This is a genomic window from Propionivibrio soli, from assembly GCF_025770765.1.
GTDB lineage: Bacteria > Pseudomonadota > Gammaproteobacteria > Burkholderiales > Rhodocyclaceae > Propionivibrio > Propionivibrio soli.
In genome coordinates this window covers 1-57320 of record NZ_JANZKY010000019.1, presented here as the reverse complement: position 1 = coordinate 57320, position 57320 = coordinate 1, and the positions used below count along the sequence as shown (strand labels likewise).

The window sequence follows — 57320 nt, the reverse complement described above, 5'->3', positions numbered from 1 at the left end:
GTTCTCGTAGAGCTCTTCCACAAACGGGGCATTGCCGCCGAACAATGGCGATGTCCCGAACAACTGATTCATCATGGTGGTTACCTGTGGTCAGGGGATCTTGAGGGGTACAACGACATCAGCCGGCGTTGCGACGGCCGGCCAAATGGGGGAAAGGCGGAAAAAAAGCGACGGGCATCGCCCGCCGCCTTTCGTTTCTGGATCAACGCTCGGCGAGCGCTCGTACGTCTCGCCGTGGCGTCCCGACATAGAGCTGCCGAGGCCGACCGATCTTGTATTCGGAATCGGTAATCATTTCTTCCCACTGCGCCATCCAGCCGACGGTACGCGCGAGCGCGAAGATGCAGGTGAACATCGTTGTGGGAATGCCAAGCGCCTTCTGCACGATTCCCGAGTAGTAATCGACGTTCGGGTACAGCTTTTTCTCGACGAAGTATTCGTCCTCAAGCGCAATGCGCTCCAACTCCTTGGCCAGTTTGAAGAGGCGGTCGTTTTCAAGACCGAGCTCTTCCAGGACGTTAGAACAGACCTTTTGCATCAGTTTGGCGCGCGGATCGAAGTTCTTGTACACGCGGTGGCCGAAGCCCATCAGGCGGAAAGGATCGTTCTTATCCTTGGCGCGCTTGATGAACTCAGGGACCCGGGAGACGTCGCCAATTTGTTCAAGCATCTTCAGGCAGGCTTCGTTGGCACCGCCGTGCGCCGGACCCCACAGGCAACCGATACCAGCCGAGATACAGGCGTACGGATTGGCGCCAGACGAACCGGCAAGACGGACCGTCGACGTCGAAGCGTTCTGTTCGTGGTCGGCATGCAGCGTGAAGATCGTGTCCAGCGCGTGCACGAGCACCGGGTTCGGCTCGTATTTCTCGCAGGGCGTGCCGAACATCATGTACATGAAGTTGGCGGTGTAATCGAGGTCGTTGCGTGGATACATGAACGGCTCGCCCATCGAGTACTTGTAGGCGAAAGCGACGATCGTCGGCAGTTTGGCGATGATACGGTTGAAGCTGATGCTGCGATGTTCGGCATCGGAGAAGTCTTCCGCCTCGTGGTAGAACGCGGAAAGTGCACCGACGACGCCGACCATCACGGCCATCGGGTGCGCATCGCGCCGGAAGCCTTGGTAGAACCGAGCCATTTGTTCGTGGATCATCGTGTGCTTCTTGATGATCGTCTCGAATTCGACTTTTTGTTTCGGATTCGGCAATTCCCCGGTTTTAAGCAGGTAGGCCACTTCGAGGAAATTGCACTTCTCGGCCAGTTGTTCAATCGGGTAGCCACGGTAGAGAAGCTCGCCTTTATCACCATCGATAAAGGTGATTTTCGACTGGCACGAGGCCGTCGACATAAATCCGGAATCGTAGGTAAATAAACCGGTCTTCGCCGCCAGAGTCCGAATGTCGATGCAGTCGTTCCCGTGAACAGGCGACAAGATGTCGAAATCGACGGGCTCCCGTCCTTCGATGATCAGTGTCGCCTTGCGTTCGCTTGCCATACATGTCTCCCGTTGAGGTTTTGGTCGGTTCAGTTTTGAGAGGCGTTCAGGGGGACGATTCGGCGGCACTATCCTTACTGTATTCTTACGTCGCGCAGCATAGCCACGACCTCCGCCTGCACGGGGTCCTTACACTCCCGCCTGCCGGCGACCAAGGGCCACAAGTCCGGGTCCTCCATCTCGACGAGTTCCGCAAAGGCGGCTGCTTGCGCCGGCGTGAGATTTGAGAAGCGTTTTTCAAGAAAGTTTCCCAACAAGACGTCCATTTCGAGCATCGAGCGATGTGAACAACGCCAACGCAACCGATTCAGCTGAGCTTTTTCATCCATTGAAAGGTCTCCAGAGTGCAGGGGTCTCGATAAATACCCGGGTCTTGACCATTTAGGCCCCGTTTCTTCCCGTTTTTGGCCGCGCGGCGAACCGTTACACGGCGGGAAACGGGGATTCCCGAAGCGGTAGTGTGACAGCGAAATGGGCGGCGCGGCTTCGTCAGCGCACAAAAATCAGGCGCAACGCACCGCGTCGCTATTGTGATTTGCCCGCTTACGCCATTCCCGTAACGGCGACGGAAAGCCTCTTGCCCGAGCCAGAAATCCTCCGTTCCAAGGACAGGCACAAGCGGACAAATAGCTTGCCGAACAGGGCCAACGACGACTGCGGATCGCCGTCCGCTTGCCTTCATCGTGTTCACTCGTCCCTGCCGTGACTCGACGATGCGGATTCTTGCCACCGTTTCGCAATCTCCTTTTCGCGATCCCTGATTGACACTCGCCGACGTTCGCTCTTATGATTCCCGACGGTTTTTTCTGCATCCGTTCGCCAGAATCGGTTGGACAACGACCGCTCTTTTTGGCCCATCAATTAGCTCACCGTTTACCCACAGGAGCCCTCAATATGTCTAAAACTCCCGTCCGCGTCGCCGTAACAGGCGCCGCCGGCCAGATCGGCTACAGCCTGCTCTTCCGCATCGCCTCCGGCGAAATGCTCGGCAAGGACCAGCCGGTCATTCTGCAACTGCTCGATCTGCCGCAAGCCCAAAAGGCCTGTCAGGGCGTGATCATGGAACTCGACGACTGCGCGTTCCCGTTGCTGGCCGGTGTGTTCGCGACCGACAATCCTGACGTCGCATTCAAGGATGCCGATATCTGTTTGCTGGTTGGCGCTCGCCCGCGCGGCCCCGGTATGGAACGTGCCGACCTGCTCGCCGCCAATGGCGCCATCTTCACCGTTCAAGGCAAGTCGATCGCCCAGAACGCCAAGGAAAACGTCAAGGTGCTCGTCGTCGGCAACCCGGCCAACACCAACGCCTACATCGCCCGCGCCGCGGCCAAGAAAGTCGGCCGCACCAACCCGGCGAACTACCACGCCATGCTGCGCCTGGACTACAACCGTGCCGCGTCGCAACTCGCCGCCAAGTCGGGCCGCCCGGTCGGCAGCCTGAAGAAGCTGGTCGTCTGGGGCAATCACTCGCCCACGATGTACGCTGACTACCGCAATTGCAATTCGAACGGCGACAGCATCAAGGCGCTGATCAACGACCCGGTATGGAACAACGACGTCTTCCTGCCGACCGTCGGCAAGCGCGGCGCCGCCATCATCGAAGCGCGCGGCCTTTCCTCCGCCGCATCGGCCGCCAACGCCGCGATCGATCACGTGCGCGACTGGGTTCTCGGCTCCGATGACTGGGTCACGATGGGCGTGCCGAGCGACGGTTCGTACGGCATCCCGGAAGGTATCGTCTTCGGCTTCCCGTGCGAATGCAAGAACGGCTCGTACAAGATCGTTCAAGGCATCGAGATCGACGATTACTCGCGCGAGAAGATCAGCAAGACGCTGAAGGAACTGACCGACGAAGCGGCCGCCGTGAAAGACATGCTCTAATCGGAAGCCTTTGTCACAGAAAGCCGCGGCCGGGTCCGCGGCTTTTTTTTCGCCTTTCGCTCAGGTCCGGCGCGGTAAAATCAGTTCTTTTCAAGCACTCCCGCCGAACATGCGCCATCCCGCTGATATCCTCTTCCCGGGCGAAAAGCCCTTCCCGATTCTGCCGGCCGTCGACCACTACGCCGGTTCCGAAAAACTGATGAAGAAGGCCGTGCAGCTGCAGAACGAGCTCGGCCCGATCTTTGACATCACCTGCGACTGCGAGGATGGCGCCCATGCCGGCGCAGAACGCGAGCACGCCGAAATGGCGGCTGGCATCATCATGAGCGACGACAATCGACACGGCCGCGTCGCCGCGCGCATCCATGGCTACACGCACCCGCACTGGCAGCAAGATCTCGATATCCTCGTTTCGCGTGCCGGCACCCGCCTGCCCTTCATCACGCTGCCCAAACCGCGCGGTGTGGCAGACGTACGCGCGCAGATCGCGGCCTTGCGGAAAGCCGAATCAGCCGCCGGTTTGCAGCGTGAAATTCCAGTTCACGTGCTGATCGAGACGCTTGGCGCCCTGCACGAAGTGTGGGAAATCGCGGCCTTGCCGGGTGTCGAATCGATCGATTTCGGCTTGATGGATTTCGTCAGCGGTTACCATGGCGCGATCCCGGCATCGGCGATGAAAAGCCCGGGGCAGTTCGACCACCCGCTTGTCTCGCGAGCCAAGTGCGAGATCGCAACGGCGGCGGTCGCCAACGGCGTCGTCCCGACGCACAACGTGACTACCGAACTCAAGGATGTCGACTACATCCGTAACGACGCCCGCCGAGCGCGCGACGAGTTCGGCTTCCTGCGCATGTGGAGCATCCATCCGAACCAGATCGTCCCCATCGTCGAAGCCATGCGGCCCGATTTTTCGGAAGTCGAGACGGCAAGCTCCATCTTGATCGCCGCCCAAGACAAGGATTGGGCTCCGATCGCCCACGAAGGGAAGTTGCACGACCGTGCGTCGTATCGCTATTACTGGGAATTGCTTGCCCGCGCCCACACCACCGGCATGTCGGTTCCCGCCGAGGCACAGCAACGCTTCTTTGCCTGAGCAGGACAACCGTCGCCATGCCGCTGAAAGCGCTCACGCAGAATCTGCTCAGGTTTCGCGACGAGCGGGATTGGGCGCAGTTTCATACCCTGCGCAACCTCATCGTCTCGCTCAACCTCGAGGCGGCCGAACTGCTCGAATTGACACAGTGGAAATCCGACGCGGAAATGGTCGCTCTGGCGAACGACCCCGCGGCGCGCGAAGCCTTGTGCGACGAATGCGCCGACGTTCTGCTCTACCTGCTGCTGATTGCCGAAAAAGCAGGAATCGATCTCGAAGAAGCGGCACGCGAAAAGCTGAAGAAGAACGCTGAGAAGTATCCGGTTGCCAAAAGCTACGGATCGAGCCGCAAATACACGCAACTCAAAGACTGACGATCGCCCAAGAGACTCTCGCGCCTTGCGTGGCCCGGTCGTCCTATAGTCGGTCGCGACAGGGTCATTCCCGCTTTTTCTTGATGGCCGACTGCCAAGACGCCCAGAGCACCGCGCCGAGAATCAGCACACCGCCCAGCACCGTCCGGCCCGCCGGTCGCTCATGCAGCGCTAGCCAGGCGAGGAGGATTCCGTACACCGGTTCCAGACCAAACACGATGCTCGTGGTACGCGCCCGTAGATGGCGCAGACTCGCGACGACAAGGGACTGCGCAAGCCCGGTGAATACGACGCCGAGTACGACGAGCAAGGACGCGTCGCGGAGCGAAAGCCCCCCCTGCCAGCCGAGCGCGAATGGCAGGGTCATCAAGGCCGCCACACCCTGCTGATAGAAGGAAACCATGGCCGCCGGGTAGCGACCGGCCTGGACACGACTGAGCAGCGAAAGCACCGAATAAGTGAGCGCTGACAACAGGCCCCACAGAACCCCCTGCGTCAGCGCGTCGTGGAAATCGGTGCTCGGCGTGACGAGAACAAGGCCAGCGGTCACCACCACCGCCGACGCGATGTCATGCCGCTGTAGCGGCTCCTGAAAGACGAACGGCTCGAGTAAGGTCGTGAACAACGGAAACGCGGAGAAAGCCAGCAAGCCGATCGCCACGGTGGACATTTGAATCGAGTGAAAGAACGTCGCCCAGTGCACGGCCAGCACCGCGCCGGAGAGGATCAAAATGGCCACGTCTTTCGCCCCTCTTATCCGTAGGTCGCACCTCGTCGCGACGGCAAATACAAGCAGGGCAAGGCAGCCGAAAACAGTCCGCCCGGCCGTCAGCACAGCCGGGCTGACGGCCAGGAACTTCGCAAATAGGCCCGCCCCTCCCGCAAGCAAGACGGCAAGGTGAATCTGGATCAAACCGACGCGATGACGATCTTGCGAGTTGAACACCGAGGTCCCCGAAGTGCGATTTCCCGAGCACGCCGATTATGCCAGCAGGAGTGAATGAGCTCCGCCATGCGGCACACTCGGCTCTCGAGGCTGCTCCGCCGCCGCGGATGAGGGCGCCCTAACACTCTTGGCAACGGGCCGACCACATAGGACTCGCTCATTCTTGCGCATTCACCAGCCGCGAGTAGAGCTTTCCCGCTTAACACAGCCGCTTGCTCTTGCGATGACGCGGTGGCAGCATCATTCCCGCAAGTATCGAACCTTCCAGAACACAAACGACACCATGAAGAACCAGAACAGGCTGCTCATAGCCATCGCCGCAACCCTCGCAATATCGACAGGCGCTTCTTTCGCCGCTGAAGAGAACGCTCAGGAACCGACCCCCGGGCCCGCCCAGAAAGTAGGCAACGCCGTGGAACGCGGCGCTGAAGCGACGGGCCGCGGAGTAAAGCGCGCGGTGAATGCAACGGCGCGCGGCATCAAGCGCGGAGCCAAGGCCGCGGCTCGGGGAATCGGCCATGGTGCGGAAGCGACCGGTCGCGCGATCAGTCGAACCGCTAAGAAGGTCGGCGGCTCGGGATCCACCGAGCAGAAGACCGAAAACTAAGCGAGCGCACCCTTAGGCTTCGCTCGCTCCTGCCGCGCCTAGTCTTCCGATCGCTCGAGCGTATACCCGGCACCCGCGTCGGTGCCGAGGACGTCGACGAGATAGGGCATGACCTCCGCCAGAGTGTCGTGCAGCGTCCAGGGGGGATTGAGCACGACGAGGCCGCTGCCGTGCATCCCGAAGCCGTCCTTGGCTGCAGCATTCACGCGCAAGGCGACGTGAAGCCAACCTTTGGCCGGCAACCGCTTGAGACGTTGCGGAAGGTCGTTCGCCTCGATGCGTGTCAGTTGCGGATACCAGATGGCATAAACGCCGCCGGCGAACCGCGTCAGCGCGTCCTTGAGTGCTTGGACGACACGCTCGTAGTCACTCTTCAACTCGTATGACGGGTCGATCAGCACGAGGCCCCGCTTGGGTGGGGGCGGAAGTACCGCCTTCAAGCCAGCAAATCCATCCACCGCTTCGACGATGACACGCTTCCCCGCATCGGCGAAACACTCGCGCAGTAACCGTGCGTCTTTGCTGTGCAACTCGAAGAGCCGCAGGCGGTCCTGCTCCCGCATGCCCCACAAAGCGAAATGCGGCGAACCGGGGTAGTTTTTCAGGCTTCCCGACGGATTGAAGCGACGTACCAAGGCCACATACTCCGCGAGCGCTTCGGGCAAGTCATCACGCGCCCAAAGCCGTCCGATTCCACCTTCATACTCGGCAAGTTTCTGCGCATACGAGGAATCGAGAGCGTAAGCGCCCGCACCGGCGTGCGTGTCGACGTACCAGAAGGGTTTGTCCTTCTGCGTGAGGTAACGGACGAGCTGAACGAGGACTAGGTGTTTGAGAACGTCGGCATGGTTGCCGGCGTGGAAGGCGTGACGATAACTGAGCATGGATTTTCCGGAACGTGATGGCAAGCGCCGCGGGAACCGGGGACCGCTAAGTCTCCGGATCGCCCGAGAGAAACAGGATCTGAGTCGCGCCGCTGGAGGCGGCCACAGCCGGGGAAAACCGGACTAGGTGTCTGCCCCGGGGACATCCATCCCCGGCTCCCGGCTGTTCTCTGACTCGGCAGGCGCCTGGTCATCTTCCCCCTGCTTGCGCTCAAGTTTGCGCAGTCGCTTTTCCTCCTGCTTCGATCTCTTCTCAAGATCCCGTTGGCGCTTTTCGTAGGCGTAGTTAGGCTTTGCCACCGCGATACCTCTTCCTTCCACGACAATCGGTGGTGTCGCGATTCGATTGAACACGCGGCCGCCCGCGCAATGCGGCAGCGAGCGGCCGAAATAGCGAGCGCTTTATCAGCGGCGATTGCCGCCGTCAGCGCCGCCCGAGCCGCCACGGCCGACGCCGTACGGACTACGCGTCGTACCGCCGCCGGGCCCGCGCCGCGCTCCTCCGGGAGCGCCTCCTTCGCGCGGTGCCTGCGGACGCGCCTCGTTGACCGTCAACGGCCGCCCTTCACTGTTCTTGCCGTTGAGCCCGGCGATCGCCGCTTGGGCCTCCTCATCGGAGCCCATCTCGACAAACCCGAACCCCTTCGACCGCTTGGTCTCGCGATCGGTAATGACTTGCGCCGAAACGACGGTACCGTACGCCGCAAACATCTGTTCCAGAGCGTTCGTATCGACACGGTAGCTCAGGTTACCGACATATAGCTTCTTTCCCAATCGAGCGCTCCCATAAGAAATTGACGAAGGCCTGCCAGGAAACAATAGCAAGGCCGGACCGCGGAGTCTAATGGAATCGCATTCCGCTGGACGCGGAATTTACTCCGGAAGCGCGATCCGGTTGTCGGTACTGAACTGGTAATCGTGGAAAACGTGCTCGGCGGAAAGCAGCTGGTAGGTACCATCCGGCAGCTTCCGCGACGTGTCCTTGAGGCGGTAGGTGTAGTGCCCACAGGTCCACAGATCGAAATTGCGCATCTGTGTGCACAAACACGTCTTGTCCTTGACCGAAAGGCGTTTTGCTCCCGGATTGGCCGCCGCCTCGCGGTTGTAGGAGTTGATGTACGAGCAATTGCCCGTCGAGTCGAGCAGGTAACCGTAGGCTTCGCAATTCGGGCGGATACCGTCGCCGATCGCCGGGCTCTTCGAAAGCATGCGCATGGGGTAACCGGTCGGAGAGATCATGTTGACCTCGATCCCGTCCTCGTTGACCTTGAAATACTCCTGCTGCACGTCCTCCGGCAAGCCGCACTCTTTGGTAACCGTGAAGCGCGTGGCTACCTGCACCGCGGAAGCCCCATTCTCGAGGTACGAAACGGCATCGCTGCCGGTGAAGATACCGCCCGCCGGGATCAGCGGGATATCGAGTTTTTCGGCGAGCAGGAACTGACGGATCTCGGCGACGATGGTCGCCAGATCGTATTGCGACCAATCCATGCCGAAACCGAGGTGACCGCCCGCGAGCGGACCTTCGACGACTACGTAGTCGGGTAAGCGGTTGCAGCGCAATGTCTTGCGCAGGAAGAGTTGCAGGGCACGCAGCGACGACACGATGATGCCGAGCTTGGCGTCACGGAAGCGCGGATGGTCCTCGATGAGGGCGAACGATCCAAGGTGCAAGCCGGCCGCTAGCGTGATGCCGTCGATACCAGCGTCAAGTGCCGCCTGCATGCGCACCCGCAAGGTCTCCTTGGGCGCGTTCATCGTCAGCTTTTCCATGCAGTTGACCAAGATCAGGCCATCGCCCCGCTTGGCCTCCATCGTCTTGCCGATGTGCATCTTGGTCGCCTCGGCAAGCTGGCCGAGGTCGAACTGCACGACAGACTTGTCGGAGTTGGCGACGTTGAACTTGTACTGCTTGAGTTTTTCCTTGACGAACTTGGCGTTGAACCGGCGATCCGCGACCGTGTTGACCATCGCATCAGAGATGTGGCCCACACCACCAAGGCGCGCGGCCTCCAGTGCCAGCTCGGCCGTCGATATGTCCACGCCCATTCCGCCGATGACAATAGGCACCAGTTCCTTCTTGCCGAATTTCAGGCGGAAATCATCAACACGCTTCATTCAGTACCTTCCCCAGGCCGTCCCCTCATCCTCGTTTGGAACGGGGTCGAGAATCATGATAGCCCGCTATTATCGCTCATGATGTGCCCGCTTGGCGCATCGGCTATGCGGAAAGTACTAATTTAGTAGGCTTTAGGGCGTTGCGCCGGGTGTCTCAAAGCGTTATAAGCCGCCATCGGAAGCCCGCCTCACATTCGACCCCGTCACAGTGTTTCGGCAACGTGGCTGCTTTCGAAGTTCCTGCGGTTATGAATTCTCAAGGAGCCACCGTGGTGCTCGCTCGCCCAGGCAAACGCACGTATGATCGTAAGCGTTCCGTATGCGACGGAGAGCGCGATGAGCGACTGCACTGACCATGACCAAACGCCCGTCCCGCTGACAGGCATCGGGATTCCGCGCCAAGGGCACTTTGACGCCCCGGCGTTCGAACGAGCCGTCGGCGACCTGCTCGCCGCCTGCGGCATTGCGCCCGACGCCGAGCATATGGGGCGTACGGCGCAGCGGGTGCGCGAACTGTGGCAGAAACGCCTACTTGGCGGCTATGATCTGGATCCCGCCGCCGCGCTCGGCGAGGGTTTCGAGGATCACCGCCGCGACATGGTCGTTGTGCGCGGTATTGCCATTCACGGCGTGTGCCCGCACCACCTCGTCCCGTTCCGCGGCGTAGCGCATGTGGCCTATCTGCCGGGAGGCCGCTTGCACGGTTTCGGACGCATCGCGCGCCTTGTTGACGCGATCGGCCACCGCTTCACGTACCAGGAATGGATGACGCACGATATTGCCGAAGCGCTGATGCATCACGGCAAGGCGCGCGGCGCCGCCTGCGTGATCGAGGCGGAGCAGCTCTGCCTATTACTCGGCGAGGATCGGCGCGGCGACGAGCGCGTCGTCACCCAGGCGTTCACGGGCGACTTCGAAACGTCGGACCAAGCACGCAACGAGTTCTGGCGCGCGATTGAAACCTCGCGGCGAGCGGATTGAATGATTGAATACGTGAATACGTAAGAGGCCCGCGTCGGCCGAACGAACCGGCGCTACGCACCGACCAGCGTGAGCGCCAACGGCGTCGTCACCGCCGCAAGTACGGTCGACAAAACCAGGCTGCTCGCGATCGGACCTTCGAGCACCTTGAACTGGCGCGACATCAGATAGACATTGGCGCCGATGGCCATCGACCCGAGCAGCACCACCACCTGGGTTTCCATCGTCGGCAGGTTCAGCAGTCGCGCCAGCCCCCAGACGACGATCGGTTGCAGGACGAGCTTCACGGCCGTAATCGCCGCCGAGACGCGCCAGCCGTCGAGAATTCCGAATTCCGCCAGTCCCATACCTAAAGCGATGAGCGCCATCGGCGTCGCCGCTTGCCCGATCATGGTCAGCGGCGTATCGACCGCCGCCGGCAACCGCAGGCCAAGGAGGCCGATGAACGTTCCCGAGAGGATGCCGAAGACCACCGGGTTGGTAAGCACGCTGCGTACGGTCTTCGCAAAGCCTCGTATCGACAAGCTTCCGTGACGCGCCCATTCGACCGAGATGGTGACCAGCGTCCACAGGATCAGCGCGTTGAACACGAGCACGAGGGCAACCGAAGGCACCGCCGCGTCCCCCAGCGTCACCTTGGCGAGCGGCAAGCCGAGCAGCACGTTGTTGGAAAAGACGCAGCCGAGCGCAAACACCGACTGCGACACGCCGTCGAGCTTGAACACTTTCCACGAAATGAAGCGCCCGACGACAAAGACAGCGAGACAACTGCCGAAGAACGCAATCAGTAGGCGGGCATCAACGGGCGGTAATTTGGAGAAATCGCTGAGCAGGCGGAACAGCAGTGCCGGCAGGGCCAATGTAAAAACGAACTGCGACAGGGCCTCCGACATTGCCGTCGGCCAGCCGGTAAAACGCATCACCGCATAACCGATGAAAACCAGCGAAAACAAAGGGGCGGCCAGAGCCAGGTGATGCGCAAAGGTATTCATCGAGAGGGTCTTTTCTCGTGCGTCGTGGTCAGTTTGTGCGGGATGTGGGCGAAGGCCGCCGGAAGAACGGCTTCCCTGCCCGAAATGGCCGGAAGGAAGGTATTGCGAAGGCGTAGTACGGAGGAATCACGAGTGCAGCGCGCCGCGCGCGCCAGAGCAAAAACCATGCGATTGTATCGAATCGGAAGGGCTTTTCGTAGGCTTGGCCGAGGATTCTTCGCTACCTTGGGGACGACTTTCGATGACCCCGCGCCGCGGGGTGACCGAATTACCGGAAACGAGAGACAATACGCCCCCTTATCCTCGCCTCCGCGCCCGGTTCGGGTAGGGTTTCGCCCTGCCTCGCTCCTTCTCCACCAGCCACTTCGCCACCCATGTCCGAGAACACCAACGCGATCGCCTTCATCGATTCCGGTTTCGCGCTTGTCTACGCGGACACGGCGCTTCTCGTAGTCAGCAAACCGACACGTATGTTGTCCGTCCCCGGCCGTGGAGATGAAAAGCAGGACTGCCTGATCCGGCGCGTGCAGATTGAGCACCCTGATGCGCTCATCGTGCACCGCCTCGACTACGACACGTCGGGAATGCTAGTTCTCGCACGCGGCAAGGAAATGCACCGCCGTTTGAGTATGATGTTCCAAGGCCGGGAGGTCGAAAAACGGTACGTCGCTGTCATCGCTGGCAAGCTCGAGCAGGATGTCGGCGAAGTTTCGCTTCCCCTGCTGGTCGACTGGCCCAACCGCCCCCTGCACAAAGTGGATTTCGAGAACGGCAAGCCGTCGCTGACCCGCTACCGGGTCCTCGCCCACGACTCAGCCAGCGACACATCACGCGTCGAATTGATCCCCGAAACCGGCCGCACGCACCAGTTGCGCGTGCACATGCAGGCGCTCGGCCACCCGATCGTCGGCGACCCGCTGTATGCGCACGGTGCGATCCGCGAGCAGGCCGACCGGCTGCTCCTGCATGCGGAGTACCTCGCGTTCGCCCATCCGCGCAGCGGCAAGACGCTCGCCTTTACGTTCCCCGCCGACTTCTAGCCTGTCCGGCCGCCAGCCGTCAGCCGTTTTCCCACGTCACCCCACGCAGGGCAGGTGCCTTCCCGCCCGCCGTGCCTAGCCCTGCTGCGCCCGCTCGGCATGTTGGCCGCCAATTTAAATAAGAACAATTCTCATTGACATCGCGTTTTCGGGTCGTTTATATTGCGAACCGTTCTCATTTATAAGGTGCCGATCGTGGCCAGCCTGCTCGCCAACGTGGGCATTGCCGCTCTGATCCTTTTGATCGCCCTCTTAGTCGGTTTTTGACCTTTGCACCCTCCCACGGCCCAATTTTTCGTCCCTCTCGGAGTTTTTCCCGTGACTCAACGTTCTACCCGCCCAAAGAAAACCAACACCCCGTCGTTTGCTCAAGCTCCGGTTCCACGTTTAGTACGCGCGCTTTTCCTCCCTCGCTGGGCCGGATTGGCGACGAGCGCCCTACTCGCTTGCTCGGCTCACGCCCAGACGCCGGGTACTAGCACTCCAGACCCGCGCGAAAACGCCAGCGAAGCAACACTTTCGGAAGTTCGCGTCACGGCGACAATGACACCGGGCGAGGCTGTCCCGTCCGAGCGTACCCGTTCCTACACAGTGGAACGGAGCGCCAGCGCGACGCGCCTTAATCTGTCGCCCCGTGAGACGCCGCAATCGGTGTCGGTAGTCACGCGCGAGCAGATCGAAGACTTCAAGCTGAATACGATCAATGATGTGCTCGACAACACGCCCGGCATCGTCGTCGAGAAGGTTGAGACGGATCGCACCTACTACACGTCGCGCGGCTTCGACATCAACAACTTCCAGGTCGACGGCATCGGCGTTCCCCTCACCTACGGCAACATCTCCGGCCAGATCGACACCGCGATCTACGACCGCATCGAAGTCGTACGTGGCGCCAACGGGTTGAGTTCGGGAACGGGTAATCCGTCGGCCACGATCAACTTCATCCGCAAACGCCCGACGGCGGACTTCCAGGCTTCGGCCGGGTTGACACTCGGCTCCTGGGATTACCGCCGCCTTGACGCCGACGTCTCCGGGCCGCTCAACGCCGCCGGCACGTTGCGCGGCCGCGTCGTCGCCGCCGGGCTGGACAAGGATTCCTACCTCGACCGTTACGAGCAAAAGAAGTCGCTGTTCTACGGCATCCTCGAAGCTGACCTCTCCGACGCCACGCTGCTGACCTTCGGCCACACGCTCGAAGACGGGCGCTCCAAAAACCCGATGTGGGGCGCCTTGCCGATGTACTACACGGACGGTACCCCGACCCACTACGACGTATCGACCAATCCGGCCGCCGACTGGTCGTACTGGAACGTGAAAACGCAGTCGACCTTCGCCGAGTTGGCACACCGCTTCACCAACGATTGGCAAGTGAAGGGAACCCTCACGCATAACCGTACTGATTCGGACAGCAAGCTTTTTTACGTCTATGGCACCCCTGATCGCGCCACTGGCTTGGGCCTCTTCGCCTACCCGTCGGAGTACGCAGGCGTCACCCGCCAGGACATCGCCGACATCAACGCGACGGGCCCTTTCACGCTCGCCGGACGCAAGCACGAACTCGTCGTCGGCGCGAGTTGGGCCCGGTCGACACTGGAGGACGAGTCGAACTACGGCCGCGGCATCGGTACGCCAATCCAGGATCTCGCCACGTGGACCGGCAACTATCCGGAACCGGCGTTCGACGCCTCCGTCGACGGCAGTCAATTCACCGAATACCGGCGCAGCGCCTACGCCGCCGTGCGTATCAATCCGACAGACGCCGTCAAGCTTGTGTTCGGCGCCAACGCCACGGCCGTGGAAGAACGCGGGACGAGCTATGGCGTCAGCCGCCGCAAATCCGAAAGCGCCGTCAGTCCGTACGCCGGTGTCATTTATGACTTCACGCCAAACCTTTCGGCGTACGCGAGCTACACCGACATCTTCAATCCGCAGCATGAGATCGACATCAACCGGCAGACGCTCGCTCCGATCAAAGGCAACAACAAGGAGGTCGGTCTCAAGGGCGAGTTCTTCGACAAACGGTTAAATGCATCGCTCGCAGTGTTCCGTACCAAGCAAGACAACGTTGCGGAGGCGGCTGGATATCTCGGCACGGACACCTATTACCGCGGCGTCGACGCCCTCTCCCAAGGCTACGAGCTCGAACTCGCCGGCAACATCACATCGCGACTGCAGGCCACGGCCGGCTACACGCAACTGTCGATCGAGGATAAGGACGGCCATGACGTGCGCACGTTCACGCCGCGGCGGTTGCTGCGCGTCACGACGACGTACCGCGTGCCGACGATCGAGCGACTGAAGGTCGGCGCCAGCCTGCAGTGGCGCGACAGCACGTACCGCGAACCGGCCGCCGACGTCACCATCCGGCAATCTGCCTACACGCTGGTGAACCTGATGGCACGCTACGACTTCACCGACAAGGTGAGCGCGACGCTCAACATCAACAATGTGACCGACCGTAAATACCTGACCAGCCTGTACTGGGATCAGGCGTACTACGGCGCACCCCGGCACGCGCTGTTAAGCCTCAACGTGAAGTACTGAGCATCGAATCAGAGAGCCGCAATGCGTCCCCTGTTCGTTTTGCTTCATCGCTATGCCGGGTTGTTCATGGTCCCGTTTCTTTTCGTCACCGGTCTCACCGGTGCGATCATCTCCTGGGACCATGAACTCGACGACCTGCTCAACCCGCACCTGATGGAAGCGCCGGCCCGGGGTCCGCACCGCTCGTCGCTGGCCTTGGCGCGGGAAATCGAGGCCCGGGACTCGCGCGTACGCGTGACCTTCCTGCCGCTTTCCGCCGAACCCGGTGAATCGCTGCACTTCGGGGTCGAGCCGCGTATCGACCCAAGAACCGGGCAGTTCTTCACACCTGGCTACAATCAGGTTTTCGTCGACCCCGCCAACGGCACCGAACTCGGCCGCCGCGAATGGGGCGCCGTCTGGCCGATCACACGCGAGACGCTGGTCTCGTTCCTCTACAAACTGCACTACAGCCTGCACATCTCGCCGTTCGCCGGCAGCGACCGCTGGGGAATCTGGCTGCTCGGCATCGTCGCCGTGGTGTGGACCGTCGACTGCTTCACCGGCGTCTTTCTCACCTTTCCGGCTAGTCGGCGGCGGCCCGGGAGCGAACCGCCGCAACGCTCCTGGTGGCAACGCTGGCAGACATCGTGGCGGGTGCGCCGGGGTACCGGAACGTACAAGCTGAACTACGACCTTCATCGCGCCGGCAGCCTGTGGACCTGGGTCCTGCTCTTCGTCCTCGCGTTCACCGCGTTCTCGCTCAACCTCTACCGCGAAGCCTTCTATCCGCTGATGTCGATGGTCTCACAGGTCACGCCGACGCCCTTCGATACGCGCGAACCGGCGGACTTCCTGCACCCGCGCGAAGCCAAAGTCGGTTACGGAGAAATCGTCGCCCTTGCCGGCGCCGAAGCCGCGCGCAGGCAATGGGACGAACCGCCGGGCAGCGTCTTCTACTCGACGGCCTATGGCGTTTACAGCGTGCAGTTCTTCCACCCGGGCGGCGACCACGGCGCGGCCGGCGTCGGTCCGGCCCGCCTGTTCTTCGACGGCGAGGACGGCCGCCTGCTCGGCGAACGCCTGCCATGGCAGGGGACGGCCGCGGACGTCTTCGTGCAGGCACAGTTCCCGGTCCATTCCGGGCGCATTCTTGGCCTGCCTGGTCGCATCCTGATCTCGGCCATGGGCCTCGTCGTCGCCATGCTCTCGGTGACAGGCGCCTATGTGTGGTGGCGCAAACGTCGCAGCCGGGTGTTGCGCGACGAGGCCCTCAAGCCCGAATGGTCGCGGCGGGCGATGCAGCGATGATGCGCGAAGACCAGATCCCCTGCCTACGCGCGACCCGTACCCCAGTGGACGGAACCGAGTCGTCGCGCCACTACCGTGCTGACCACGTTTCCTGGTTGGGCGTGGGTGCCGTCGTCCTCGCGCATGGCGCCGTCCTTGCCGCCTTCGCCGTGTGGCCAGACCAGGCTCGCCCCGCACCGCCCGCCCCCGCGCAAGTGGTCCATTTGATCGCCACGGCGGTGACCGAATCCGCCGACGAAGCGATGACCCGGAAGCCGTCTCCGCCTCCTCAAGACACGCCGCCAGAACGGAAGAAACCAACCCGCACCAAGGCATCGCCCCCGCCGCGCGAAACGCTCATGACAGCGGCGCCGGTGGCCTCTGCGGTTCCCGCCGACACGGCGCCGACGCCCCAACCGCCCGTCCAACCCGCTCCGACGGAACTCCAGGCAGCGGCACAACCTGCCATCGCAGAGCGAACGGCGGCAGGCCCGACGGTCATTCCCCCGCGCTTCGATGCCGCCTATCTGCAAAATCCCGCTCCTACCTACCCCCCCCTCTCTCGCCGAATGGGCGAAGAGGGACGCGTCATCCTGCGCGTCTTCGTGGAGCCGGACGGCCGGCCGAGCCAAGTCGACATCCGCACTGGCAGCGGCTCGCCGCGCCTCGACCACGCGGCGCTCGATGCTGTCCGCCGCTGGAAGTTCGTCGCCGCCAAGCAAGGCAATGAAGCCGTCGGCGCCTGGGTGCTGGTGCCGATCGTTTTCTCCCTCAAAAACTAACCTGAAAAGCCAAAGAGTCCGCTATGCAAAACCCCATGGGCTTCGCCCACTTCCTCGCCAACGCCGACGGTGTCGCTCTCGGCGTTCTCGCCCTCATGTCGCTCGCATCGATCGGCACCTGGTATCTGATCGTCAGCAAAGGCCTGTGCAACTACCATCTGCGCCGACGCAGCGACGCTTTCCTCGAAGCATTCTGGGAAGCGCGCGATCTCCAGGCCGTCGCCGAACGCCTGCGCGAGCGCGGCACACCCGATCCGTTCTCGCACCTCGTGCACCACGGGTTTACGGCGATCGAACAGCACAATCGGCGACAGGCCGGGCGCTCCGGCCGGGGCGAAACCGGCGGATTGGTAAACGCTGGCTCCGCCGACGACCTGCTGACCCGGGCACTCAAGCGCGCCATCGACGAAGACCGCAGCCACCTCGAGTTCGGCCTGACCTTTCTCGCCACGGTGGCATCGGCCGCTCCGTTCGTGGGGCTGTTCGGGACCGTCTGGGGCATCTATCACGCGCTGATCGCCATCGGCGCCAGCGGCCAGGGTACGCTCGACAAGGTGGCCGGGCCGGTTGGCGAGGCGCTGATCATGACCGCGATCGGCCTCGCCGTCGCGATCCCGGCGGCCGTCGCCTACAACGCCTTCGCGCGCGCCAACCGCAATACGCTCTCGCGCCTGAACTCGTTCGCCTACGACGTGTTCGCCTTCCTCGCCACGGGCGTCAAGACGTCGCCGATGCTCAACGACGCCCGCGCCACAAGCGAAAAGGTGATCGCCATGGCGCGCGCCCGCGAGCCGGGCGGAATCGACGGCGACGCGGGATCGCTGGCGGCGGCGCATCCCGGCCTGAATCTGCGCTGAGGAGGAATGACGATGGCCTTCGCCAGCATGGACAACGGCAACGACGATACGCCGCTTGCTGAAATCAATATGGTGCCGTTGATCGACGTGATGCTCGTGTTGCTGATCATCTTCATGGTCACCGCCCCGCTGCTCACGCACGCGGTCAAGGTCGACCTGCCGAAAGCGACCTCTACCCCGAACCGCACTCCGCCCGAAGCGATACAGCTCTCGATCGACGCCAGCCAGCAGGTGTTCTGGAATGGCGAGCGCGTCGACGCGGGCCAACTGCAGGAGCGCTTCCGCACAGCCGCCAGCCAAACGCGAGCGTCGGAGCCGCCCGAACTTCATATCCGCGCCGAACGCAACACGCCGTACGAACGGATTGCGCAGGTGATGTCGGACGCCGCGCGGCAGGGTTTGACGCGCATCGGCTTCGTCACCGATCCGAACGAACGCGCACGCTAAGAGTGGAGTCCGCTGTCGCGAGCACGCGTCGCAGGGTTGCGTTCAGGGCTTGAGTGATTTCCTGGCGTAAACGTCGTACCGACTCGATTTGCCTTCGAGCGCATAGCTCGGCTTGCCACCCGCGATCGCAGGCGCCTTGCGCGGGCGCTTGACGACGACGCGATGCGACGCCAACTCCAAGGCCGCGGCCAGGAGTTGCGGCGCATCGTCGTCATCGCCGACGAGCGGCCGAAAGAGCCGCATCTCCTTCTTCACCAACGCACTCTTGTCGCGATGCGGGAACATCGGGTCGAGGTAGATCACTTGAGGGATCTCGCCAGTCCATTCGCGCATGATCGCGATCGCGTCGCCACAGCGCAGCGTCATGCGTGCGGCGACCGCCTCGATCTCCGCATCAATCGCCGCTCGCCGCAAGCCGTCTTCGAGCAGGGTGGCGATGAGCGGCTGGCGCTCGATCATCGTCACGGCGCAGCCGAGTTCGGCAAGCACGAACGCATCGCGTCCGAGCCCCGCCGTTACGTCGAGGACGGTTGGCCGCACTCCTGGTTGCAGCCCGACCGCCTTGGCGATCATCTGCCCCGCGCCGCCGCCGTAAAGGCGCCGATGTGCCGCCGTGCCGCCGACGAAGTCGACCCGCACGGGGCCCGGCGCCTGCGGCCCGAGTTCGCTCAGTTGGACGCCAGCCGAGCCGATCTGCAACGCGAATTCCGCCTCGCCGTCTCGCGGCAACCCGAGACGTTCGGCAAGCTCGGAGGCCCGGTCTTCGAAGGCAGCGTCGAGCGCATCGACCCGCACGCGGGCCGGCCCTTCCCTCATCAATCCCGGCCGAGCGCCCACTTGCCGCCGCCGCCCAAGGCCGAGGCGAGCGTGACGAGGAGCAGGAAGAGCCCGTGCAGATCGCCGAAGATCGGCGCGCCATGCACCCAGCCCCAGACCATCGGCCAGCCAAAGATGACGGCAAAGACCAGCGCCGCCAGCGGCACCCACAAGCCGAGCACGATTAGCGCGCCGCACACGACTTCGGCAAGATGCAGCCCCCATTGGCCCGCTTGCGCGAGGCTGCCGGGAAAGCGCGAATGCAACAGCGGCTCGAAGCCGGCATAGAACGCCATGCCGCCCACGGCAAGGCGCAGGAGCAATAGCGACCAGTCGATTCTAGTTTTGGAAGCCATACGTGGATCGAATGATGACAAAGGCTGGGAGTATCAGCGCTCGATCGTGTATGGGTCAAGCTGACTTTTCGCCGTGGGCATCGGAAAAACGCGAACCTGATTGCAATCGCCAATACGTCGCCATACTATCCACGTCGCATTTTCATTATTACAACTCACGCATCGCTTCGTGGCGGGGAGAAAGACCATGTGGTTCTTGGGTGTCATCGGAGGGTTGGTCCTCGGCGGCATGGCCGGCTCGTTCTGGAGCGCCGTGGTCATGGCCGTGATCGGCGGCATCGTCGTCCATGCCGTTACACGCAAGGAGAAGGGCCGAGAACTGACTCCGACTCCAACTCCTAACCTGCGGGCCGAGGTCGCCGCACTGAAACGAAAGGTCGCCGCCCTCGAAGAACGGCTGCAACAGGTCGAAGGCCTGCTCCAAGCGGGCAGTGGATCAATCGCCGCCGTAGCGAAAGAAACGCTCGAACCCAACCGGCCTTTGGATGAGCGGACGCAAACGGCCGATACCGCGCCCGTGGCGCCGGCGTTTGCCGAGCCGGAATCGCGGCCAGCCCCGCCGCTCCCAGCTTCTTCGGCATGCGAGACGCGAACGAGTGACGCCCTGACGCGCCCGTTCGGCGAAACCAAAGACCCGGTCGACCTCGTTGCCGCCACGACAGCCGATACGAACAGCGACGACGCGCCCGTCAGCCTTTCCGCTCCGCTCCCGCCGCCTGCGTATACGCCGTCGGAGCCGCCGCGCGTAGCGACACCGCGTCATCGCAAACCGCCGGCGCCTCCCTCGATCCCGTTCAAAGAGCGCTTGCCGGAGCCGGTGCGCAACTTCATCTACGGCGGCAACACGCTCGTGAAGCTCGGCGTGCTCATCCTCTTTCTCGGTCTCGCTTTCCTGCTCCGCTATACCGCGGAGCGCGTCACCGTTCCGGTCGAGCTTCGCTACGCAGGCGTAGCGCTGGCCGGTGCCGGCGTGCTCGCCCTCGGCTGGTTCCTGCGCCTGCGACGCCGCGATTACGCGCTGATCATGCAGGGCATGGGGGTCGGCGTTTTCTACCTGACGACGCTCGCGGCCATGAAGTTCCACGGTCTCCTGTCCGCGGAGGGGGGTTTCGGGTTCATGGCGGCCGTATCGTTTCTCGGGGCGGCGCTGGCGGTCATGCAGAATGCGCCCGTCCTCGCCGTGATCGCCGCGCTCGAAGGGTTTGCGACGCCCGTGCTGCTCTCGACTGGCGGTAACCACATGACGGCGCTGATGACCTATCTCGTCATTCTCGACGTCGGCATCGTCCTGATTGCCTGGTTCAACGCCTGGCGCGTTCTCAACGTCATCGGCTTTGTCGGAACCTTCACGCTCGCCACCGGCTGGGCGCACCGCTACTACACGCACGACCAATACCTGCCTGCGCAGGCCTTCCTGGTTCTTTTCTTTCTGATCTTCACCGCCGTCGGCGTCCTCTTCGCGCGGCGTACGCTGCTCGATGCCCAACTCGCCGCGCAAGACGACGACAGTCTGGCGCGGAAAGCGGGAGCAGCACTCAGGCAGGTGGGGCGGGTCGATAGCGCGCTCGTGTTCGGTACGCCGCTCACGGCCTTCGGCCTGCAATACCTGCTCAGCAAACCATGGGAATTCGGACCGGCATTCTCCGCGCTCGCGCTCTGCGCCTTTTACCTGCTGCTGGCGCGCCTCGTCTTCTCGCGCCATCGCACAGGCCTTGCCCTCCTCGCCGAAGGCTACGTGATCGTCGCCGTCATCTTCGGTACCTTGGTCGTTCCGCTCGGCTTCGAGGGTACATGGACCAGCGCCGCCTGGGCCGTCGAAGGTGCGGGCATGTATTGGCTCGGCATACGGCAGCAGCGGGCGTATTCGCGTGCGTTCGCCTACCTGGTATTGCTCGGCGCCGGCTACAAGCTGCTGCTCGAAATCGGTCTGACCGTAACGACTGACGGCCCGTTGTTGCACGGATCGACGCTCGGTCCGATCCTGCTCGCGCTCAGTGCCCTGTCGATCTGGCGGCAAAACCGGCGGGCGAAGCTCGATGCCGAGCCAAGCTGGGAGACCATTCCCGGCGGATTGACGCTCTGGCTCGGCATGGCGGCGCTGACGTTGCTCCCTTGGCAATGGTTCGCGCCGCAGACCGCGGCGGCGGCGACAGCCGTGCTTTCGCTGCTCGCCTACAGCGTTGCCCGGCGTTTCGATCTCCAGCCCTTTTCGCCGGTCGTTTTCGCCCTGCACGCGCTCGCCGTTGCCAGCTTCGTTCCCACGCTGCACTTGAGTACCGACGTTGCGAGCAGCGCCGTGCTCGTCGGCGGGTGGAAAAGCATGCTCTGCGCGCTGACGATTGCCGCGGGCATCCTGCTCACCGCCGCCTGGAGCCTCGCGCGGATCTGCAAAGACAAAGACTCCGAGGGCGAGGACGTGCGCCGCCGCAGCGGCGTACAGGCATTTGCCATGGCGGTCGGCGCCAGCGTGCTGCATCTCGCCCTGCTCTTCGTAGTTTCGCTGCAAACGGCCTGTGCCGCGACAGCGGTACTATCGGTCGGCATCTATCTTGTCAAACGCCGTTCCGGCGTCGACGCGCTGATCGGGGTCGTCGCCTACCTGCAAGCCCTTGCGGTCGCCGGATTCGTTGTCACGCTGCACCGTACGGCCGGCGAGGCTGGCGCTGTACTGGAGAGTGGCTGGCATGGCAGCGTCGGCGCTCTCGTCATTGCGGCGAGCATCCTGCTCACCGCGGGGCTGGGGATGGCGGCGGTACGACGGCAGGCGCTCGATGACGGAATCCAGCCCGAGTGGACGAAAGGCAACGCGCTCGCGGTGGTTGGCGGCACGGCGCTCCTGCATCTGGCCACCCTGTTCGCACTCAGCATCGAGCAGGCGGCGGCGGTCTGGCCGGTAACGGCCTGCCTGGCGCTATGGATCGCGTTGCGCATGGCGCATTCGCCGCTCGCCGGGTTCGCCGCGGCTCTGCACGCCATCTCGGCCGGGCTGTTCCTCTATGCGCGCGACTCATTGCCATCGGCCGCCTATTTCACCGGAACGGACGCGCATTCGTTGGCACCGTTCGCTCATCTGCAATTCTGGACGCCGCTGATCGTCGCGTTGGCGGCCTGGCGGTGCGCCGACTGGATACGCGCCGAGGCGAGGTACTTCGCCACCCGCCTCTCCCCCGACGCGCCAGGGAAACCGTCGCGATGGTCCAATCCCTGGTGCGCCCGGACGGCTTGGCGGTGGCTGCCTGTTGTCTGGGGCCTCGTATGGTGGTCCGGCGCCTGGCTCGACGAGAGCGGTCGCGTGCTCGACCTTCGCGGCATTCCTGAATACCTGCCGACCGCTTCGATCACCATCGCGCTGATCACGTCCTTCGTCGTCGCCACGCTGGCGCAACGGCGTGACTGGGCCGAGATGGGCCGGCTCAGCGCGCTGACGCTGCCCGCCCTGATCCTCTGTGCTTGCGCCGGCCTCGCCGGGGCCGCCGGACGTTATGTCCCCTCGGCGTATTTCGGTGCCGTCGCCTGGCCTCTGGCTCTCCTTTGGCATCTCCGGCTCTTGCGCGCCCAGGACCGCTGGCTTGTTCTGGCGCAACGGCAGATACTCCACGTCGCCGGCTTCTGGTTCTTCCTGCTCCTCGCCTCGCGCGAAGGTCAGGCGCGGTTCTCGGCGCTCTCGGGCGACCTATCCAGTTGGGCCATGCTCGGATGGGTCCTCGTTCCCGTGTGCGTCTTCTGGGGTGTTCGCTCCTCGGTACTGAAACGCCGCTGGCCGCTGTCCGAATTCCGCAACACGTACATGGAGATCGCCTGCCTGCCGGTGGCGGCCTACCTTCTCTTGTGGTGTTTCGTCAGTAATCTGCTCGGTTCGGGAAATGCCGCTCCCCTACCCTATCTGCCGATCCTGAATCCGCTGGAACTCGGGCAATGGCTCGTGCTGGCGGCACTCCTGCTGTGGTGGCGCGCCTTGCCCGAAACATCCCCCGTGCGCCTGCCGGCAAACGCCGCCAACGCGGTCGCGGCCGGCATGGGCTGGTTCCTGCTCACCGCGATGGTCCTGCGCGCCTGCCACCATTGGGGCGGCGTCGAGTGGGACGCCTCGGCGCTCTTCCACTCCCGACTGGCGCAGGCTTCGCTATCGATCGCCTGGGCGCTCATGGGCGTCTCGACGATGCTGCTCGGCAACCGCCGTGCTTCGCGCTCGCTGTGGGCCGCAGGCGCGGTGTTGCTCGGCGTCGTCGTGCTCAAACTGTTTGCCATCGAACTGGCCGATCGCGGAGGGCTGTACCGCATCGTCTCCTTCATCGGCGTCGGGGTATTGCTCCTCGTCGTCGGTTACTTCGCGCCCGTCCCGGCGCGCACTTCTGCGGCAGCGAGCGGCGTCGCGAACGAGCCTCTCAAGGAAACGCCATGAGCATAACGCGTCACCCATGTCCCGGCCCCCTTCACCTGGGGCTGATTCTCGCGCTTCTTTCACCGTTACCGTGCCTTGCACAGGCGGCCGGCAAACCCGCGGCGGTCGCCGCGCACCGGGCGACGATCAAAAGCGACGGCGGCGGCCCATATTTCCGCCTTACCTTGCCGGCCACGATTTACAGGACGGCGGCCAACGTGACTCTCGATGACGTACGCGTCCGTAACGCCCACGGAGATCTTGTTCCGCACGCATGGCTGGACGAGCCGACGACCGAAACGCGCGTGTTTACCGATCGGGTGGCCTTTTACCCGGTTGCCGCGTCGGGGAACGAGCGACCGGGCGTTCGCCCCGATGTATCGCTTCAATTCAAGCAGAATCGTGACGGCTCACTCATCATCGTACGCACAGGGAAACCCCTTCCCGACACGAGCGCAAGCGACTGGATCATCGACGCCAGCCAGGTCAACGGCACGTTGTTGCAAGCGAGACTGACCGTCGACGACGGCGCCGTCGGCCTGTATCCGCTGACGCTCGAAGGCAGCGACGACTTGCGGCACTGGCACGCCATCGAACCCGACGGACAGGTCGTCATTCTCAAAGATCCGTCGGCGACGATCGAAAAGCTCGCTGTGGACCTGCATGGAGCCCGGGCGAAGTTCCTGCGCCTGCGCTGGCAAGACCCGGCGCGGACCGTCGCCATAAAATCGGTGACGATCGACAGCGTGGAGCGGGATACCGTCGTCGCTCCCTTGCAGTGGCTCCCTTCCATCGCGCCGCTCAACTGCACGGCGACGCACTGCGACTACGAGATGCCGGCAAGAACACCGCTCGACAGCGTGCGCATCAATCTTGACGAACCGAACACGCTGGCGACGGTAACGGTCTCGGCGCAGCGGCCGGAGAACGATACCGCGAAACACCGCTCGCGACCGCACCCGCTCTACGTTCTGCGGCACAAACGCCAGCCGCCGGCCATGGCGTCCGTCGACCTGACCGAGATCATCGCCGGGCAGACCGTCGTTTACCGTATCCGGCAGGATGGCAAGGACCTGCGCTCCGAAGATATCGTTCTGGACGGCGGTATATACGCGCGACTTCGCCTTCGGGTGGTCGGGTCCATCAGCGAGCTCGGGCAGAAGACGCCCATACTCGACGTGGCGAGCACTCCGCGTACCCTGGTTTTCCTCGGCCGCGGGCCGGCGCCGTACACGCTGCATTGGGGCGTCAACGACGTCGGCCGCGCCGTGCCTCTCGCCACGCTGATCCCCGGCCATCATGCGAACGCTCCCGTCCAGGCGACAACTGCCTCGGTTGAAATCGCGAACACGCCGCTCGAAACAGCCGCGGAGAGAGCCGTGACGCCAACGCCGGATTCGCAGCCCGCTTCCCAGCCCGCTTCGCAACCCATTTCTCCGCCCGTCTCGCAACCTACCTCACAAGCGGCGACAGACGCCGGACTTGCAACCCGGGAGACCAACAGACTCTGGTTGTGGTCGGCGCTCGCGCTCGGTCTGCTGGTCTTGGCGGGAATGGCGTGGTCCTTGCTCAAGAGCATGGACAAGGCCAAAGAACGTTAGCCGCCGTAAGGAGTGGAGGCCACACGGTCCGTCTGTTTCATCGAGTGGTTTTGTCCGGACAGCCGGAGTCGGGACTAGAATGCGGCAGAGGCGGCGATAAAGCGCATGCCTGATCCGACCCACCCACGATTTCGCTCGCCCCATGTTCGATTTCCTTCGTCGCCGGGAAAAAGAAACGACTGACGCGCGCCGCGGTCGCTTCCTCGCCGTGATCGAGTGTCACCTGAATCAGAACGTCCGGGACGATGGAACGGCGCGCTTCCCGGCGATGAACGTCGACTTCGTTCGGCTGTGCGAACGGTATGGCGTCGGGCTAATGTCGATTCCATGCCCCGAGATCGAAGCTCTCGGTGCCGAACGTCGGCGGCCACGCGACACGACGATTCGCGAAGCGTTGGAAAACGAGCCAGGACAGTCGCGCTGCTTCCATCTCGCCGAACGTGTCGCGGCACGGATCGACACGCGCGAGCGCCAAGGCGCGCAGCTCGTCGCCATCGTAGGGGGCAACCCGAAGAGCCCGGGGTGTGCCGTGCATTGCGTCGGCAAGGGGCTCACCGACGAATCCGGCGTGTTCATGAAGGCGCTCGAAACCGCGCTGAACGCTTACGGCCCGCCCCGCCGCTTCATGGCGTTGCGCGATCATGACCAGGCCGCACTGCGTGAAGACCTCGACCACATCGAGGAAGCCCTGGCGGCGGACGACCGCTAAGCTTCAGGTTTAGCGTCCTTGACGCAGTCCGGGGCCGCGCAAGGCTTTCAAATCCTGCGCCAAACGGCTGTTCAGCATGGCGATTTCAGCGCTGATCTCCGCCATGCGTTTGGGATCGGCTGGTTGCGGACGGCCGGTAGGTGGATCGTCCACCGACGCCATGCCCAGCGACTCGGCGAGCAAGACGGACATCCGCTGCGCATCCTTGATCAGTGGCTGCCGCGGGTCGCCGGGGCGGAGGATGACATGTGAAAGGTCGTCGGCGACCTGTCGGAAGACCGGTGCGTGTACGTTCCGGCTCCGCTCATCCACCTCTTTCTCGGTGATTCCCCCGGCGTTCAGTTGGGCTTGCTCGTCGTACAAGGCTTGCAGGCCATCGCTGAAACTCTGTAGCGCACGCCCCGCGACATCGTTGCTTGCCAGCAGTTGCCGCTGATCGAGACTGGCCGGCGGAGCGGCCACGGCGACCGCGACGATCGCCACTCCGGCGGCGACGAAGGCTGCCAGCGCTCGCTGGCGGAGCGCACCGTTGAACGTCTCGAAGTCGAAGCGCTCGGGAAGGATGAGCGCAGTCAAACAACCGCCGAGCAGACCGCCGATATGGGCGGCGTTGTCGATTCCCGGGTGGGTGAATCCCTGCACAAGCGAGTAGAGGATGAAGAAGCCGACACCGCTGATTGTCTGCTTGCTGAACGTCCGCGGCAGCGTTCCGCGATGCTGGAGCACGGCCACGAGCAACGCACCCGTGATGCCGAAGACGGCCCCGGAAGCGCCGACCGACACCGTTTGCTGCGCCGAGAAATGCAGGCTGAGAGCGCTGCCGAGCAAACCCGACGCAAAGTAGATGAGAAGAAAGGGATACGAACCGTAAATGCGCTCCACCGTCACGCCAGCCGCATACAGCCCGAACATATTCATCGCGACGTGCATGAGGCCGCTGTGCAGAAACGTCGCGCTGACAAGGCGCCACCAATCGCCTTTCTGCACTTCGGACGCGGCGTTGCCGCCCCACAACAGGAGTTTGTCGGCGCCGGCGGAACCGACACCCGCGCCGTTGAAGAGGGTAAGCAACCAGACGACGAGATTGATTCCAATGAGCGCCGCCACGGACCAAGCAAACGGTTGCCAGGCGCGTAGTCTTTCCTCGAACTGGCGTTCCTCGACCATCTCGCGCAGCACCCCTGACTCATCATCGGGAAAGCCGTGCCATCTTGCGTGTCGGCGTTCCACTTCGGCAATCAGACGTTCGGTGTCGTCACGGTTGAACGGTGTCAGCAGCAACATTGGCCGATGCGGATCGACGCCGCTCCAGAAACTCCTCGCCGCTCCTCCAACGCCCTCCTTGAGTTCGAACACGAGAGCCGGCGTCTGCTGGATGGCGTCTACTCGGATACGTTCGATGTCGGCCCAGCGCAAATAACGCTGCCCACCGGCCAGGTTCGGCGCCGCGATGAACTCGTCGGTGAGCGTCACCAGCGGCTCGCCGGGGCGGAATTGCCTGCGCAAATGACGCTCGAAGGCAAAGGCCAGCCCGACGATCACAGCGACAATCAAGACAGGCAACCGCCAGCCGTGGAGGACGACAAACGCCGTTACAACGACGAGCGCAACGCCAGCGAGCAGCCCTTGCCGTTTTCTGCGCAGCCCGCCAGGCGACGCGAAAAACCGTTCACCGCCGAGCCCGCTCGACGGCATCACCGCTACGTCGCCTGACGCTCTTCTCATCGTTTTGTTTTCATCTCAAAGCGGCTAGTTGACAGAGCCCATGCTGACAGAGAGGGAGGAACGCTGCGCGCCGGCATGCATCGCCCAACGTCTGGAGAAACGCCAATGTTACGAGGCTTAAACACAGCATCGTAGTCGAATAAGGCCGCCCCACATTCGGGTCACGCCACATTCGTCGGCGTCACATCCAGCGCATCAGACGCGTTTTTGTTCACGAGATCCTCAATGCACGATTGGAGCACTTCGGCGCCGATCGGCTTATGCCGCACCTGGATGCCGTGCGCCATCGCCTCGCGCAGCAATATGGGATCAGTGTTGCCGGTAATGATCACCGACGGCAATGGGCAGCCGAATTCGCGTCTCAAAGAACGGACGACGTCGATGCCTGTTTCTCCGCCTGGCAACCCATAATCCGAAACCACGACGTCAGGCGCCTTACTGCCCAATCCAGCCCGTATCTCCTCTCCGCAACCGCCAGCGATCACATGATGTCCATTGCCGAGCAGCGCGTACGTCAACGCCTGACGCATCGTGGCGTCATCCTCGATAAGCGCCACGCGCAGCGATCGGTTGCCCGACCCTCGCCATGCCAGCGGTCCGGTCTTTCGCGCGGGCGGTAGCTCGATGGCGAACATCGAACCCTTCCCCGGCTTGGAGCGTACGCGCACTTCCAGGCCGAGCAGTGTCGCCGTACGAGCGACGATTGCCAGTCCGAGGCCGCTGCCCTTTTCGCGATTCCGCTCGCTGTTGCCAAGTTGCCTGAACTCTTCGAATATCTGCCCGATCTTGTCCTCAGGAATGCCGACACCGGTATCCCAAACCTCGACCCAGCGCTTGCCGCGAAAACGACGGACTCCGACAAGGACGCCACCACGCTCCGTATAGCGAATGGCATTCGAGACGAGATTGGCCACGATGCGTCCGAAGAGCACGGCATCGGTATGCGCCACCAGCCCGGTGGTACGGCAACGGAAGGAAAGCCCCTTGAGTTCGGCGCGCGGTTGGTGGCCGGCCGTAATTTCGCCGAAAACCCGATCGAGTGGGAAATCGTCGAGTTCGGTGGTTACCACGCCGGCTTCAAGTTTACTGAGATCGAGCAGGTTGTTGAGCATTTCGCCAAGGTTGGTGACGCACTTCTTCATGTTGCGAATCAGTGTTTCGTCAGCCTTGGTTGGTCTTGCCTCAAGCGCGCCAACGTACAGCGACAGGGCCCCCAGAGGCTGACGCAGGTCGTGGCTAGCCGCGGCCATGAAGCGCGATTTGGCCTCGTTCGCGTACTCGGCGTCAGCCCGGGCTCGCTCGGCTTCTGCGCGCGCCCGCTCTGATTCCGCCTTGGCCTGAATCAGCGCCGCCTGCGCGCGCTGGTACTTCTCAACCTCCAGCGTCAACTCCACTGTGCGCTCACGCACCATTTCCTCGAGGCGATCACGGTGTTCACGTAATTGGGCTTCGGCCTGCCGAGTACGGCGCAAGGTCCGGTGCACGGTTTCAGACAACCACGAAACGAGCACATTGGTCGCAACGAAGAGAAAAGTGACGAGAAGGTTGCTCGGCATCATGAGGCCGGTTTCCCCGTCAGGTGTCATCGAGTAGTAGGCAGCCAGCGGGACGGAAAGCGCCGTCACAAGCAACCCCGGCCCGAAACCACCGTACAACGCCGCGAGCGCGACCGCCGGGTAAAACACATTGAATGTGAAACGCAACGGCGTTTCCGGCAGGAAAACCATACGCATGACAGCGGCGGCGATCACCGCCGAGAGGGCGACGCCGTAGCGGTACCTGGCCTCCGACATGCTCTCCGAAAGCCAGAAATATTTATCGCCCCGTGCGCGCATCGCATACATGGCGGCAACCAGCATATAACTGGCGCCGGCCGCTTGACTGGCGCGGCATGTCCACGCAAACCAATCCCACATTCCGCGGATAAACAACAATCCGAAAAGCGACGCGGCGAGGAGAAGCAGCGCCAGACCGTACCAATAAAGAAACTTCGAAACCGCTCGTCCGGTCCACAGCAATCCCGTGGTCAGGATGAACATCGCCCCGGACGAGATTAGGACCCAACGCCTCACGGCGGTCCCACCAAGACCTTCGACAAAGAACGGCGGCATGTTGCCGGCGAGTCCGGCATAGACAAGAGCGCCGATGATCAGAAGGCAAACGGTCAGCGCACTCGTCTGCCAGAGCATCCGAGCCGGTTCGCGGACGGTCCAGCCCTGCGGCATCGCGGCCCCGGCGAGATGGCAGAGCGAGGAAAGCCAGACACAACAGGCGAAAATCGTCACTGTCGTATTGACGTCGAATCCGCCGGCACCGCGCAAGGCCGCCGCCGTAGCCACCAGACCCGCCGCACCCCAAAAGGTGACGCCGCACCCCAGCGACAGCAAGGAAAGGCGCCCGCGGTTCAGGAAGCTTCCGGCGACCAAATAAATCACCAGCACCGAGATCGAAGTGCCAAAGACGAAATTGCCGAGAAGCAGGAGCCATGGCGACTCCAGGCTCCCTTCAGGTCCGGGCAGCGAAAAAACGACAAAAAGGCCCAATACGATTGGAATCGGGAACCAGGCCAGCGACGCCCACCCTTTGTCACCTTCCCACGTGCCTGTCTCTAGGACCATGTGTGTTCTTTCAATGACAAGCCAGCCGCGCTCGTTTTGATGCCGCGTTTTCCTACGCGTCGGAATTATTCTATTCGCAACGTCTCAAGACGCCATCAGAGGCCAAACAATTTCACGAGGAAGCCAAGGACCGCGACAGATAATAGTGCGACAGAAGCTGTAAGGAACATGAGCGCGAGGAACACGACTCCGATGAATCGCCGACTGTCGCTGGCGGCCTTCTTCGGCTCATCCAGGAATTTTCCGAGGAGGTCGACGTTGCGTTGATTGGCACGCCAGGCGGCATCGAAAACATCGCCGACGATCGGGAGAAGCCCGATGATGCCCTCCACCGCGACGTTCCACACCATGCGGACAAGCACGCTGCGGGGCGCGCCCAAGCGCGCCGCCTGCGCGACGATATAAGTGGAAAGCAAAACGCCGACCGCATCGCCGAAAAACGGTACGAGGCCGATCAACGCGTCGAAACCGATCCGGAAGCCACCGGGCAGGCGAATGAAACTGTCGAGAAGCCAGGCCAGGTTCTCCAGCTGCCGCCGCTTGCCGTCGATTTGAGCGCCAGCCGCTGAACGGCCGTCCCCCGATATGTCATCAATCATGGTTGCTTACAGTGCTTGGTTGTTACTGGAGTGCTGGATGTTTTTTGCCCGCCCGCCCAGAGCGCGCGCGCAGAAAAAGGTTCCAAGGAGTCGCAGGGACGATAACACACTGAAGGCCCACCAAGGGAACCCGCGGCGGCAACCGCCGTCCACGGATCACCGCAGATTGCTTGGGCTTGGCTACGCGCCTGCTGACCGCATTATTGAATTCCTCCCATTGGAAAGGAAACGCTGTGCACATCGACCTGACAGGAAAAACCGCCATCGTCACCGGCTCGACGGCCGGCATCGGCTATGCCATCGCCAGAGGGTTCGTTCAGGCGGGCGCCGCCGTCGTGGTAAACGGGCGTACCGAAGCCAGCGTAACGCACGCCGTGGCCCGACTTGCGAACGAAGCCGGCGCGTTAGCCGGACACCGGATACACGGAATCGCGGCAGACGTCGGCACGGCCGAAGGGTGCGCTGAACTGGTCGCTGCGCAGCCTGCAACCGACATTTTGGTGAACAACGTCGGCATCTACGGTCCCCGCGATTTTTTCGAGATCCCGGACGCGGAATGGACCCGGTTCTTCGAAATCAATGTGATGTCGGGAGTCCGACTGGCGCGGACCTATGCGCCCGGCATGATCAAGCGAAAGTGGGGACGGGTGCTCTTTTTGTCATCGGAATCGGGCCTCAACATTCCCGCCGACATGATCCACTACGGCTTCACCAAGACGGCCTTGCTGTCGATCTCGCGCGGACTTGCCAAACGCCTGGCCGGTACCGGGGTAACGGTCAATGCAATACTACCCGGCCCGACGCTTACCGAAGGCGTCGAGGCGATGCTCAAGGAAGAACAGCAGGCCAGCGGACGCACGATGGAAGAAACGGCGGCGGCTTTCGTGATGCAGCACCGGCCGAGTTCGATCATCCATCGCGCGGCGACCGCCGAGGAGGTCGCAAACATGGTCGTATACGCGGCATCCGTGCAGGCGTCGGCGACAACGGGAGCGGCATTACGCGTCGATGGCGGCGTGGTGGATACCATCGCTTGACCAAGCCAAGCCGGCAAGCTGGATGGTTTGATGCCCGGGGGATGTGGAGGCATCAAGCCCCGAAATCAGCGTCGGCGAACCTTGATGCCGGTGATCATCGCGCGGGCGAGGTTGGTACGTTCGATTCGGCTCATGACAACGACGGCCGTCACGTGCAACACAGCCAGGCCGATCAGAGTTGATGCCAACGTTTCGTGAATTTCTTCCAGCCACTCCTCACCCCAAAAGGTATCGAGCGTCTGCATGAACCCCGTGGTCCCGAGGGCGAGCACGAGCGCCAGCGTGGCGAAGATCATCACGCCGCCGAGCGGATTGTGCCCGACATGGAAATCCGGGTCGCCGTCGAGCAGACGGCGCACGTGCGTACGGAGCTTGCTGGGAGTCGGCGCAAAGTCTCCGAAGCGCGCATACCGGGAGCCGACGAACCCCCAGACGATGCGCGCGAGAACCAGCGCGGTCGCCGTATAGCCGAACCATTGATGCACGGTTTTACCATCGTCGACGACGAAATAGTTGGCCAGCACGCAGGTCACCAGGCTCCAATGGAAGAAGCGGACAAAGCGGTCCCATACCTGGATTTTCTCTGAAGCGGGTGTCGTCATGATTGAGTCTTCTTTTCTTATGAACCGCATGGCGAACGGCACTGGCGGCCGTTCGCTCCAACGGCATTCGGGCGGCTGAAGCTGTTACTTGGATTCGAGAACGGCGGCCGTTTCGGGGTTGAAGTAGATTTCGACCTTCTTGCCGTCCTTATCGAAGCCATAGATCTCGTAGCACTTGCCGCTGCTGACCTTGAAGGTCTTGATCTTGTAGCCTTGCGATTCGACGTGGCTCTTGAAATCGGATTCCTTCATCCATTTTTCCTTCGGCACATCGCACTTCGGGCCCGCGATAGCGCTTCCGGCAATACCAACGGCAGCAAGCATTACGAACAGTTTCTTCATCCTTTTTTCTCCAATTGAGTTAAGCGCCCGCAATCGGGCCGCAACGCCATTGAAAACCCCTAACCTTAAGTCGGTCTTAACCCGGCAAAAGTTCAAAAACTCCTTTGCACTTATTCAGTTGAGGATTTGGCGGATTTGGGTTTTCCCGGCCCGTCGCGAAATTCTGCCGACGTGTTGCCCCAAAACGGTCGAACCCTCCAACGGACGCAGAGTCCACTTACAAGAACCGGAACGTAGCGCCGCGTTCCTCTCGGCATTACGCAATTCGAGCGCAAGACTCGGAGTGAAATCAGGCGTTGCCAGCGATACAGTTGGCTCCTGATTTTCCGATCTGGAAAGGATCGCCATGCTTCACGATGCTATTCAAAGGGAGCAAAGGGAGCGCCCCGGACCCCGCGACGACGATTTACCGGCCGTCCTCCTCGGCGACCCGCGCTGGCACGCCGTTCTCAACCGCGACGCCAAAGCAGACGGCCGCTTCGTTTACTCGGTGGCGACGACTGGCGTCTATTGCCGCCCGTCGTGCGGCGCTCGTCGTCCGCGGCCGGAAAACGTCAGATTTCACGCCACGCCCGAAGCGGCGGAAAACGCCGGTTTTCGTCCCTGCAAACGCTGCCGCCCGAAGGAGGTTTCCGCCACGGAGCGCAATATGCAACTCGTCGCCAAGCTGTGCCGCGAAATCGAGGACGCCGAGGCACCGCTACGCCTTGAAGAGCTGGCGGCAAGCGCAGGCTTAAGCCCATTCCATCTGCATCGCCTGTTCAAATCGGTCACAGGCGTCACGCCACGCGCCTACATGGCGGCCCAGCGGAGAAAGAGGGTGCATGACGAACTACCGCGACGCGACACCGTCACCGCCGCGATGTATGAAGCGGGATACAACTCGAGCGGGCATTTCTACGCCGATTCGAACGGCCTGCTCGGCATGACGCCCGGTGACTTCCGGCGCGGCGGCGCCGGCGTCGTTATCCATTTCGCTTGCGGACAATCGTCGCTCGGCCGGGTTCTGGTGGCGAGCAGCGAACGCGGCCTGTGCGCGATTCTGCTCGGCGACGACGAAGCCGCGCTCATACGCGAGTTGCACGAGCGCTTCCCGAAGGCTTCGATTACCCCTGGCGAGGAGGCCTACCGGGACGTCGTGCGGCACGTAGTCGCCTTCGTTGACGCCCCGCACACGGGCCTGTCGCTACCGCTCGACGTACGCGGGACGGCGTTCCAGCAGCGCGTCTGGCAGGCCCTACGTGAAATTCCGGCGGGCAAGACGGCAAGCTACACGGAAATCGCCACGCGTATCGGAATGCCGAAGGCGATTCGCGCGGTTGCCTCTGCGTGTGCCGCCAACCCGCTGGCCGTAGCCATCCCGTGTCATCGGGCCTTGCGCAACGACGGGGCGCTGGCCGGGTACCGGTGGGGACTGGATCGAAAACGTGCGCTGCTCGATCTCGAGGCAGAAAATCGGCCCGATGTGCGTCAAGCGCCCAAAGCAGGAGTCGATGGTTGATCGACGATCTGTTCGCCGGCATGGATCTGTACGACGATCGGCGCGAGGCGCCGGCCGAGGGCGCCCTCGTTCTGCACGGTTATGGACGCACCGAAGCGCCTGCCTTCCTCGCCGCGGTAGGGCAGATTGCCGAGGAGGCGCCCTTTCGCCATATCGTCACCCCGGCCGGATATCGCATGTCGGTGGCCGTGACGAGTTGCGGCCCGCTTGGATGGGCTACCGACGCGCAGGGCTACCGATACTCGCCCATAGAACCGGAGAGCGGCCGTCCATGGCCACCGATGCCAAAGGAATTTTCCGACTTGGCACGGCGCGCGGCGGCTGAAGCCGGATTCTCGGGATTCGCGCCCGACACCTGCCTGATCAACCGTTATGCCGTCGGTTCGCGGATATCGCTGCATCAAGACAAGCACGAGGCGACCTACGACGCACCGATCGTGTCGTTGTCGCTGGGTTTGCCGGCGATCTTTCTGTTCGGCGGGTTCGAGCGCAGCGCGCCGACGACCCGCATCATTCTCGGACACGGCGACGTCATGGTATGGGGCGGGCCCTCGCGTCTGCGCTACCACGCGGTGCAGCCGATCAAGCCTGGCTGGCATCCGGATACCGGCGAGTTCCGCATCAGCCTGACCTTTCGCAAAGCCGGCCGGCCAAGGCGCGAAGGCGTGTCAGGCGCCTGAGCTTCCCCGCCGGCTACCGTTGCATGAGGAGTGGTACGAGAAGTACTGTTCGTCGATCAACCCCGGCGCTCCTCTCACGCCTAAGCCTGACTCAACTCGACGCACTTCCTCGCGAGGATCAGGGTTGGATCGAGAACGACGACAGATTTGCCGGCAATCGAAAACGCCTCGTTCTGCTCTTGCAGCAAAGGCAATTCGGTGCAGCCGAGGATCAGCACCTCGGCCCCTCGCATGACGAGTGAGGCCATCGCCTGTTGCAGATCATCGACGCATTCCCCGGTCGTGTAACCGGCCTTGACGCCTTTCGTTCCATAGATGGCATTCATCACACATCGCTGGTTGGCGTCGTCCGGAACCAGAACGTCGAATCCTGCGGCAGCAAGTGCCTCGTGGTACACACGACTGGCCACTGTCCCGTTCGTCGCCAATAGGCCGATCATGCGGCAATTCCCGTAATGGTTCCTGATGTACTGCGCCGTCTCGCGCAGCATGTTGACGACCGGAATCGAGAGATACGGCTGGATGCGTTCAACGAAGGCATGCGCCGTGTTGCACGGGATGGTAATGATGTCCGCCTCATCCGCCTCAAGCCGCTTGCAGGTGGCATAAATCGCGATCGTCGGATCTGCTCCGTCGCCGATGAGATTGGCTGTACGGTCCGGGATCTGAGGATTTTGCTCAACAACGACTTTAATATGGTCTTGATCGCGCGTGGCAGGCGTACTGCGCACGATCTTGTCTACGAAGTCGACGGTGGCGGCCGGCCCGACCCCGCCGACGATGCCGATCTTGAACGGTTTTCTCCGGTGCCCGGCCGGACTGGAAGCGGCGTACTCGGCATAGACGGCGTTCGAGTCGACGACCGGCACGCCGCCCGCGTCAAGCGCCGCCAACAGCAGCGGGATTTCCGTGCAGCCGGGAACGATGACTTCGGCGCCTTGTTCGGCCAGGTCACGGCATGCCTCGTTCAGCTGCTCGACCGGCGCCCCCTCGACACATCCCGCCCGAATCCCTCGCGGGCCATAGACGGCCGCCATTACGCCGTCGCTCTGGACCGCGTCGCGCGGATAAACGAGTTGCCAATGCTCGCCGGGAAACGCCCGCTCGAAAAGGGCCTGCGAGCGCACGTAATCCGAGGTCAGAATGCCCAGACGCTTCGCGCCGGGGTACCGGGTTTCGAGGTGGCGGCGCAGCGCGTCCATGGCGTTGACGATGCGCACGGTAGTCTCGCCTTCGATTTCGTTCAGAAAAGTCTGACTGAGGAAACACGGGAGAACGACTGTATCGACATCTCGGCCGGCTAAGTCCCTCACGCTGTCGAAGACATGGATTTTGGTCCCACTAGGCAACAGGTCAGTCGCGCCCCGGTTCTTCTCCGCATGGACTGGATCCTGCTCAAACAGGACTTCCGGCAACTCCTGCGGAGAGCATGCCGACAAGGCTCTCATGAGCTTGGCGAATACGTCGGCGGCGCCAAGAACCGATAGTCCGCTAACGACGGCGATACGACGGCGACTGGGTTTTACTGACACGACATGCCTTTCTCGGACGGACAAAAACGGTGGCCGGGAAATAAGCCGTCCCGGCTTCTCTTCGATAATCGGACAGGCCGTCGCTGAATGAATGCCTCAAGAAGCAAGCCCGACGCAACGGCCAAGCTTCCAGGACGGCGGCGAGAACCGGTCACCGCCGCCCTCCCCGCGGTTACCGGAGCGTTCGCGCCCGCTCTTGGACGTCCTGAACGCCGCGCGGCGATCCCGTTACCTAGTAGATTTCCTGCGCAAGGACTGCGATCGTAGTCCCTGCGCAAGCGCATGCCAAGTCAAGCAGCTTACATCGCGGGCCGGCGATGGCACGTACGCCGCCCGCGACGCCACGTCGGACCCGCCGACAAAGTCAGAATACGCGCGAAGATGCCATCGCGCCGCCGGAAGTGCCTTACCGACAGCGCGATGCCGCTCATCGATGGAGTTATTTCTTCTCGAATCGCGGATTGATCAGGTTTTCGAACGAGAACACTTCATCCCAATGTTCCTGGGTCATCAATTTTCGTTCTTTGACGACTACGTCATGCAACGACTTGCCGGTCTGATAACACTCGCGAGCGATCTCGGCACATTGCTTGTAGCCGAGCGAGGGCTTGAGGACCGTGATGATGCCCAGGGAGTTGAGGACCATGTTGCGCGTGTGCTCGGCGTTGGCCGTGATGCCGTCGATGCAATTGGCACGCAGGCTATTCACAGCGTTTTCCATCGTGAAGATGGACTTGAACAGCGCGTAGGTGATCACCGGCTCCATCACGTTGAGCTGCAGTTGCCCGGCCGACGCGGCAAGCGTCACCGTCAGGTCGAGGCCGATGACGAGGAAGCCCGTCTGGTTGACGACTTCGGGGATGACCGGATTGACCTTACCCGGCATGATCGAACTGCCAGGCTGCATCTGCGGCAAGTTGATCTCGTTGAGGCCACAACGCGGGCCCGAAGCAAGCATCCGGATGTCGTTGCAAATCTTCGTAAGCTTGGTCGACGTACGCTTCAACACACCGGAGAGCTGCACGTAGGCACCCGTGTCCGAAGTCGCTTCGACGAGGTCGCCGCCGAGGATGAACTGAACGTCGGTCAATTCGGACAAATACTTGGTGGCCAGTTGCGGATAGCCCGGCGCCGCGGTAACCGTCGTGCCGATCGCCGTTGCGCCGAGGTTGATCTCGCGCAGCAGGTTGCGAACTTCGGTGATGCGCTCGACCTCTTCCCCGATCGTCGTTCCCCAGCCGTGGAACTCTTGTCCGAGCGACATCGGTACGGCATCCTGCAAGTGTGTCCGGCCCATCTTTAGGACGCGCTCGAACTCCTTGGCCTTGGCGAAGAACGAACCCTGCAGCTTGCGCAACGCTTCCATGTAGCTCGCCAAGCGCAGAATCAACGCCAGACGGAAGGCGGTCGGATAGACGTCGTTGGTCGATTGACCGAAGTTGACGTGATCGTTCGGGTTGATGATGTGGTAGTCACCCTTCTTGTGCCCGAGCGACTCGAGCGCGACGTTGGCGATAACCTCGTTGGCGTTCATGTTCACCGAGGTGCCCGCGCCGCCCTGAATGAAGTCGGTGACGAAGTGTTCGCGCAACTCGCCTGCGATCAGGCGATCGCAAGCACTGATGATCGCATTGGCAATCTGCCCGTCGAGGCAGCCCAAATCGCGGTTGGCCATGGCGGCGGCCTTTTTGACGTAGCCGAAGGCTTTGACGAAATAGGGCTCGGCCGACATCTGCGTACCGGTGATGAAGAAGTTGTCTTTCCCTCGCTGCGTCTGGACGCCGTAGTAGGCATGCTCGGGAATCTGTTTTTCGCCGAGAAAATCTTTCTCGATTCGATACGTGGTTGCTTTGTGTTCGGACATGACGTTCCCCTGGTTGAATTGGATGAAGCCATGCTACGCGGGTGAATCGGGCAGGGTGACAGGTTATGCATTAATCGCATAACATCCCCGAAAAACCGCATACGCACGGATCGAGCGGAAGGAGAAGCAATGGAAATCCGGTGGATCGAAGACTTCCTGACCCTGGTCGATGCGCACGCTTTCTCGCGCGCCGCCGAGCGTCGCAACGTGTCGCAGCCAACGTTCAGTCGACATATCCAATCGCTCGAAGACTGGCTCGGGGTCGAGCTGATCGACCGCCGCATGCAAGGCGTCCAGCTCACCTCCGCCGGGCGCATCTTCCGCGGCTTCGCCGCCGATCTGCTACGGCGTACCTACGACATGCGCACCGTGCTGCGCGGGCAGGCGCCGGGCAGTGCTGAAACTGTCCACTTCTCGGTCGCCCACACTCTGTCGCTGACGTACTTCCCGCATTGGCTGAGCAAGCTAAAGATCGCCATGGGCAACGTCATCGTGCGCGTCGCGGCGGTCAACGTGTCGGAGGGCGCCGCCGCGCTGAACCAGGGTGGAACGGACCTGCTGATCAACTACCATCACCCGCAGCTGCCGGCTCTGCTCGACCCCGAGCGCTTCCAGCATCAGGTGCTGGCAACCGACCGCATGCTGCCTTTCTCGGCGCCGAACAAGGACGGCAAGCCGCGTTACCGTCTACCGGGCAACGTCGACAAACCGATACCGTTCCTCGCCTACTCCTCGGGCACCTACCTGTCGCACGTCGTCGAGATGATCCTGCTCGGTGCAGGAGAACGCTGTCACTTCGAGCGCTCGTTCGACACGCATATGTCCGAAGCGCTGAAAGCGATGATCATCGAAGGCCACGGCCTCGGGTGGCTTCCCGAGAGCTGTGTGCACAAGGAGTTGGCGGACAAGGCGCTGGTGGTCGCCGGGGCGCCGTCGTGGACCTGCCCGCTCGAAGTCCGCCTTTACCGCACAACGGAAAACGCGAATCCCTTGGTGGAACGAATCTGGCAGTTCTTTCGCTCCGGCGACGCCACGACTTAACACGCCGCAAGAATCGGGAGCCTTCGCGCGCAACGCAACCGGCGGGGACGACGCATAACGCCGCCCCTGTGCGCCTTATTGAATCAAGGCAATCCGTTGACCCGGCCTTCCTTGGGATATTCGATCGTATAGCCGACCTCGATCTTCCACGTTTCACCCGGCGCCAGCGCCTTCCGCCAGGCAACCACGCCGGTACGCCCCTTCCAATTCTCTTCGCTCGGCGGCGGCACGAGTTGGCGCTCGACGACGACTTCTTCCGACTGGCTCACCGGCGCGGATTCCAGCACGAGGACGTCCACAGTCTCCTTGTGCGCGCTCGATAACGCGAAAACGTCCGCGACCTTTCGCTGCGCTTTCTGGCCGACGAAGCCGCCACTGCCCGATTGTTGATCCTTGCGTTCGACGGCGACGCGCAGCAGATCGTCCTGGCCGAAGCCCAGTGTCAAACGTGGCGAAGTGTCGGGCGTCCAACGTGTCGCCCCGACGTAGTGGCCGTCGCGGAAAAGTTGGATCGCGCCGGGCAGCCAAATCCCGGCCGGACGATCGAACTCGGCGACCAACACCGGAGCGCGATCCAGGCGCGGGGCAACGCGCACGGCTTGCTTGACGGCAGCCTGTTGCTTCCCAAGCGTGACGGCGACCTCACGCCCGTCGGCCGGCAGCGTCGCCGCGCCGGGCACCTCGAACTCGGCGGCGAAAGCACCTTGCGTCTCGATCACCGGCGCCACGTAGTTATCATCGGCGGCATCCGCCGCCTTGGCCATCGCCGGCGCCGATGCCGGCATTGGCGCCGGCGCCGCGGCAAACGCGCGTTGCGACTCCTGCGCGGGCATCGGCTTCACGTACGTAAGGCGACGCGTCTGCGGTTCCGCCGGGTCGCGATACGCCTGCGGCTGCCCGGTGGATAAGCGCAAGCGAACGCCGGACCAATCCTCACCTGTTTTCTGCGATACAAGCGCCATACGCTCGAGATCGACCGTTCCCTTCGCGGAATCGAGAGCGGCGCGATATGTCGGTTGCCAGCCGGCGCGATTCACCTGATACGACACGCGGATCTGCCCCGGACGTTCGGCGGCTGTGCGTACTGAAACGCCGCGCAACACTTTGTTGCCGCTCTGTACCTGTTTGAGTTCGAAGAGCACTCGGTCGAGCTCTTCCTTGAATTCTCGCTTGCGGATCTCCGCTTGCTGTGCGCGCTGCAACGCCTTCGCGGCCGACGCACCGATCGTCTCTGCCACGCCAGCGGCAACCTTGCCATCGAGTTGGGCTTTGTCACCGCCCGTACTGCCGATGCGGCCCAGATAGCCAGTGACCAGTTCGGCGGACTTCACCTCGATATCGAGCGCGTCGATCCTGTCCTGCAACTCCTGGCTCCTTTTCTGCAGTTCCTTCTCCCGCGGATGTACGCCTGGCTGTTTGCCGGTTTCCAGAACCGTGATCTGGCCGACCCGAACCCCAACGCCGGCCTGCACGGAGAGCGTGTTGCTGTCGAAGACGGCCGGGATGTCGTTGATCTCGACGAGGCTGTTTCCGGCCGGCACCTGCACCGTGCGTTCCACGGTCGCACTGCCGGGAAAGACGACGACGGAGGTGATCGGCGCGTCCGCCCCGATGGCGGAGTTCAGGGCGACGTGTGCCGCTATCAACGTTCCGACGTGGATCAGGCGAAACCGCATGACTCTTCTCCCTTTATGTCCAGATCATGAAGCTCGGAGTATTTGCGCGATCCTGCAACCGGTCAAGGCACTGTCCCCTCGTGTTTGAGCACAGCATTCACGTTCGATGCCGACGTGCAGGCAAAAAAAACCCGCACCAGTACCGGCGCGGGTTAAGGAGATAATGCCTTCTTTGCGTGTTACACGTTCGCTTCCGCAGCCGCTTCGACGAACTCCGGAATCTGGTCGAAGTTCATGTAGCGGTACACGTCGGCCGCCTTGGCGTTGACGGCCTTGATCTGCTCCATGTACTCGGCGACGGTCGGGATCTTGCCCATCAAAGAGCACATCGCGGCGAGTTCGGCTGAGCCGAGGTAGACGAGCGTATCGATGCCCAGGCGGTTCGGGAAGTTGCGCGTCGAGGTTGACATGGCCGTCGCCCCCTTGCGCACCTGCGCCTGGTTACCCATGCACAGCGAGCATCCCGGCATTTCCATGCGCGCACCGCTCTTGCCGAGTACGCCGTAGTAGCCTTCCTCGGTCAGTACCATGGCGTCCATCTTGGTCGGCGGAGCGATCCACAGACGGGTCGGGATGTCGCTCTTACCGTCGAGCACCTTGCCGGCCGCGCGGAAGTGACCGATGTTGGTCATGCACGAACCGATGAAGACTTCGTCGATCTTGGTGCCGGCGACTTCGGACAGCAGTTTCACGTCGTCCGGGTCGTTCGGGCAGGCGACGATCGGTTCCTTGATGTCCGCTAGATCGATTTCGATTACGGCGGCATACTCGGCGTCGGCGTCGGCCTTCAGCAGTTGCGGATCGGCGATCCATGCTTCCATGGCCTTGACGCGGTTGGCCAGCGTCTTGGCATCGCTGTAACCGTTGGCGATCATCCACTTCAAGAGCGTGGTGTTCGACCGCAGGTACTCGATGATCGGTTCCTTGTTCAACTGCACCGTACAGGCGGCGGCAGAGCGCTCGGCCGAGGCGTCGGTCAGTTCAAAGGCTTGTTCGACCTTCAGATCCGGCAGGCCTTCGATTTCGAGGATGCGGCCGTTGAAGACGTTCTTCTTGCCCTTCTTCTCGACGGTCAGCAAGCCCTGCTTGATCGCGTAGTACGGGATGGCGTTGACGAGATCGCGCAGCGTGATGCCGTCGTTCATCTTGCCCTTGAAGCGCACGAGGACGGACTCGGGCATGTCGAGCGGCATCGTGCCGGTGGCGGCTGCAAAGGCCACCAGCCCGGAACCGGCCGGGAACGAGATACCGATCGGGAAGCGGGTGTGCGAGTCGCCGCCGGTACCGACGGTATCCGGCAGGCACATGCGGTTGATCCAGCTGTGGATGACGCCGTCGCCTGGGCGTAACGAAACGCCGGAACGAGTGGTGATGAAACCCGGCAGCGTACGGTGCGTCTTGATGTCGACGAGCTTCGGATACGCCGCGGTGTGGCAGAACGACTGCATGACGAGATCGGCGGAGAAGCCGAGGCAAGCCAGATCCTTCAGTTCGTCGCGGGTCATCGGGCCGGTGGTGTCCTGCGATCCGACGGTGGTCATCTTCGGTTCGCAGTAGGCGTTCGGGCGGACGCCCTTGCCATTGGGCAAGCCGCAGGCGCGGCCGACCATCTTCTGCGCCAGCGTGTAGCCCTTGCCGGTATCGGCCGGTTCCTGTGGCGACTTGAACAGCGTCGAGGGCGGCAGGCCCAGCGCCGCACGGGCACGCGCCGTGAGGCCGCGGCCGATGATCAGCGGGATACGGCCGCCGGCGCGCACTTCATCAAGGATCACCGGGGTCTTCAGTTGCGATTCGGCGATGACTTGGCCGCCCTTGAGCGCGACGACCTTGGTCGTGGCCGCGTCGATCTTCAGTTCGATCTCGTCGCCCATTTCCATCTTGGTGACGTCGATCTCGACCGGCAGCGCGCCGGAATCTTCCAGCGTGTTGTAGAAGATCGGAGCGATCTTGGAGCCGAGGGCGACCCCGCCGCAGCGCTTGTTCGGCACGAAGGGAATATCTTCGCCCGTCCACCACAACACGGAGTTGGCTGCGGACTTGCGCGACGAGCCGGTGCCGACCACATCGCCGACGTAGGCGATCAGGTTCCCTTTTTTGGCCAGCGCTTCGAGTTGCTTGATCGGGCCGCGCACACCGGGCTGCTCGGGTTCGATGCCGGGACGCGGATTCTTCAGCATGGCAAGCGCATGCATCGGAATATCGGGACGTGTCGTGGCATCAGGCGCCGGCGACAGGTCGTCGGTATTGGTCTCGCCGGTGACCTTGAATACGGTAATTTTCTGTACGGCCGGGACTTGCGGCCGCGAGGTGAACCACTCGGCGTCGGCCCATGACTGGATGACGGCCTTGGCGTTCGCGTTGCCTTTGTCGGCGAGCGCCTTGACGTCGTTGAAGTAGTCGAAAATGAGTAGCGTCTTCTTCAGCGCCTCCGCCGCCACGGCGCCGACTTCGGCATCGCCGAGGACGTCGATCAACGGCTTGATGTTGTAGCCGCCAAGCATCGTGCCGAGCAGTTCGGTCGCCTTGGCTTTCGAGACCAAGGCACACGTTTCGGTGCCCTTGGCGAGTTTGGCGAGGAACTCCGCCTTGACCTTCGCCGCGTCGTCCACACCGGCAGGCACGCGATGCGTCAGGAGCTCGACGAGGAATTGTTCTTCGCCCTTCGGCGGGTTTTTCAGCAAACCGACCAACTCCTCGGTTTGCTTCGCCGACAGCGGCAGCGGCGGGATGCCAAGCGCAGCGCGCTCAGCGGCATGGGCACGATACGATTCCAGCATGGGGAGCTTCCTTTCTATACGTTACCAGGTGGAAAACCGAGGGGTCTGTGCGCGGTATTTTACGCAGGAAAACGACGGCTCAAGACACTCCGTTGATGACATTTCGGACTGATCTTGTACCAAAACGGCAAAACGGCCGATCAACTCAATCGGCATAAATCGGCAAATAGCCACTCGCTTGCGGACACGGCCGGCCAAGTGGTCAATCCAATCCGCCGGCCGCAACGAGTTCTATCGTTTCGCCCGCGTAACCAACGCGCTGCCCGGGGCGCAGCTTCGCGCGCTTGCGTTTTTCGGTAACGCCGTCGACGCTGACCTCACCCGCTTCGATCACGCTGTGCGCGAAACCGCCCGAATGGCAAAGGCCGGTGACCTTGAGCACCTGATCGAGTTGAATGAACTCACCGCGCACTTCCAGTTGAACGGCCATACCAGGCTCCGGTTGATCGAGAGGTCAAAGGGCGAGCGGCGGCAAACCATGCCGCCGTCGCGCCCGGTCGCACGCATCGTCGCCCATCCCGAGCGGCGCATAGGGCGCGAAGTCCCGGCACGGCCCGGGGCGCTCACGGTAGATCGTGCAACGAACCTCTTTGCCGACTTCGCCGGCCAGCGCGGCGCAACGCGGCGGCGCCTCGTCGGTACCGCGCATCCGTACCAGGGTCGCCGTCAGCGGAACAGTCAGAGACGCCGGCACGCCCGCCTTGCCGTCAATGGCAAGTTCGGAACAGTGGAAATCGACACGAAACGCCGCACAACACGCTCCGCAACTCAAGCAGGCTTGATCAGACACCTTCTATTTGGACCCTAGCGAAAGGAAAAGGAATTGTCTCCCAGGGGCGACCTCGCCGCAAACATTCCACGCCAGCCGCACAGACTCCTTCACCGGGCATCGGATGCCAGCTTTTCCCCGAGCCAGTCGCCTTGCGGGGCCACGTGGACACGCATGGAGCGAAGCAGTTCCACGGGCTGCTCGGCTACGTGAAAAAGGTTGAGATGAGGCGGTTTGATGAACCCCTCGGCCGACATGTGCCGCACCATAGCCAGCAATGGGTCGAAGAAGCCTCGGACGTTGAGCAATCCGACCGGCTTGGCATGGATGTGCAGTTGGGCCCAGGTGATGATCTCGAAGAGTTCGTCGAGCGTACCGTAGCCGCCAGGCAGTGCGACGAAAGCTTCGGCGCGCTGGGCCATGGCGGCCTTGCGCGCATGCATGCTGTCGACGACGACGAGTTCCGTCGCCTGAGGATGCGCCAGTTCCCGCTTCTCCATGAACGAGGGTATGACGCCATAAACACGCCCTCCCGTGGATAGAACGCTGTCGGCCACAACGCCCATGAGACCCACGTTGCCACCGCCCCAGACAAGTTCGATGCCTTCGCTGGCCAGCAGTTGGCCGAAACTGGCCGCAGCCGACGCGAAGGCCGCATCGTGCCCGGAAGAAGAACCACAGAAGACGCAAACCGAACGCATGGACACACACCAAGAAACAAAACACATAATTATTGCTGATAACTCGGCCGCCTGCGTTTCAAAGACACCTTCGGAGGCATTGGGCGTTCAGTCAACCGCGCCAATGAAGGGCGTCAACCCTTGAGACTACCGCTCAAGACAGGCGATGGCCCAGATCGATCGTTGCCCGATACAGCGCGTGCCCCGATGTCAGGTACTTGCGCTCGAACGGCGTCAGCGGCTCGGCTGGGACATAGTCCTCCGACACCACCGGCCGGCTTGTCAGGCACTCGACGGCAAAGCAGAACTCGTCGATGTAAATGCGCCAGTTGGTACGGCATTCGAGAAGGCCGCCGAGCGCAAGCACGGTCGGAAACACCGGGTGTCCGTGCCAGCGACGGGCCACGTGCCCGATCTTCGGCCATGGGTTGGGGTACAGGAGGTAATGACGCGCCAGCGCGATTCCGGCTCCTTGCAACAAACGCCAGTAGTCCACGAGATCGGCGCGCACGAGATCAAGGTTCCCGGGCAGGCCAGTCAGAGCGTTCTTGCCCGGGATGTTGCGCGCCAGCCGTGAAGCGGACTGATCGACGCCGATCACGTAGTGATCCGGGAACGCCCGCGCGAGAGCGATCGTGCTTTCACCGACGCCGCATCCGGCATCGAGGATCAGCGGCAGGCCGGCGGCAACCTGCTCCCGGCGCTCCATGCTCGCTTCGAAGGCGGCCCGGTTGTAATCGGCGAAGGGTTTGCGGAAAGGTGCCGCGCGATGGCGGTCCAGCAGCGAAGACAGGTTTTCGTGTGTTCCCGTTTGCGCTCCGGCCGGTACGCGCGAGTTACCGGACTGGTCGCTTTTCATCACGCCGCCTCGGCCACGAGGAGTCTCTCCTCGGGGACGCCGTGGTGCGCAAGCATACGCTCCGTCTCTTCGATGCCGCGCAGCGGACGTACCGCAGCGTAAAGCGCCTGTGCTTCGGGAAACGTTGTGCGCAGCGCGTTCAGCCATAGTTTCAGGCGTCCGGGCGCATGGGCCGGCAGCACGCGCCCCTGCACCTGGCACCAGAACTCGCCGAGCAGCGGTAGGAGCGCGGCCCAATCGTCGCGGCGCGATGTCTCCATGTTCGCATCAAGGTCGGGCTGAGAAGTGTAAGCACGGATGCGACGGGCAAGAAACGGATCCGCAACTGCGCCGCGGCCGATCATCACGTCAGCACAGCCCGTGACCTGCCGGCAACGAACGTAATCGGCTGGGGTCCACACCTCTCCGTTGGCCGTCACCGGAATGGGTACCGACTCGCGGATCCGCGCTACCCACTCCCAATGGGCCGGGGGTCGATACCCGTCTTCCTTAGTCCGCGCATGAACGACGAGCGATCCCGCACCGCCGTGTGCCAGCGCTTGCGCACACTCGATTGCCTTGCTGGTATCACGCACACCGAGACGCATCTTGGCCGACACAGGAATCGCCGCCGGAACGGCTCCTCGCACCGCCTCTACGATACGTTGCATCGTGGCGGGATCGTCGAGCAACATGGCTCCTCCGCCATGGCGGTTCACCGTCGGCGCCGGGCAGCCGAAGTTAAGGTCGATACCGACGGGCGACAAGCTCGCCAGTTGAGCGGCGTTCTCGGCCATACAGACGGGGTCGCTACCCAGCAACTGAACGACGACCGGCGTTCCAGCCCACGTCCGGCTGCCGTTATCGAGCTCAGGGCAAATGCGACGGAACGTGCGCGGCGGCAGCAACGAGCCGGAGACGCGGACGAACTCGCTTACTGCCGCGTCGTAACCGCCGATGCGGGTCAGGACGTCGCGCAGGACGCAGTCGGCCAGCCCTTCCATCGGGGCGAGGAGCAATCTTCCCATGAGCGGATAGGAGTTTCGAGAGGCGCCATTCTACCCTTCGCCTCGCGCGCTCCTGCTGTCCCTTTCGACAACGGAGTCGCTCACCGCGCAAGATCGAAGCCGCGGAAGAGAACGGCGGAGCTATTCCTCAGATCGGCGCGGCCCCCCGCTGCCGCGCAAGCAATCGAGACTGGAAGTCGATAACCTGGGCGCGCGGGCGTTGAAGCGGTGCCGGATCATTCGACGCCATGGCGGCGGTCGACCGCGCGTAGCGTTGAAGCTCGCTGTCCATGCGCAGGAAACTTTCCCACATTAGGTTTTGGATCTTGATCAGTGCGCCGAGCGGCGAACCCGCCCGACGGCGGATGCCGTCGATGCGAAATTGCAATTGCCGCAGGCGAAGCTGGAGCCGTTCGGGCGCCCGAAGGATGCAGTTCTCCACGAGATCGTGGCGTAAGGTCTCAAATGCCTGCGGGTCTTCGCTGGCAAGCCTTGCAAGCGCTTCCTGACTCGGAAGCGCCATGGGTTTGGGCGTGCTCATACGCACTTCTCCTGGTAAATCACTGCGCGGACGTCGGTTGGACCGCCTTTTTTTCCGGATGTTTGCCGCAATGCTGACGGAATACAAACCACAACACGTTCAACGAGAGGAAAACCCTGACGAAAACCTCTGTCCGAGGACAATTTGTGCATTGGCGCCGTGGCCCCATCTGCTGTGCCATGCGCGAGGAGAACCGCGTAAAACGATCGACCGTGACGAGTCCTTGGAGTTCTAGTCCCGGCGGCGCGCTGGGCGGCGAACTCGGGACGTCGCGAGGAGCAAGAGGATGAGCCCGGCGGCAATCAAGGCCACGGCGCTCGGTTCGGGGATTTGCGCTGCTGCCGAGGTAATCGCGAACCGGTTGACGTTCAGGCCATAGTTGAACTGACTCAGTTCCATGTACGCCGGGGACGTACCGCCGAGAACAGCCCTCGTAAGCAGCATGTCCGGATCGGTCAGCGATTCGATGAGAGCTTTGTCCCACGGGCCATCCTCCGGCCGCGGGGAGAAACTGAGGTTATAGGCCAAGAAGCCGAAGCGGTCCCCCGCCACCCACAACTGGAACTGATATTGGTAACGGTTGTACCCGATCGATGAGATGGACTGGCTCAGGGAGAAGGGCCGCAAGGCCAGGGGTGCTCTGTCGTCGAACTGCACGCTCAGCGCCTCGATGTGAGAAAAGGGCATCGTGCCCGAGGAGTCGCTGCTCACGGAGAACCGCGGCACGCCGGTGAAGTAGTCGTGCACCGTTCTGCCGCTCGGGTCGAGCACGTCGGCGTACGTGAAATCAGTCGGCATCGTGTTGAGCTGGTACGAGACGTTGAAGGTTCCGTCCGGGTATTCCTCCCCCGCGGAATACGTACCGCCGAACTGGAACTTCAGGCTTGCCGCCTGAAGTGGGAGTGCAATCAACAGCATAAGCATGAAGGAAATGCGCTTCATAGACAGAACCCTCAACAACAACCAAGCACCACCGGCATGGAAGACTGGATCCCGCCCAAACCGGCCCAAAGATAAGCTCTGGGCACGAACAAACTCTCGTTCCCTGACCGCCAAGATGGGCACTCGCCGTCCTCGTTCTTCGCCGCACTGACAAGGACCGGGCCAAATCGACCCACCCGATTGACTGGTCGCCGATAGCCTCGCGGGATCGGCAAAAGTCGTTCCCGCCTGCCAGGCACTCGCAGTGCGCAAGGCGGCCTTTGGGCAAATGCACGGGGCTCATACAGGCGGCGCAGGATGCGTTTGACCGCTGCCGCTACCATGGCCGATACTCCATTCCTTTGGCCCCAATCACCGGCGTAGCCGGTTCCAGACCATGACGCACCAACGCGCCGCCGCCCTGATGGTTCTTGCAACGCTGATGTGGAGCATGGCGGGCGTGGTGACCCGGCATCTCGACGCGGCACGCAGTTTCGAGGTCACTTTCTGGCGCAGCTTCTTCAACGCCTCGATGTTGACCTTGGTCCTCGTCACCATGCGCGGCAGCGGTCTTTGGCGTGGTATCGCCCGCGCGCCTTGGCCGTTATGGGCTTCCGGTGCTTGCTGGGCGGTGATGTATACCGCATTCATGGTCGCCATGACGCTGACAACGGTCGCAAACGTCCTCGTCACCATGGCCATCGGGCCATTAATCACCGCCCTGTTCTCCCGCCTGTTTCTGGGCCACCGGTTGCCGGGCCGCACCTGGCTAGCCATCGTGCTGGCGAGTCTGGGCATTGCCTGGATGTTCGGACGCGACGCGGCTTCCGGCGCTTCGTTCGCCGGTACGTTAATCGGAGCTTTCGTCCCGGTGGCCGCCGCCATCAACTGGACCGTTTTGCAGTTCGCGTCGGGGACTTCCGCCGACTCGGGCAGCGACGAGGGAATCGACATGCTGCCGGCCGTTTTGATCGGCGCCACGCTGTCGGCCATCGTGACGCTCCCGTTTGCCTATCCCTTTCAGGCCAACGCGCACGATCTCGGGTTGCTCGGATTGCTCGGCGTGGCCCAACTGGCCATCCCCTGTCTGCTCGTCGTGCGCCTGACACGGGAATTACCCGCGCCGGAAATTTCGTTGCTCAGCCTGCTCGAAGTCGTGTTCGGGGTCACCTGGGCTTGGCTGGGCGCCGATGAGCGGCCTTCCAGTGACACACTAATAGGCGGCGGGCTGGTGATTGGTGCGCTGGTTTTCAATGAGTTGCTCGGGATGGGGCAGCGCCGCCGCGAACGGTTGTCAACGGTTCAACCGTAGCAGAATGCCCTTCAACGCGGGGGACGATCCATTGAAAGTAGGCCGGACCGAGCAAAGCGCTACAGGAAGCGGTTTTGGATAGACCCGATAGGCCCTAGCGCTCGCGCACGCGGCGTTGCGCACTGCGTGCGTGCGGCAACCAGCCGCGCCACTGCCATCGTGAGAGCATCAGCAGACCGCGCACCCATTCGTCGGCGGCGTAAACAATGAAGATTCCGGGCAACCCGAAGACCCGGCTCAGGAAGTACGAACCCAAACCGAGCACGAAGGCAAACGACCCGACGCTGGCAACCACCGGATAAACGACGTCCCCCGTGGCGCGGAGTGCCGCCGTGACGACCAGATTGAAGACGCGGCCCCCTTCGAGGCCGATCGCAATCCACAGCAGCGTTTGCGCCGCATGGATCACCGCCGGGTCCTTGGTAAAAATCCGCATCAACCACGGAGCGGTCAATGCAGCGATGAGCGCCATGCTGCATGAAGCAAGCAAGCCATTGCGCAGGCTCTTACGCACGAGTTCGTGTGCTTGCCTGAAATAACCGGCGCCGACGAGACGCCCGACCATGATCTCGACAGCCCAACCGATCGCCAGGCTGATCAGGAAGACGTAGCGCAACAGCTGCAGCACATACGAATGGGTAGCAAGCGCGACGACGCCCAAGCGGGCGACGCTGGCCAGAGAAACCATGAACGCCGCCCGATACCCAAGCTCGGCCGACGCGCCGGGTAGTCCGATGCGCAACACCGGTGCGAGGATCAATGGCTGGAACTTCCACCAGTCGCGCCGCGTCGGGATGAGCTTCATGCGTCGGCGCCATAGCCACAGATGCAGTGTCAAGCCGACGGCGCGGCTGGCAAACAGAGCCTGCGCGAAACCGTACAGGCCGAAGCCTTCCCATTCGCCGACGCCCAGCATGAGCGGAACGGCAAGCGCGAGGTGAACGCAGTGCATGACGATCATCACCCTTAGCGAGTCGCGCACGTGCAGATGGGCACGCAAGATGGCTGCCATGGTGAGGTTGTAGCCGTCCATCATCGCTGCCGGGGCGAGAAGCTGCAGGTACGGCGCCACCATGGGCACGATCTCGTCCGGCGCATTGAGCAGATCAAGGATCAGCTCGTTGGCAAGAAGCAGGATCGCCACCAACCCAAGGCCCGACCAGGTACACGCCCCGAGGCCCGCCAGCGCGGTGGTCCGCGCCCGGTCGGTCTGTTCGCCGCCGAGCAGTTGGGTGATCACGACGCCCATACCGATAGCCAGGACGCGGAAAACCACGTAAAGCGATTCAAGCAATTGGGTGGCCAAACCAAGGCTGGCCGCGGCGCCGTCCGACGTATGCGAGGCGAGCCACAGCCCGATGATCGCCACCGTGTAGGCGAGCAGAAACTCGCCGAGGATCGGGCCGGCAATGGCGTTGATTCGCGGGCGGTTGGGAAGGGGCATCTACGCGAGGAGGTCTCGGGGCTCGACTACCCGGAAACAGCGGGGCGACGTTTTTGGGGAACAACGACTTGCTGCGGCTGTTTCCATCATAGCAAGGGGCGCCCGCCCCCGGTAGCGGCCTGCAACCCCGAGGAGCGATGCCGAAAGGGCCGGCCGCGATCCTCGCTTCTCCGACATCTTCCCACCGTGCTGGCTGATCGCGATCGTCGGCCGATGTGGACCGGGGTTTCTCCACGGCGGGCTGGAACACGGTATGGTGAACGGCGCTTGCTCCTCTACGTGTGGCCCATGAACTTGCCGTTTCCGAATTGCTTGCCCTCCGCGCCCTGGCGGCTGGCCACCGTCATCTGGGCGCTTCTCGCCGCCCTGGCGCTGCCGGCGACCGCGCAAACGCCCACACCAACCCCGCTCGCGGCAGCCCATGCCGCCGCAGAAACGCCTTGGCAGGCCAGTCTCGACGCTTTCGCCGCCGCCGATGCAGCTCAATTGCCGCCTCCGGGTGGCGTCCTTTTCGTCGGAAGTTCGTCGATCCGCTTGTGGAACGACCTGGAAGAGCAGTTCGACGCACCGGTAATCGTCAAACGCGGTTTCGGCGGCTCCCGCATGTCGGACTGCACGCGCTATCTTCAGCGCCTGGTGTTACCGTACAAACCTCGCCTCGTCATCGTATACGCCGGCGATAACGACCTGGCCGAGGGCCGCTCTCCGCAAGACATCCTGCGCAGTTTCAACGAGTTCGTAGACGGGGTCCGCGCCGAACTGCCGGAGACCCGCATCACTTTCCTCTCGATCAAACCCAGTCCGCTACGCGCCCCGTTGCTGGGAAAAATCCGCGAAACGAACCGGCTTGTCGCCGACTTCGTCGCCGCGAGGCCGGGGCTGGGTTACATCGACGTGTTCTCGCGGATGATCGACGAGAACGGGATGCCGCGGAGCGAGCTATTTCGCGACGACGCGCTGCACCTGAACGAGGCAGGCTACGCGGTTTGGCGCGAGGTGATCGCCGGGTACCTGCGATGAAGTCCGGCGCCCTTCGATTCCTGCCGACGCCGGCTTGCCCGCTTCGCGTCGGCTGAACTCGGCACTGATCAGGGCCACGACGTAAAGCGTCGGCAGGCTCGCGGCAAGAATCACGACGTCGATCCACAGCCGCCTTTCGGGCAGGCTTTCGCCGACCAATGCGAGCGCAAGCAGCGAGAGGACAAGGTGCGTGCAGAAAACCGGCAATCCCTCGGCGCCAATGATTTCCAGGGGCCGCAATCGCGGCAACCGGGCGTAGAGATCGGTACCGAACTGCATCGTAAGCACCATCAGTGCAAAGAGATTGAGCAGCCGCAACGGTCCGAGGAACCACTTGTCCTGCAATTGATTGAGTTGAGGATCGGAAAACGGCACCTGCCCGACCAGATGGCGCCACGAAAAGCCGACGATGGCCACGGCCGCGGCGACGAGGATCAGCCAGCGCGGGAAATTGTCGGGAAGCGCCTTGCTTTCCGGGGTGACGGACTGAGCGCCCATCCACAGGCCGAGAACCCAGAGAAACTGCCAGCCGAACCATTCGAAAGACCCGGTGTGCTCCACCGGAACGCGAATGCGGAACGTTCCGGCCAAGAACTCGTACAGGACGAGCCCCAAGCCCAACTGGCAAGCAAGCCACAAGATCATGCTTCCCGCAAACACGCCCAGCCAGCCGCGGCGCGCCCCCCAGTTGAGGAGAACGGGACTGGCCAGCATGAACAGGACGTACATCGGCAGAATGTCGAGCAGCGGGGGATTGTGGATCAGGAACAGCGACGAAACGACCGCCGTCCAGGGGTGCCCCCAAAAGAACGACATAAGGTTGATGATAGCCTCTCGTCCCGTTTTCGATCCCAATGCGGCAATAACGGTAAACAGAAACGCAAGGAGCGCGACCTGGCACAAGTAGATTTTCGCCGCCCGCTTCACGGCCGCCCGCCGCATGGCGGCCGCGCCCTCCTTGCGCTGACGTTGCATGTAGACCGCGCCGGCAAGGAAGCCGGAGAGCAGGACGAAACCTTCCGCCGCCGATACGTAACCGAACGGCTGACCGATCGGAATGGCAAAACGGGTGGGCAGATGCGTCAGCGTCATCAACAAGAGCATCAGGCCGCGCAAGGCGTCAAATTCGGGTCGGCGGGTCATACCGTCCTCCGGGCTCTCGTCGACGCGGAGTCAAAACGCGTCGACCATTAAGGAGAGAGTCCGATATCGCGCCGTCGGCAGGACGGGCAGATACGAAAAGTTATCCTTTTTTTGAGACCCGGCTACGCCGAGGGCTGACATTCATCGTGCCTCGTCGCCGCGCCTTTTGCCCTTCCCTTGATAATCGACCGTTTTCGCCGCCAAACGTTCGGTCTGAGGAGCCCGCGATCCTGATGAAGCCCGCGATAAAGGGGTTGCGGCCATCGCTGGCGACGCGCCGCGTCGAGGAACGGCAATTGTTGCCACAGCGCCGGAGATGGGGCCGCGAATCTGTCCGATAGGTGCATCGCTCGCCACTCGTTGTGGGCTTGTTCGTTCCGTCCTCCCCGTTTACCATCGCCGCCGTTCAGGAGGCCACGATGACGACCTACATACCCAATGAGCAGCGCTACGACACCATGCCCTACCGCCGGTCGGGGCGCAGCGGTCTGAAACTCCCCACCCTCTCGCTCGGGCTCTGGCAAAACTTCGGCGAAAGCACCGACTACGCAACGGCGCGCGCTCTGCTGCTGCGCGCCTTCGACCTTGGCATCACGCACTTCGATCTTGCCAACAACTACGGACCGCCACCCGGAGCGGCCGAGGAACTCCTCGGACGCGTCCTCGCCACCGACCTCGCGCCGTATCGCGACGAGTTGATTATTTCGACGAAGGCTGGCTACCTGATGTGGCCTGGCCCGTACGGTGTCGACGGCTCGCGCAAGAGCCTGCTCGCCAGCCTGAACCAGAGTTTGAAGCGGATGCGCCTCGATTACGTCGATATTTTCTATTCGCACCGTTACGACCCCGATACGCCGCTCGAGGAAACGATGGGTGCGCTGGCCACGGCCGTGCGCCAGGGCAAAGCGCTGTACGCGGGCATCTCGTCATACTCGGCGAAGAAGACGCGCGAAGCCTCTGCGCTATTGCGGCAGATGGGCACGCCCTGCGTGATTCACCAGCCGTCATACTCGATGCTCAATCGCTGGGTCGAGGACGAACTGCTCGGCACCCTGAAGGATGAGGGAATCGGCTGCATCGCGTTCTCGCCGCTGGCGCAAGGGCTGCTGACCAACAAGTACTTAGGCGGCATACCGGCCGGATCGCGCAAGGCGAAAGGTACGGCGTCGTTCCGCGACAACTACCTGACGCCCGCCAACCTGGAAAAGATCCGTCACCTCTCCGAAATCGCCGAACGTCGCGGGCAGACGCTGGCCCAGATGGCACTGGCCTGGGTATTGCGCCACCCGCAGGTCACCTCCGCATTGATCGGCGCCAGCCGGATCAGTCAGTTGGAAGAAAACATCGCCGCCTTGTCGAATCTGGCCTTCTCGCCGGCAGAACTCGCGGAAATCGACGTTTGGGCCCGCGACGCCGATCTCAATATCTGGGCCGCCTCGAGTCTCGCCGGCTGATTTCGTACCGTCGAGAAACCGCGTATAGCTGTCGATACTCCTCGCCAGCGGTTGAAAAACGGCGGCTGGCGAGTGAACCGCGAGGAACTTTTCAGACCCGGTGCGTCTCTGAAAAACGCGCATCGGCCTCGTTGCGTGCAGGCCAAGCCCGTTTGGGTCCGGTTGGTCCACTTTTTGCGTTAACGAGGCCTCTCCGCGGTGCGTGTTCGTTTCCTGTCGTAACGCCCAGCCGGTTGTCCGGATGGGCGTCGCGCGGCTTCAACCGTCTGCAGGAGGACACATGCCCATATCCTTGCCCCAAGCGCTTCACCGCACGACCAGCCGTGCCTTTGTCATGGCCGCTTGCGGCTTAGCTTTCGCCGCCGCCTCCCCCGCCGCTCATGCGATTTTCATCAACTTCGATGACATCCCCTACTATCCTTATCCTGGGGGAGGTGACCCTGACTTCTTCGCTTATCACCCGCTGTCCAACGAGTACCAGTCAAAAGGTTTGCTCATCGGGGACGGGGGTTATCTGCAGAAGTATCACGAGGGCGACCCGAACGCGCTTTCCAGCCCGAACTACCTTCTCGTATCCGTCTTCGTACCTTTGATATTTGTCGGTCCTCTCCCGACCTACGTCAGCCTATACGTCAGCGCGGCGTTGCAAGACGCGGTTTCCCTCTCCTTCTATGGCACCTCAGGCCTTCTCGGTACGGTGAGTACAGGCGGCGCGACCTACCCGGGCGACCCGAACGAGCATCCTTACCAGCCGAACGAGTTTGTGAGCTTCACCGCGCCGTCCGGCATTTCGCAGATAAACATCTCGGCGTACTACAACACGCGGGCCGACGCGATGATCGACAACCTCACGTATCTGTACGCGCCGACGGCCGTCCCCGAGCCATCTTCCGCGGCCTTGCTGGCGATGGGTTTGGTCGGCTTCGCTTGGCATCGCCGACGGGGCCGGTCCCGGGATGCGTGACCACTTCCCGGCGTAACACCTGGCCGGTTTTCCCGGATTGACTTCCCGCGATTTCAAACCTCTGCTGGAGGACATATGCCTATTTCGTTGCCTCGCGCACTTCGCCGCATGGCCGGCCGTGCGTTCGCCACGGCTATCTGCGGCCTGACTTTCGCAGCCGTCTCACCGGCTGCTCATGCCGTATTCATTGATTTCGACGACATCCCGCGGCTCCCTTATCCTGGCATCGGAGATCCGTTTGCTTTCGACTACCACCCGCTGACGAACGAATACCTTTCCCAAGGCTTAATGATTGATGACGGCTATCTGAACGAGTATTGGAGCGGCTATGAGCACCCCGTGTCCGGGCCCAATTTCCTGCTCGGAGGCGCGATACTGCAACTCCACTTTGTCGGGACGCTTCCCACTTTCGTCAGCATGTATGTGAGCGCCGGGATTCAAGACCAACTCACTCTCGCCTTTTCTGGACCTTCGGGATTCCTGGGATATGTCTTCACCGCTGGGGAGTCATATCCGGACAACCCCGATCAACGGCCCTATGAGCCCAATCAGTTTGTGACTTTCCAAGCCCCGTCAGGCATTTCTTACATAAATATCTGGGGGTATTTCGACCGACCGGCCGACGCCATGATCGACGACCTGACATACCGTTACGCAGCAACAGCCGTCCCAGAGCCACCTTCCGCGGCCTTGCTCGGGCTGGGTTTGCTCGGTATCGCCTGGCGAGTGGGAGAACGGCGAAAATCCCGATCGACAAAGGAACCCGGGAGCGCATAAGGAGGCTCAAAGTCGGCCGTGCAATCTATCGGGCGAAAATCGGGAATCGATGCCACGACGCAAAAGTAACGGCCTCCGTAAGGAGGCCGTTGTGTTTCGTTTCGAGCTTCGCGCCGCAAATGTGGGTCTCGGGGAGCCGCCGACGGCAGCCGAGCCGGTTTAGTGGCGCCGCTTACCGGATGACGCGAGCGCCCTTGCCCTTCATGGCGGCTTCGACTTCCTCGACACGCACCATCGAGGTATCGCCGGGGGTGGTCATCGCCAAGGCACCGTGTGCCGC

The 57320-nt window shown here is 62.6% G+C and carries 52 protein-coding genes (1 of these 52 running past the window's edge); 23 read left to right on the top strand and 29 right to left on the bottom strand.

The window, feature by feature from the left end:
- The 3 genes from NZ453_RS19740 to NZ453_RS19730 form a co-directional block, all read right to left on the bottom strand.
- Positions 1–75: the 5' end (the start) of a 2-oxoglutarate dehydrogenase E1 component gene (locus NZ453_RS19740; protein ID WP_263772645.1), read on the bottom strand. It extends 2769 nt beyond the left edge of the window; the window shows 75 of its 2844 coding nt (coding positions 1–75); its start codon is at positions 73–75; its stop codon lies off the left edge, out of view.
- A 127-nt stretch (positions 76–202) separates the two neighbouring features.
- Positions 203–1498 (bottom strand): citrate synthase, encoded by a 1296-nt coding sequence (gene gltA, locus NZ453_RS19735; protein ID WP_263772644.1) that lies wholly within the window; start codon positions 1496–1498, stop codon positions 203–205.
- Between the two features lie 74 nt (positions 1499–1572).
- Positions 1573–1827, bottom strand: a complete 255-nt coding sequence (locus NZ453_RS19730; RefSeq protein ID WP_263772642.1) for an FAD assembly factor SdhE — start codon at positions 1825–1827, stop codon at positions 1573–1575.
- Between the two features lie 565 nt (positions 1828–2392).
- Between NZ453_RS19730 and NZ453_RS19725 the strand changes: the two genes are divergently transcribed.
- The 3 genes from NZ453_RS19725 (at position 2393) to NZ453_RS19715 (ending at position 4846) form a co-directional block, all read left to right on the top strand.
- Positions 2393–3379 carry a malate dehydrogenase gene (locus NZ453_RS19725; protein WP_263772641.1) on the top strand — a complete coding sequence of 329 codons (987 nt, stop codon included), beginning with the start codon at positions 2393–2395 and terminating at the stop codon, positions 3377–3379.
- A gap of 109 nt (positions 3380–3488) precedes the next feature.
- Positions 3489–4472, top strand: a complete 984-nt coding sequence (locus NZ453_RS19720) for an HpcH/HpaI aldolase/citrate lyase family protein (protein ID WP_263772640.1) — start codon at positions 3489–3491, stop codon at positions 4470–4472.
- Between the two features lie 17 nt (positions 4473–4489).
- A complete protein-coding gene (locus tag NZ453_RS19715) occupies positions 4490–4846 on the top strand; it encodes a nucleotide pyrophosphohydrolase (protein ID WP_263772639.1) in 357 nt (118 codons plus the stop codon).
- A 64-nt stretch (positions 4847–4910) separates the two neighbouring features.
- Here the strand turns inward: NZ453_RS19715 and NZ453_RS19710 are convergent, their stop codons facing one another.
- A complete protein-coding gene (locus NZ453_RS19710; RefSeq protein ID WP_263772638.1) occupies positions 4911–5792 on the bottom strand; it encodes a DMT family transporter in 882 nt (293 codons plus the stop codon).
- Positions 5793–6075: 283 nt separating this feature from the next.
- Here NZ453_RS19710 and NZ453_RS19705 point away from each other — a divergent pair, with 283 nt between their 5' ends.
- Positions 6076–6399 carry a hypothetical protein gene (locus NZ453_RS19705; RefSeq protein WP_263772637.1) on the top strand — a complete coding sequence of 108 codons (324 nt, stop codon included), beginning with the start codon at positions 6076–6078 and terminating at the stop codon, positions 6397–6399.
- Between the two features lie 38 nt (positions 6400–6437).
- Here the strand turns inward: NZ453_RS19705 and NZ453_RS19700 are convergent, their stop codons facing one another.
- The 4 genes from NZ453_RS19700 to NZ453_RS19685 form a co-directional block, all read right to left on the bottom strand.
- Positions 6438–7283 carry a 23S rRNA (adenine(2030)-N(6))-methyltransferase RlmJ gene (locus NZ453_RS19700; protein ID WP_263772636.1) on the bottom strand — a complete coding sequence of 282 codons (846 nt, stop codon included), beginning with the start codon at positions 7281–7283 and terminating at the stop codon, positions 6438–6440.
- 123 nt (positions 7284–7406) lie between these two features.
- Complete coding sequence (locus NZ453_RS19695) at positions 7407–7637, bottom strand: hypothetical protein (protein WP_263772635.1); 231 nt, start codon at positions 7635–7637, stop codon at positions 7407–7409.
- Positions 7638–7688: 51 nt separating this feature from the next.
- Positions 7689–8057: an RNA recognition motif domain-containing protein gene (locus NZ453_RS19690; RefSeq protein WP_263772634.1), complete on the bottom strand. Its 369-nt coding sequence runs from the start codon at positions 8055–8057 to the stop codon at positions 7689–7691.
- 99 nt (positions 8058–8156) lie between these two features.
- The gene (locus NZ453_RS19685; RefSeq protein WP_263772633.1) at positions 8157–9401 is read right to left on the bottom strand and encodes a nitronate monooxygenase; all 1245 of its coding nucleotides are present in this window, start codon (positions 9399–9401) and stop codon (positions 8157–8159) included.
- Positions 9402–9737: 336 nt separating this feature from the next.
- Between NZ453_RS19685 and folE the strand changes: the two genes are divergently transcribed.
- The gene (folE, locus tag NZ453_RS19680) at positions 9738–10382 is read left to right on the top strand and encodes a GTP cyclohydrolase I FolE (protein ID WP_263772632.1); all 645 of its coding nucleotides are present in this window, start codon (positions 9738–9740) and stop codon (positions 10380–10382) included.
- Between the two features lie 53 nt (positions 10383–10435).
- Here folE and NZ453_RS19675 read toward each other — a convergent pair whose 3' ends face one another.
- Positions 10436–11374 carry an AEC family transporter gene (locus tag NZ453_RS19675; protein WP_263772631.1) on the bottom strand — a complete coding sequence of 313 codons (939 nt, stop codon included), beginning with the start codon at positions 11372–11374 and terminating at the stop codon, positions 10436–10438.
- 374 nt (positions 11375–11748) lie between these two features.
- Between NZ453_RS19675 and NZ453_RS19670 the strand changes: the two genes are divergently transcribed.
- The 6 genes from NZ453_RS19670 (at position 11749) to NZ453_RS19645 (ending at position 18313) form a co-directional block, all read left to right on the top strand.
- Positions 11749–12414: an RluA family pseudouridine synthase gene (locus NZ453_RS19670; RefSeq protein ID WP_263772630.1), complete on the top strand. Its 666-nt coding sequence runs from the start codon at positions 11749–11751 to the stop codon at positions 12412–12414.
- Positions 12415–12732: 318 nt separating this feature from the next.
- Complete coding sequence (locus tag NZ453_RS19665) at positions 12733–14958, top strand: TonB-dependent siderophore receptor (RefSeq protein WP_263772629.1); 2226 nt, start codon at positions 12733–12735, stop codon at positions 14956–14958.
- A gap of 21 nt (positions 14959–14979) precedes the next feature.
- Entirely contained in the window at positions 14980–16248 is a 1269-nt protein-coding gene (locus NZ453_RS19660) for a PepSY-associated TM helix domain-containing protein (RefSeq protein WP_263772628.1), read from the top strand.
- On the top strand, positions 16221–17009 hold the full coding sequence (locus tag NZ453_RS19655) for an energy transducer TonB (RefSeq protein ID WP_263772627.1): 789 nt from the start codon (positions 16221–16223) through the stop codon (positions 17007–17009). The genes NZ453_RS19660 and NZ453_RS19655 overlap by 28 nt, the downstream gene beginning before the upstream one ends.
- Before the next feature lie 23 nt (positions 17010–17032).
- Positions 17033–17866, top strand: coding sequence for a MotA/TolQ/ExbB proton channel family protein (locus NZ453_RS19650; RefSeq protein WP_263772625.1), 834 nt, complete (start codon positions 17033–17035; stop codon positions 17864–17866).
- A gap of 12 nt (positions 17867–17878) precedes the next feature.
- Complete coding sequence (locus NZ453_RS19645; protein WP_263772624.1) at positions 17879–18313, top strand: ExbD/TolR family protein; 435 nt, start codon at positions 17879–17881, stop codon at positions 18311–18313.
- Positions 18314–18355: 42 nt separating this feature from the next.
- On the opposite strand, the gene NZ453_RS19640 is transcribed toward NZ453_RS19645, so the two are convergent.
- Together NZ453_RS19640 and NZ453_RS19635 are read right to left on the bottom strand one after the other, a co-directional pair.
- Complete coding sequence (locus NZ453_RS19640) at positions 18356–19129, bottom strand: class I SAM-dependent methyltransferase (protein WP_263772623.1); 774 nt, start codon at positions 19127–19129, stop codon at positions 18356–18358.
- Positions 19129–19485 carry a DoxX family protein gene (locus NZ453_RS19635; RefSeq protein WP_263772622.1) on the bottom strand — a complete coding sequence of 119 codons (357 nt, stop codon included), beginning with the start codon at positions 19483–19485 and terminating at the stop codon, positions 19129–19131. The genes NZ453_RS19640 and NZ453_RS19635 overlap by 1 nt, the downstream gene beginning before the upstream one ends.
- A 187-nt stretch (positions 19486–19672) precedes the next feature.
- On the opposite strand from NZ453_RS19635, the gene NZ453_RS19630 reads away from it, so the two are divergent.
- The 3 genes from NZ453_RS19630 to NZ453_RS19620 all read left to right on the top strand — a co-directional run bounded on the left by NZ453_RS19630 (position 19673) and on the right by NZ453_RS19620 (position 26176).
- Positions 19673–23887 (top strand): DUF2339 domain-containing protein, encoded by a 4215-nt coding sequence (locus tag NZ453_RS19630; protein WP_263772621.1) that lies wholly within the window; start codon positions 19673–19675, stop codon positions 23885–23887.
- On the top strand, positions 23884–25467 hold the full coding sequence (locus NZ453_RS19625) for a DUF3999 family protein (RefSeq protein ID WP_263772620.1): 1584 nt from the start codon (positions 23884–23886) through the stop codon (positions 25465–25467). The genes NZ453_RS19630 and NZ453_RS19625 overlap by 4 nt, the downstream gene beginning before the upstream one ends.
- Before the next feature lie 142 nt (positions 25468–25609).
- Positions 25610–26176, top strand: coding sequence for a hypothetical protein (locus NZ453_RS19620; RefSeq protein WP_263772618.1), 567 nt, complete (start codon positions 25610–25612; stop codon positions 26174–26176).
- Between the two features lie 9 nt (positions 26177–26185).
- On the opposite strand, the gene NZ453_RS19615 is transcribed toward NZ453_RS19620, so the two are convergent.
- From NZ453_RS19615 to NZ453_RS19605, 3 genes are all read right to left on the bottom strand, one after another.
- Entirely contained in the window at positions 26186–27901 is a 1716-nt protein-coding gene (locus tag NZ453_RS19615; RefSeq protein ID WP_263772617.1) for a rhomboid family protein, read from the bottom strand.
- 161 nt (positions 27902–28062) lie between these two features.
- Positions 28063–30519, bottom strand: a complete 2457-nt coding sequence (locus tag NZ453_RS19610; RefSeq protein ID WP_263772616.1) for a hybrid sensor histidine kinase/response regulator — start codon at positions 30517–30519, stop codon at positions 28063–28065.
- Positions 30520–30614: 95 nt separating this feature from the next.
- A complete protein-coding gene (locus tag NZ453_RS19605) occupies positions 30615–31118 on the bottom strand; it encodes a DUF4112 domain-containing protein (RefSeq protein ID WP_263772615.1) in 504 nt (167 codons plus the stop codon).
- Positions 31119–31351: 233 nt separating this feature from the next.
- Here NZ453_RS19605 and NZ453_RS19600 point away from each other — a divergent pair, with 233 nt between their 5' ends.
- The gene (locus NZ453_RS19600) at positions 31352–32155 is read left to right on the top strand and encodes an SDR family NAD(P)-dependent oxidoreductase (protein ID WP_263772613.1); all 804 of its coding nucleotides are present in this window, start codon (positions 31352–31354) and stop codon (positions 32153–32155) included.
- Positions 32156–32220: 65 nt separating this feature from the next.
- Here the strand turns inward: NZ453_RS19600 and NZ453_RS19595 are convergent, their stop codons facing one another.
- Both NZ453_RS19595 and NZ453_RS19590 read right to left on the bottom strand, forming a co-directional pair.
- The gene (locus NZ453_RS19595) at positions 32221–32757 is read right to left on the bottom strand and encodes a cytochrome b/b6 domain-containing protein (RefSeq protein ID WP_263772611.1); all 537 of its coding nucleotides are present in this window, start codon (positions 32755–32757) and stop codon (positions 32221–32223) included.
- 84 nt (positions 32758–32841) lie between these two features.
- Positions 32842–33099 (bottom strand): PepSY domain-containing protein, encoded by a 258-nt coding sequence (locus tag NZ453_RS19590; protein WP_263772609.1) that lies wholly within the window; start codon positions 33097–33099, stop codon positions 32842–32844.
- A gap of 346 nt (positions 33100–33445) precedes the next feature.
- On the opposite strand from NZ453_RS19590, the gene ada reads away from it, so the two are divergent.
- Together ada and alkB are read left to right on the top strand one after the other, a co-directional pair.
- Entirely contained in the window at positions 33446–34600 is a 1155-nt protein-coding gene (ada, locus tag NZ453_RS19585; protein ID WP_263772608.1) for a bifunctional DNA-binding transcriptional regulator/O6-methylguanine-DNA methyltransferase Ada, read from the top strand.
- Positions 34597–35280, top strand: a complete 684-nt coding sequence (gene alkB, locus NZ453_RS19580) for a DNA oxidative demethylase AlkB (protein WP_263772606.1) — start codon at positions 34597–34599, stop codon at positions 35278–35280. Before ada ends, alkB begins: the two co-directional genes overlap by 4 nt.
- Positions 35281–35360: 80 nt before the next feature.
- On the opposite strand, the gene cuyB is transcribed toward alkB, so the two are convergent.
- Positions 35361–36812, bottom strand: a complete 1452-nt coding sequence (gene cuyB, locus NZ453_RS19575; RefSeq protein ID WP_263772605.1) for a cysteate racemase — start codon at positions 36810–36812, stop codon at positions 35361–35363.
- Positions 36813–37251: 439 nt separating this feature from the next.
- The gene (locus tag NZ453_RS19570; RefSeq protein WP_263772604.1) at positions 37252–38676 is read right to left on the bottom strand and encodes an aspartate ammonia-lyase; all 1425 of its coding nucleotides are present in this window, start codon (positions 38674–38676) and stop codon (positions 37252–37254) included.
- 129 nt (positions 38677–38805) lie between these two features.
- Here NZ453_RS19570 and NZ453_RS19565 point away from each other — a divergent pair, with 129 nt between their 5' ends.
- A complete protein-coding gene (locus NZ453_RS19565) occupies positions 38806–39717 on the top strand; it encodes a LysR substrate-binding domain-containing protein (RefSeq protein WP_263772603.1) in 912 nt (303 codons plus the stop codon).
- An 83-nt stretch (positions 39718–39800) separates the two neighbouring features.
- Here the strand turns inward: NZ453_RS19565 and NZ453_RS19560 are convergent, their stop codons facing one another.
- From NZ453_RS19560 to NZ453_RS19520, 9 genes are all read right to left on the bottom strand, one after another.
- Positions 39801–41393: a DUF4139 domain-containing protein gene (locus tag NZ453_RS19560; RefSeq protein WP_263772602.1), complete on the bottom strand. Its 1593-nt coding sequence runs from the start codon at positions 41391–41393 to the stop codon at positions 39801–39803.
- A 179-nt stretch (positions 41394–41572) separates the two neighbouring features.
- Positions 41573–44170 carry a bifunctional aconitate hydratase 2/2-methylisocitrate dehydratase gene (locus tag NZ453_RS19555; protein WP_263772601.1) on the bottom strand — a complete coding sequence of 866 codons (2598 nt, stop codon included), beginning with the start codon at positions 44168–44170 and terminating at the stop codon, positions 41573–41575.
- Positions 44171–44372: 202 nt separating this feature from the next.
- Positions 44373–44600, bottom strand: coding sequence for an RNA-binding S4 domain-containing protein (locus tag NZ453_RS19550; RefSeq protein WP_263772600.1), 228 nt, complete (start codon positions 44598–44600; stop codon positions 44373–44375).
- Between the two features lie 24 nt (positions 44601–44624).
- Positions 44625–44960 carry a YkgJ family cysteine cluster protein gene (locus NZ453_RS19545; protein WP_263772599.1) on the bottom strand — a complete coding sequence of 112 codons (336 nt, stop codon included), beginning with the start codon at positions 44958–44960 and terminating at the stop codon, positions 44625–44627.
- A gap of 89 nt (positions 44961–45049) precedes the next feature.
- Positions 45050–45640 carry an LOG family protein gene (locus NZ453_RS19540; protein WP_263772598.1) on the bottom strand — a complete coding sequence of 197 codons (591 nt, stop codon included), beginning with the start codon at positions 45638–45640 and terminating at the stop codon, positions 45050–45052.
- A 133-nt stretch (positions 45641–45773) separates the two neighbouring features.
- Positions 45774–46478 (bottom strand): tRNA (guanine(46)-N(7))-methyltransferase TrmB, encoded by a 705-nt coding sequence (gene trmB / locus NZ453_RS19535; RefSeq protein ID WP_263772597.1) that lies wholly within the window; start codon positions 46476–46478, stop codon positions 45774–45776.
- Positions 46478–47485, bottom strand: coding sequence for a tRNA dihydrouridine synthase (locus tag NZ453_RS19530; protein WP_263772595.1), 1008 nt, complete (start codon positions 47483–47485; stop codon positions 46478–46480). The genes trmB and NZ453_RS19530 overlap by 1 nt, the downstream gene beginning before the upstream one ends.
- A gap of 127 nt (positions 47486–47612) precedes the next feature.
- Positions 47613–48005 (bottom strand): DUF3135 domain-containing protein, encoded by a 393-nt coding sequence (locus tag NZ453_RS19525; protein ID WP_263772594.1) that lies wholly within the window; start codon positions 48003–48005, stop codon positions 47613–47615.
- 231 nt (positions 48006–48236) lie between these two features.
- On the bottom strand, positions 48237–48947 hold the full coding sequence (locus NZ453_RS19520) for a hypothetical protein (protein ID WP_263772592.1): 711 nt from the start codon (positions 48945–48947) through the stop codon (positions 48237–48239).
- A 376-nt stretch (positions 48948–49323) separates the two neighbouring features.
- Between NZ453_RS19520 and NZ453_RS19515 the strand changes: the two genes are divergently transcribed.
- Positions 49324–50238 (top strand): DMT family transporter, encoded by a 915-nt coding sequence (locus NZ453_RS19515; protein ID WP_263772590.1) that lies wholly within the window; start codon positions 49324–49326, stop codon positions 50236–50238.
- 94 nt (positions 50239–50332) lie between these two features.
- On the opposite strand, the gene NZ453_RS19510 is transcribed toward NZ453_RS19515, so the two are convergent.
- On the bottom strand, positions 50333–51682 hold the full coding sequence (locus NZ453_RS19510) for an MATE family efflux transporter (protein ID WP_263772589.1): 1350 nt from the start codon (positions 51680–51682) through the stop codon (positions 50333–50335).
- A gap of 288 nt (positions 51683–51970) precedes the next feature.
- Between NZ453_RS19510 and NZ453_RS19505 the strand changes: the two genes are divergently transcribed.
- Positions 51971–52702 (top strand): SGNH/GDSL hydrolase family protein, encoded by a 732-nt coding sequence (locus NZ453_RS19505; RefSeq protein ID WP_263772588.1) that lies wholly within the window; start codon positions 51971–51973, stop codon positions 52700–52702.
- On the opposite strand, the gene opgC is transcribed toward NZ453_RS19505, so the two are convergent.
- Positions 52622–53845 carry an OpgC domain-containing protein gene (opgC, locus tag NZ453_RS19500; protein ID WP_263772587.1) on the bottom strand — a complete coding sequence of 408 codons (1224 nt, stop codon included), beginning with the start codon at positions 53843–53845 and terminating at the stop codon, positions 52622–52624. The genes NZ453_RS19505 and opgC overlap by 81 nt on opposite strands.
- A 419-nt stretch (positions 53846–54264) precedes the next feature.
- On the opposite strand from opgC, the gene mgrA reads away from it, so the two are divergent.
- The 3 genes from mgrA (at position 54265) to NZ453_RS19485 (ending at position 57040) form a co-directional block, all read left to right on the top strand.
- A complete protein-coding gene (mgrA, locus tag NZ453_RS19495) occupies positions 54265–55299 on the top strand; it encodes an L-glyceraldehyde 3-phosphate reductase (protein ID WP_263772586.1) in 1035 nt (344 codons plus the stop codon).
- 280 nt (positions 55300–55579) lie between these two features.
- Positions 55580–56263: a PEP-CTERM sorting domain-containing protein gene (locus tag NZ453_RS19490; RefSeq protein ID WP_263772585.1), complete on the top strand. Its 684-nt coding sequence runs from the start codon at positions 55580–55582 to the stop codon at positions 56261–56263.
- Between the two features lie 75 nt (positions 56264–56338).
- Entirely contained in the window at positions 56339–57040 is a 702-nt protein-coding gene (locus tag NZ453_RS19485; protein WP_263772583.1) for a PEP-CTERM sorting domain-containing protein, read from the top strand.
- Positions 57041–57320 lie beyond the last annotated feature (280 nt).

Bases quoted from the DNA above. Each gene is read 5' to 3' on its own strand.
- gltA (WP_263772644.1), bottom strand. From the start codon at position 1,498: ATGGCAAGCGAACGCAAGGCGACACTGATCATCGAAGGACGGGAGCCC.
- NZ453_RS19730 (WP_263772642.1), bottom strand. From the start codon at position 1,827: ATGGATGAAAAAGCTCAGCTGAATCGGTTGCGTTGGCGTTGTTCACAT.
- NZ453_RS19725 (WP_263772641.1), top strand. From the start codon at position 2,393: ATGTCTAAAACTCCCGTCCGCGTCGCCGTAACAGGCGCCGCCGGCCAG.
- NZ453_RS19720 (WP_263772640.1), top strand. From the start codon at position 3,489: ATGCGCCATCCCGCTGATATCCTCTTCCCGGGCGAAAAGCCCTTCCCG.
- NZ453_RS19715 (WP_263772639.1), top strand. From the start codon at position 4,490: ATGCCGCTGAAAGCGCTCACGCAGAATCTGCTCAGGTTTCGCGACGAG.
- NZ453_RS19705 (WP_263772637.1), top strand. From the start codon at position 6,076: ATGAAGAACCAGAACAGGCTGCTCATAGCCATCGCCGCAACCCTCGCA.
- NZ453_RS19700 (WP_263772636.1), bottom strand. From the start codon at position 7,283: ATGCTCAGTTATCGTCACGCCTTCCACGCCGGCAACCATGCCGACGTT.
- NZ453_RS19685 (WP_263772633.1), bottom strand. From the start codon at position 9,401: ATGAAGCGTGTTGATGATTTCCGCCTGAAATTCGGCAAGAAGGAACTG.
- folE (WP_263772632.1), top strand. From the start codon at position 9,738: ATGAGCGACTGCACTGACCATGACCAAACGCCCGTCCCGCTGACAGGC.
- NZ453_RS19675 (WP_263772631.1), bottom strand. From the start codon at position 11,374: ATGAATACCTTTGCGCATCACCTGGCTCTGGCCGCCCCTTTGTTTTCG.
- NZ453_RS19670 (WP_263772630.1), top strand. From the start codon at position 11,749: ATGTCCGAGAACACCAACGCGATCGCCTTCATCGATTCCGGTTTCGCG.
- NZ453_RS19660 (WP_263772628.1), top strand. From the start codon at position 14,980: ATGCGTCCCCTGTTCGTTTTGCTTCATCGCTATGCCGGGTTGTTCATG.
- NZ453_RS19655 (WP_263772627.1), top strand. From the start codon at position 16,221: ATGGTCGCGGCGGGCGATGCAGCGATGATGCGCGAAGACCAGATCCCC.
- NZ453_RS19650 (WP_263772625.1), top strand. From the start codon at position 17,033: ATGCAAAACCCCATGGGCTTCGCCCACTTCCTCGCCAACGCCGACGGT.
- NZ453_RS19645 (WP_263772624.1), top strand. From the start codon at position 17,879: ATGGCCTTCGCCAGCATGGACAACGGCAACGACGATACGCCGCTTGCT.
- NZ453_RS19640 (WP_263772623.1), bottom strand. From the start codon at position 19,129: ATGAGGGAAGGGCCGGCCCGCGTGCGGGTCGATGCGCTCGACGCTGCC.
- NZ453_RS19635 (WP_263772622.1), bottom strand. From the start codon at position 19,485: ATGGCTTCCAAAACTAGAATCGACTGGTCGCTATTGCTCCTGCGCCTT.
- NZ453_RS19630 (WP_263772621.1), top strand. From the start codon at position 19,673: ATGTGGTTCTTGGGTGTCATCGGAGGGTTGGTCCTCGGCGGCATGGCC.
- NZ453_RS19625 (WP_263772620.1), top strand. From the start codon at position 23,884: ATGAGCATAACGCGTCACCCATGTCCCGGCCCCCTTCACCTGGGGCTG.
- NZ453_RS19620 (WP_263772618.1), top strand. From the start codon at position 25,610: ATGTTCGATTTCCTTCGTCGCCGGGAAAAAGAAACGACTGACGCGCGC.
- NZ453_RS19615 (WP_263772617.1), bottom strand. From the start codon at position 27,901: ATGAGAAGAGCGTCAGGCGACGTAGCGGTGATGCCGTCGAGCGGGCTC.
- NZ453_RS19610 (WP_263772616.1), bottom strand. From the start codon at position 30,519: ATGGTCCTAGAGACAGGCACGTGGGAAGGTGACAAAGGGTGGGCGTCG.
- NZ453_RS19605 (WP_263772615.1), bottom strand. From the start codon at position 31,118: ATGATTGATGACATATCGGGGGACGGCCGTTCAGCGGCTGGCGCTCAA.
- NZ453_RS19595 (WP_263772611.1), bottom strand. From the start codon at position 32,757: ATGACGACACCCGCTTCAGAGAAAATCCAGGTATGGGACCGCTTTGTC.
- NZ453_RS19590 (WP_263772609.1), bottom strand. From the start codon at position 33,099: ATGAAGAAACTGTTCGTAATGCTTGCTGCCGTTGGTATTGCCGGAAGC.
- ada (WP_263772608.1), top strand. From the start codon at position 33,446: ATGCTTCACGATGCTATTCAAAGGGAGCAAAGGGAGCGCCCCGGACCC.
- NZ453_RS19570 (WP_263772604.1), bottom strand. From the start codon at position 38,676: ATGTCCGAACACAAAGCAACCACGTATCGAATCGAGAAAGATTTTCTC.
- NZ453_RS19565 (WP_263772603.1), top strand. From the start codon at position 38,806: ATGGAAATCCGGTGGATCGAAGACTTCCTGACCCTGGTCGATGCGCAC.
- NZ453_RS19560 (WP_263772602.1), bottom strand. From the start codon at position 41,393: ATGCGGTTTCGCCTGATCCACGTCGGAACGTTGATAGCGGCACACGTC.
- NZ453_RS19555 (WP_263772601.1), bottom strand. From the start codon at position 44,170: ATGCTGGAATCGTATCGTGCCCATGCCGCTGAGCGCGCTGCGCTTGGC.
- NZ453_RS19550 (WP_263772600.1), bottom strand. From the start codon at position 44,600: ATGGCCGTTCAACTGGAAGTGCGCGGTGAGTTCATTCAACTCGATCAG.
- NZ453_RS19540 (WP_263772598.1), bottom strand. From the start codon at position 45,640: ATGCGTTCGGTTTGCGTCTTCTGTGGTTCTTCTTCCGGGCACGATGCG.
- trmB (WP_263772597.1), bottom strand. From the start codon at position 46,478: ATGAAAAGCGACCAGTCCGGTAACTCGCGCGTACCGGCCGGAGCGCAA.
- NZ453_RS19530 (WP_263772595.1), bottom strand. From the start codon at position 47,485: ATGGGAAGATTGCTCCTCGCCCCGATGGAAGGGCTGGCCGACTGCGTC.
- NZ453_RS19525 (WP_263772594.1), bottom strand. From the start codon at position 48,005: ATGAGCACGCCCAAACCCATGGCGCTTCCGAGTCAGGAAGCGCTTGCA.
- NZ453_RS19520 (WP_263772592.1), bottom strand. From the start codon at position 48,947: ATGAAGCGCATTTCCTTCATGCTTATGCTGTTGATTGCACTCCCACTT.
- NZ453_RS19515 (WP_263772590.1), top strand. From the start codon at position 49,324: ATGACGCACCAACGCGCCGCCGCCCTGATGGTTCTTGCAACGCTGATG.
- NZ453_RS19510 (WP_263772589.1), bottom strand. From the start codon at position 51,682: ATGCCCCTTCCCAACCGCCCGCGAATCAACGCCATTGCCGGCCCGATC.
- NZ453_RS19505 (WP_263772588.1), top strand. From the start codon at position 51,971: ATGAACTTGCCGTTTCCGAATTGCTTGCCCTCCGCGCCCTGGCGGCTG.
- opgC (WP_263772587.1), bottom strand. From the start codon at position 53,845: ATGACCCGCCGACCCGAATTTGACGCCTTGCGCGGCCTGATGCTCTTG.
- mgrA (WP_263772586.1), top strand. From the start codon at position 54,265: ATGACGACCTACATACCCAATGAGCAGCGCTACGACACCATGCCCTAC.
- NZ453_RS19490 (WP_263772585.1), top strand. From the start codon at position 55,580: ATGCCCATATCCTTGCCCCAAGCGCTTCACCGCACGACCAGCCGTGCC.
- NZ453_RS19485 (WP_263772583.1), top strand. From the start codon at position 56,339: ATGCCTATTTCGTTGCCTCGCGCACTTCGCCGCATGGCCGGCCGTGCG.